We start from the raw sequence: 57,671 nt of genomic DNA, 5'->3' as shown, positions 1-57,671 counted from the left end.
CTGAACTGGTGAAGGCATTCATAAAGGTATTGAGCGAGCGGCGCGTCATCATAAAGAAGGGATCACGCACGGGGTAACGCTTGCTACCGCACAGTGCCGTGTGTTCAAGCATGTGGGCTACGCCGGTGGAATCCATCGGCACGGTGCGAAACGCCACCAGAAACACATTTTCTTCGTTATCGGCGGCGATGTGATAGTGCCGCGCGCCTGTTTGCTGATGTTCATACTCAGCCATTTCAATGTTCAGTGACTCTATAACTTCACTGCGGAGAAAACGAAAGCTGGAATGACAGTTCTGTGTCTGCATGAAAGCGATGTGCCTCAACCTGTCCGTGGTCGTCACTGCGACCTTGATGAAAAACGCAAAGACCCATTCTATAGGCTCTGCGCCCGGTTTCAAAAAACTGTTGCATTGAAGTGCTAGATTGGCGCCGATACCCGTGCAAGGCAAGGTGTTCAGAACCCGCCAACCTGCTGTACGCATCTGCGTTGTAACAGCGCCCAGGCAACCCCTGAACTCTGAAAATACCGCTGAACACTGGGATATCAGTGCCATTAGGTCTTAAAAAAATATTTTGTGCAGCGCAACATTTTGGATTGACAGAGCGATGGGCTCGCTCTATATTTGATCTCAATTGCTGCAACGCACAAATTTGATTCCAGTTAACGCCGCCAATACTCAATTGAGGTAAAGACCATGTACAACGATATTATGAAAGACATGAAAGATAAAATGCAGCCTATTGTTGATATCACCGAGATCAACAAAAAAGCGGCCGAAAAACTGTTCGCCCTGCAGTCTGCCTGCGTCACTGACCTGTTCAACAGCAGCATCGCTCAGATGAAAGCTCTGACTGCTGTCAAGGAACCCAAGTCTGCCGTAGAACTGCAGGTTCAGTTCTTCAAGACCCTGGAATCAAAACTGACCAACGTTGCAGAGCAGGAAATCGCTACTCTGACTGAAGCCAAGGATCAGCTGAGCGAAATCGTTGAGAAAAGCATCACTGAAATGTCTGAACTGCCAACAAATCAGTTCGGCGACTTCAGCAAGTTCACTGACATGAGCAAGTTCACCGATTTCAGCAAATTCGCTGACTTCAGCAAATTCACCGATCTGAGCAAGTTCGCTGACATGAGCGCTTTCATCGCTGCTCCAGTTGCCCCAGTCGCTGAAGAAGTTGAGAAAAAGGCGCCTGTCAAGGCCGCTCCGCGCAAAGCCGCTGCACCTGCTGCGACTACCGCTGCGTAAAGTTGTTCCCTGAGGATCCACGTCCTCAACCACTCAGGTCTGGCCCTGCCAGACCTTTTTAGGGCTACCCTCGGGTAGCCCTTTTTTTATACATGGACGTATTTATCCTGCGGGTACAGGGCAGCTTATTGCTCCTGCAGAAGCTGCATTCACTACATCCATGTAGCTTATGTACCAGAGTTGGGTTTATGTTCAGGATGAACGGTCCCTGACAATTGCTCCTGCATTTTCAGGACTTCCGCCATCCATGGCGGTGATGCCGTGGGCGCATGGATGCACACGACTACAGGGATGTAGGAGTTAGAGCGACGCAGGATGCCTAAGCCGAGGAACGGCCTGTAAAATGGACGTATTTATCCTGCGGGTACAGGACGTACCAGAGCTGGGTTTATGTTCAGGACTTCCGCCATCCATGGCGATCACCACCCTTGGTCCCGTAAGAAGCCTGCGAGCACTGTAGCTATTTTTCGCTCTAGCAGCCTGCACTCAAGACTCTCGCCTAGCAGCCTGCCGGACTTGGCCGATCGTAGCGAGGGAAAGTCCGATTTGAGGCAGTTTTTGAGCTCTTTTGAGACGAATAGTGGTTCTATTTAACGAAAAAGAGCGCAGAAAATGACCAAAGTCGGCTTTTCCGCAATAGATCAGTGGTAAGTCCGACAGGCTGCTATTCTCGAATGATCGCCTCTCCCCGCGCCAGAGCCGGCAAGTCACCTTCCAGCCCCATGGCCATGCGGATGACCTTGCGCTTGGCAGGCGCCAGCCGTTCCGCCAGCCCCAGACCCAGATTGCGCAGCAGTTTTAAAGGCAGATTACTGTTGCTGAAGACACGGTAAAACGAATCCATCAGCTGCATCATCATCAGATTGTGCTGCCGGCGTGCCTTCTCGTACCGCGCCAGCACCTGGGCCGCACCAAAGGGTTCCCCACTCGCCTGGGCCTGGACGATCACCTCGGCCAGAGCCGCTGCATCCAGCAGACCGATATTCACGCCCTGCCCGGCCAGCGGATGAATCATGTGCGCCGCATCCCCCACCAGGGCCACACCCTCGCCGACATAACGCTGGGCATGTTGACGCCGCAGCGGGAAAGATCCACGCGCAAACACCTTATCGATCTGCCCGAGACTTGCCGGAAAGTTAAGCTCAACCTGCTGCAAGAACGCCGCATCATCCAGCGCCATAAGGGCTTTAAGAGTATCAGGTTTGCCATACCAGACCAGTGAGGCATGATTACCCCCCAGTGGCAGAAAGGCCAGGGGCCCGGTTGGCGTAAACTGCTGCCAGGTAATGTCCTGCTGCTCATACCCGATTTGAACACTGGCAACCAGCGCGTGCTGGTCGTAGTCCCACTGCGTTACACCGATACCCGCGGCCTGGCGCACGCGGGACTGGCCGCCGTCCGCTGCCACCAGTAGGCGCCCTAGCACTTCGCGTCCATCGGCGAGTCGCACCAGGCTGCTGCCGGGCGCGTACTCGATATGTTCGGTTCGGGCCGGACAAATTAGGTCAATATTGGCAAAGCTGCGCACCCGTTCCAGCAAAGCCAGCTGCACCACGCGATTTTCAACGATATGCCCCAGCTCGCTGCAGCCAATTTCGTCGCTAGTAAATTCGGTGGCAGCACGCACTTCATCCGCCTCCCACACCTTCATGCGGCGGTACGGACACAGACGCCGACTGCTGATACCGTCCCAGACACCCAGGGTCTGCAATATGTTGCGGGATGCAGCGCTCAGGGCCGACACCCGCAGGTCGTAAGGCTGATCGGGCTCAAAGGGCACTGCAAAATCATGCTCGATCAAGCCGACCGACAAGGGGCTGTTTCCCAGCGCACAGGCGAGGGTCGCACCGACCATGCCGCCGCCGACGATCAGAATGTCATAGCGTGCTTTCATAACGGGCTCTTCGAATTCAATTCAGACGCGAGATACAACGAGGCGGGAAAAAAGACCGGGACAAAGCGCAGACACGCCACGACAGATCGTCGTGACGTGCCGCTTAGCAGCCTGTCGGACTTGGCCGATCGTAGCGAGGGAAAGTCCTACTTGAGGCAGTTTTTGAGCTCTTTTAAGGCAAATAGTGGTTCTATTTAACACTTGAAACGAAGTGGAAAGAACCGCTTTAGCGGGGTCGCAGACCGAGGAGCCTGCGACGAGTAAAAAAGAGCACGAAAAATGGCCAAATTCGGCTTTTCCGCAGTAGATCAGTGGCAAGTCCGACAGGCTGCTAGCCATTATATTTCGGTAACGCCGCCCATGTACGGGCGCAGCACCTCAGGCACCTCAATGCTGCCATCTGCGCGCTGGTAGTTTTCCAGCACTGCCAGCAGGGTGCGACCCACAGCCAGACCCGAACCGTTAAGCGTGTGCAGCAGCTCGGGCTTGCCGGTTTCCGGGTTGCGCCAGCGTGCTTTCATGCGCCGCGCCTGGAAATCCAGCATGTTGGAGCAGGAGGAGATTTCGCGGAACTTGTCCTGACCCGGCACCCAGACTTCGATATCGTAGGTTTTGGCCGCGCCAAAGCCCAGATCGCCGCCACAGAGCGTGATAACGCGGTACGGCAGGTTCAGCAGCTGCAGAATTTTCTCGGCGTGACCGGTCAATTCTTCCAGCGCCTCCCAGGACTTGGACGGCTCAACCAGCTGCAGCAGCTCGACCTTTTCGAACTGGTGCTGACGAATCAGACCACGGGTGTCCTTGCCGGAGGCGCCCGCTTCCGAACGGAAACAGGGGGTATGGCAGGTAAAGCGCAGTGGCATCTGCTCAGCCGGCACGATTTCGTCGCGCACCAGGTTGGTCACCGGCACTTCGGAGGTCGGGATCAGGTAGTAATCACGATCACCGAAGGGAACCTTGAACAGGTCCGCCTCGAACTTGGGCAGCTGACCGGTGCCGTACAGAGAATCCGCATTGACCATAAAGGGCACATAGACTTCGGTGTAGCCGTGCTCTTCGGTATGCGTATTCAGCATCAGCTGAATCAGTGCCCGGTGCATGCGGGCAATCTTGCCCTTCATAACGGCAAAGCGTGCACCTGTCAGCTTGGCGGCGGTTTCAAAATCCAGCTCGCCGTGCTGCTCACCCAGATCAATATGATCCTTGGGGGTGAAATCGAAGTTGCGCGGCTGGCCCCAGCGACGTACTTCAACATTGTCATCTTCGCTCAGGCCTTCAGGGACGCTCGCATCCGGCAGGTTGGGCACGCCCAGCAGCAAATCATCGAGTGCGGCCTGCAGATCAGCCAGGGTCAGCTTGGCGGCGTCCAGCTGTTCGCCCAGGGCCTTAACTTCAGCCTTGAGGGGCGCAACATCCTCCTTCGCAGCCATGGCCTTGCCGATCTGCTTGGAGCGGCTGTTACGTTCACTTTGCAGGTTTTCGGTGGTGACCTGCACTTCCTTGCGCTGCTGTTCCAGTTCGCTAAAGCGCTCGACGGGAAAGTCGAAGCCCTTTTTCTTTAACAGTTGAGCGACTTCTTCTGGATTGGAGCGGACGTATTTAGGGTCTAGCATGGGTTCTCAAAGCACCTTTTAAATCACAGCAGGCGGGTTAGCGTCATGCCGACATAAAGGGCGGCAAGGCACAGAATAACGCTCAATGATACATAGATTAAAGCGGACATGACATGCCCCTCCTGCAGCATCACCACTGATTCCAGCGCGAAGGTGGAGAAGGTAGTGAATGCGCCGAGGAAGCCGACCATCAGCAGGGGACGTAATTCAGGACTCAGGCGCGCCTTTTCGAGCACCAGCACGAAGAGCACGCCCATCAACAGCGAGCCCGCGACATTGCACAGCAGTGTGCCCAGGGGGAAACGGCCCTGGGCATTATTAAGCAGACCGCTGATCCAGTAACGCCCCAGCGCACCCAGGGCGCCCCCGGTGGCAATCGCTATCAAGTGCAGCATGACTCATCCTTTGCCATTGCGGCGTTCATTTCAGTTCAGACCGGCAAAAACGCTATCTCTGCAGATAAAACGCTCAAAGTGAGGTCACTTGGGCGCATAACGACGCCGTGCGCTTTGGGCATCGAGATTGGCCAGGTGATCCAGCTTGTCGGCAATTTTCTGCTCCAGACCACGCCGGCTCGGCTCGTAGTAGCGCCGATCGGCAATCGACTCCGGCAAGTAGACCTCACCCGCTGCGTAAGCCCCTTCTTCATCGTGGGCGTAGCGGTACTCATCGCCATAACCCAGATCCTTCATCAGTTTGGTCGGCGCATTGCGCAGGTGTACCGGCACCTCAAGGCTGGCATCGGCGGCCACGTCGGCGCGACACTGATTGAAAGCCCGGTAGACCGCATTGCTCTTGGGCGCACTGGCGCAGTAAATCGCCGCCTGGGCAATGGCACGCTCGCCTTCAGAAGGACCCACCCGTTCAAAGGCATCCCAGGCGGACAGTGCGACCTGCATGGCTCTGGGATCAGCATTACCGATGTCTTCAGAGGCAATGGCCACCAGACGGCGCGCCACATAGAGGGGATCACAGCCGCCATCAAGCATGCGGCAATACCAGTAGAGCGCACCGTCCGGCGACGAGCCGCGTACCGACTTGTGAAACGCCGAGATCATGTCGTAGAAGAGGTCACCCTGCTTGTCGAAGCGACGCCCGCTGGCACCGAGTACCTCCGTCATGACCGACTCATCAATGCGTTCAACGTCGCCATCGGGCTGGGCCAGATCGGTGGCAATCTCCAGCAAATTCAGCGCCCGCCGTGCATCGCCATCGGCCGCCACCGCAATCTGCTGCAGCACGCCATCGGCGACATCGAGGCGGCGTTTCCCCAGACCGCGCTCGCTATCCTTGAGCGCATGGTGCAACAGACCCATCAGATCCGCCGCCTCCAGGCTACGCAACAGATAGACGCGGGCGCGGGACAACAGTGCGTTATTAAGTTCGAACGACGGATTTTCGGTGGTCGCGCCAACAAAAATAAAGGTGCCGTCTTCTATATAGGGCAGAAAGGCATCCTGCTGCGACTTGTTAAAGCGGTGCACCTCGTCCACAAAGAGGATGCTTTTGCGTCCCGACTGGGCCTTGTAGGCACGCGCTTCCTCGATCGCTGCCCGGATATCCTTGACCCCGGAGAGCACCGCCGAGAGCGTCAGGAAATGGGCATCAATCTGCCTGGCCATAAGCCGCGCAAGGGTTGTTTTGCCGACACCGGGCGGCCCCCAGAGGATCATCGAATGGGCAACGCCCTGCTCCAGCGCCAGACGCAGCGGCTTGCCGGGGGCCAGCAGATGCTGCTGGCCGGCGTATTCATCAAGATTGCGGGGACGGATACGGGCCGCCAGTGGCTCGTATCCCGGCGTGTTATCGGCAAACAAATCGTCCATCAGGCACCCGGATCGAGTATCAGATCTGCGCCATCGGGCACATCAAAGCTGAACAGGTCGGCACCCAGTGTCGGGTTCTGCTGCTGGTTATGAAACTGGATGGTGGTGCGCTGACCGAGGGAGTCTTCCAGCATCAGTTGACCAATCTGTTCTTCGACAAACAACAGCCGGATACGGGTAAAGGTGCTCTGCTCGTTGCGCGGCAGCAGTTCAAACAGCGCCTCGCTGCCGGATTCAGTTACCAGCGTGATGGTGAAGTCCTCCCCCAGGCGATCGATCTGGCCGTTCAGAATTAGCGCCGGCGCACTGTTGCCACTGGCATCAAAGGGCTTGCGCGTAACCTGCATCAAATCGGGGTCGTAGATCCACAGGTAGGTGCCGTCGTTGACGATCACCTGTGGGAAGGGTTCTTCGCTGGTCCAGCGGAACAGATTGGGCTTGCGCAGCACCAGAGTGCCGTTGGTCGCTTCGGTGCGCTGACCATTATCCGTCACCGAAAACTGCTCGAACTCGGAACTGAAAGTATCGTAGCCCTGCAGCATCTGCTGCAACTTGGTATCCGCTTCAAGCGCCCAAAGCGGCGCCGAAAATAACGACAAAAAACCTGCAAAACCAACAGCAACTAATTGTTTCATAATCAATCTCTCGGTGGTGGTGGCGCGAGCACTTCGCGCTGACCATTGCTGCCTGCCGACGTTACGACGCCGGCAGCTTCCATGGTTTCAATCATTCGGGCGGCGCGGTTGTAACCAATCTTAAGCTTGCGCTGGACGCTCGAAATCGATGCCTTGCGACTTTCAAGCACAAAGGCAACGGCTTCGTCATAAAGCGCATCCTGCTCATCATCAAACAGGCCGGCAGAAGGTGCGCCGCCTTCAGACGGATCGTTCAGAATGTCGTCGATATAGGCGGGCGCGCCGTAGAGTTTCCAGGCCTCCACGACACGGTGTACTTCATCATCACTCACAAAGGCACCGTGCACGCGGTTAGGTACGCTGACACCGGCCGGCAGGTACAGCATGTCACCGTTGCCCAGCAGGTTTTCCGCACCCGACTGATCCAGAATGGTGCGCGAATCTATCTTGGAGGACACCTGAAAGGCGATACGCGTCGGCACGTTGGCCTTGATCAGGCCGGTTATAACATCCACCGATGGGCGCTGTGTCGCCAGGATCAGGTGAATACCCGCCGCACGTGCCTTCTGGGCGATACGGGCAATCAGCTCTTCGACCTTCTTGCCGACGATCATCATCATGTCGGCAAACTCGTCGATCACCACCACTATGTAAGGCAGGGTTTCGAGCGCCGGCGCCGGGGTATCAAACGGCAGACCTTCCTGTTCCGGGTTCCACAGCGGATCCTTGATCGGCTGCCCCTGGTCCTGCGCCTTGAGCAACTTCTCGTTAAAGCCCGCCAGATTACGCACCCCCATCTTGGCCATCAGCTTGTAGCGCCGTTCCATTTCGGCCACACACCAGCGCAGACCGCCAGCGGCTTCCTTCATGTCGGTAATAACCGGCGTCAGCAGGTGCGGAATACCTTCATAGATCGACAACTCCAGCATCTTGGGGTCGACCATCATCAGGCGCACTTCATCGGGCGTGGCCTTGAACAGCAGGCTGAGCAGCATGGCATTGACGCCCACTGACTTGCCCGACCCCGTGGTACCGGCCACCAGCAGGTGGGGCATCTTGGCCAAGTTCACTACCACCGGGTTACCGGCGATGTCGTTACCCAACCCCAGCGTCAGCTTCGACGAAGCCTCGCGATAGGGTTTGGAGTTCAGTACTTCACTCAGGCGCACCGTCTGGCGGGATTCATTGGGTATCTCGATACCCACCACCGATTTGCCGGGGATGACCTCAACCACGCGCACGCTAAGTACCGCCATGGAGCGGGCCAGATCCTTCGCCAGATTGGTAATCTTGCTGGCCTTAACGCCCGGAGCCGGTTGCAGCTCGAAGCGCGTGATAACCGGGCCTGGATTCACTTCCACCACTTCGGCAACTACACCGAAATCCTTGAGTTTGTGTTCCAGCAGGCGTGACATCATTTCGAGCTGATCGTCGCTATACCCCTGTTCCTGATGCAATTCAGGCGGGTCCAGCAGATCCAGCGAGGGCACCTGCTGTCGCGCGGGCCGCAAACCCGTGGAGCGCTGATCATGATCAAGCCCCAGGTCGCTGTCCTGCATCGGCTTGTGAGCCTCAGCCAGCGGCACTATGCGCACCCCCTTGCGCACCGCCTCATCCATCCCCTGCCCTGCCGTATCAACTGGCGGCGCCATACGGCCTGCTGCGGTATCCAGCACTTGGGATACGGCAACAGGCCCCGGTGCGACAGCACTGGCAGCGGTAGAGTTCGGCATAGCCGGCTCAACAGCGAAAGGTGCATCAGCATAATCGCTGTAATCCTGACGTGCGTTGTCGTGCAGATCTTGCGGGGCTGTTCTGGCAGCAGAGCTTTCTTCAAACGAAAAGCTCGGCTCTACACGCTCAGGCCGAGGCGCGGGGCGGCCAGTTGCAGTCTCGCTGCTACGCCCCTGTGCCTGGGGTGGCGATAAAGATGCATCTTCATCGGCAAATTCAGGTGTCAGGAACAGCGGCGCCTGCTCTTCAGTCAGGCCGCTGAATGCAGAGCCCGGTACTGCTGTGCTCTTATTCGCAGGAGTCTGCGCGATTGCGCCCTGTGAAGGCTCAGCGCCAGAGGGCTCAGTGCGCACGCGCGCACTGGACACGCTGCTGCTATAGCCAGGTGCAACGGTGGGCTTAGCAGCGACAGTAGTGTCCGTATTAGCACCGCCTCGAGGACTACGGCGCGCGCTCAAGCGCCCCAGGGACGCTATCCTCGCGGGTATGCTCAGCAATCCGCGCCCTATCCAGTCCAGTGCCTGGCCAACCGACACTTCGACATAGCAGGTCAGCCCCACCAGCATCAGGGTCCAGAGTACGACAGACCCGCCCAGCACACTGAACCAGGATACGATCCAGTCAGACAACGCCTGACCGATCAGGCCGCCGGCGGTAAAAGGATACTCAAGTACGGTATTGGAAAGATGCAGAGATGCCAGCGCACAGAGCCCGGCCACGAACAGCAGGCCACCGCTGGCGCGCAGAATCAGGTACGGCATGCCATCAAGCAGGCTAACCTTGCGACGCAGCAAAAAGCGCAGGGACGGATAGGCAAGCAATACAGGCACCAACCAGGCACCAATTCCAAAGAAGGAAAACAACCAGTCAGCGACCCAGGCACCGGCGGTACCGGCGAGGTTCCTCACCTCGGGCTGATAGCCCAGATGGGACCAGCCCGGATCCCGGCCGTCATATCCCAGCACCGCGATCATCAGATAAAGGCAGACACCCAGCACCAACATCAGCGCCGATTCTTTGGCTATACGCACCAGCAGTTCCGTAAACGACAGCGATGCTTTCAAATTCTGTTCACTCAAACAACAAGCCCTTAATTTAGCCCGATTTTTCAGGCCAACAACATACCACAATTGGCGGTTTGGGTTGACTCGCTATTGATGCAAAGACATGAATAAGCGATAGTTACCCGCGACGCGGCGCTTGTGGTTACTGAATCAGCACACCGCAGACAAAACGCGATAGCTGCACCCCATTGCAACGACTATACAGGGCAATTCTGACAGCCGGCTGAACAGAGCCAGAGTACTCATATTGCCAGACAGCAGCGTATCTGCCAGGGATTGAATTCAGTATCCTCTGCCCTCATCTTGAAAGCCTGCCACTTTGCACAGTGGGCTTTCACAATGAAAGCAGACAGGAGCCCGCCCGAACAGCACCGATCTGTGACCAACACTATGAGCGCGCTGCAGCTAATTTGCAGCTACCGGCTATTTACAGTCACAGAACATGCACGCCCGGCTTGCGGCACCATCCATCAAGTACCGAATCAGACTTTTTATTTTACATCTCATCTAACATCGACACGGATCTAACATGAGCGAAGTCAAACACCACCGTCTTATTATTCTTGGTTCCGGCCCCGCCGGTTACACGGCCGCCGTTTACGCTGCCAGGGCAAACCTTAACCCGGTAATCATTACCGGCATGCAGGCTGGCGGCCAGCTGACCACCACCACCGATGTCGACAACTGGCCTGGCGATGCCGAAGGCGTGCAGGGCCCCGAGCTGATGCAGCGCATGCAGGCTCACGCCGAGCGCTTCAACACTGAAATTCTGTTCGACCATATCAATGAAACAGACCTGCGCAGCCGCCCGTTCCGCCTCAAGGGCGACATGGGTATCTACACCTGCGACGCCCTGATCATCGCCACAGGCGCATCGGCACAGTACCTGGGCCTGGAATCCGAAGAAGCCTTTATGGGCAAAGGCGTTTCCGCCTGCGCCACCTGCGATGGCTTCTTCTACCGCAACCAGAAAGTCGCCGTTATCGGCGGTGGCAACACCGCCGTTGAAGAGGCGCTGTATCTGTCGAACATCGCCGCCGAGGTCACCCTGGTGCACCGTCGTGACAGTCTGCGCTCCGAGAAGATCCTGCAGGACAAGCTGTTCGAGCGCGCCAAGAACGGCAACATCAAGATTGTCTGGAACCACACTCTGGACGAAGTTCTGGGTGATGCCACCGGCGTCACCGGCATGCGTATTCGCAGCACCGACGACGAAAGCACCCAGGATATCGAGCTGGCCGGCGTCTTTATCGCCATCGGCCACAAGCCCAACACCGATATTTTTGAAGGCCAGCTGGACATGCATGACGGCTACCTGAAAATTCGCTCAGGGCTCGAAGGCAACGCCACCGCCACCAGCGTTCCCGGTGTTTTCGCCGCCGGTGATGTTAGCGACCACGTCTACCGCCAGGCCGTGACATCGGCGGGCTTTGGCTGCATGGCGGCACTGGATGCCGAGCGTTACCTCGACGATCTGGAAAAGTAAGCCACGCTCCTGACACAATGGCCATAGCAATACCCGGGCAGGCCCTGCGGCCTGCCCACTGACTGACACTCGGGGAACCCTCGATGATTTCCTGGCTTTCTCGCACCACCCACGAATTCCCCCCCAACTCCCGGGCACTCAAAGACCCTAACGGCCTGCTCGCAGCCGGTGGTGACCTTAGCCCTGAGCGCATACTCAACGCCTACCGCAATGGTATCTTCCCCTGGTACAACCCCGGAGAGCCTATTCTGTGGTGGAGCCCGGATCCGCGCTGCGTTATCTACAGCGACCGCTTGCATATCTCCCGCAGCCTGCGCAAACGCCTCAGACGCTCCGACTATCAGGTAACCTTTGATCAGGCCTTCGGCGCCGTCATGGATGGCTGCGCAGCCCCCAGAGCTGGCAGTAGTGGCACCTGGATCAGCCCGGAAATGCACGCGGCCTACCGCCAATTGCACCACAAGGGGCATGCACACTCAGTGGAAGTCTGGCAGGATGGTGAATTGACGGGAGGGCTTTACGGTATTGCTTCAGGGCGCATGTTTTTTGGCGAATCCATGTTCAGCCGCCGCACTGATGCCTCTAAAATTGCTTTCGCCTGGCTGGTCGAACAACTTAAAATCTGGGGCTATCCTTTAATTGATTGTCAGGTTCACAACCCGCATCTCGTCACTCTGGGAGCCGAAGAGATCACACGGGAAACCTTTCTTCGTGAACTGGATCGAATTGTCGACACTCCCTGCAGTCCGAGCTGGAAATTCGATATCGATGCCAGCGTATTTGGAGGCTAAGACTCCGTGACTACCCTGCGACAGCTGCACTTCTACTCCACGCCGGAACACGAGTGCAGCTATATTCCCGGACGCATGGCCCGCACCCTTTTTGTGGACCCCCAGGCCCTCATCAGTACGGACGCCTATAGCCAGCTGTCTGAACTCGGATTTCGCCGCAGCGGCAAGCATATTTACCGCCCCCACTGCGAAGGCTGCCAGGCCTGTGTCTCAGTCCGCATCCCGGTGGTCAACTGCCGCCCGAGCAAAAGCCAGAAGCGCGTACTGAATCGCAACCGGGACCTGTCCTGTAATCGCGTGGCACCGGTCATGACCGATGAGCATTACGCCCTCTACGCGCGCTATATCAATTCGCGTCACGCCGACGGCGACATGTATCCGCCGTCGATTGAACAGTTTCGGGCATTCCTGGTGGAGGGCCACGACAGCAGCTTTTTCTTCGAAGTACGCCTGAATGATCAACTGCTCGCCGTTGCGGTGACCGATCAGCTCACTCTGGGACTTTCAGCCATATACACCTTCTTCGACCCCGATCTACCCAAGCGCAGCCTGGGCACCTACTGCATCCTGACGCAGATAGAACAGACGCGCCAACTGGGCCTGCCCTACCTGTATCTGGGCTACTGGGTGAAGCAATGCCATAAAATGAGCTACAAGATTAGCTTCCGCCCGCTGCAATTACTGCTCGACGGACACTGGAGTGCATTGCGTTAATCAACTCAGCACGCGAATCTCTTTGATATAACACCGCTTTTAAGGCAGAATACTGCGCTTCACTGGGAAGCGCTGATAATATTCGTATTAAATCAGCGTGGAAGACTGGGTTAGCAACAGCCTTAACAAGGTAGGTACTGAATGGCCAAAGAAGATAGCATTGAAATGGAAGGCACCGTCATCGATACGCTGCCGAACACCATGTTTCGCGTAGAACTCGAGAACGGTCACGTTGTAACAGCACACATTTCCGGCAAAATGCGCAAGAACTACATCCGCATTCTGACCGGCGATAAAGTCAAAGTAGAACTGACGCCTTACGACCTGAGCAAAGGTCGCATCGTCTACCGCGCCCGCTGATTGCACGCCTTACCCAGCTCTCTTCCGCTTTATCAGCTTCAGTGGCAGCATCTTCGCTGTCACTGTGCTGAGCGACTCCTCTCCGAAGAACTCCTGCGTTAAATTCCTCGCCCCCTGACGACTACCAGATACTGCCATGCACACGCTTCAGCCGTGCCCCATAGGTTGTGTCGTTTTTCGAAAGCACTAATGCGCCCATGCAACAAAGCGTAAAAAGCGACGCATTCAGGCTTCGCAATACAGTACGACGGGGCGCCACAGGCAAAATAACGCAGTCAAGCGCAAGAGCACTCTGAATGGAGCGCTTTAGAGAGCAGTCGGGACAGAATACGGATGGAAGAAAAGCACAAAAGCAGCGACTGACCAGAATAGCCAGCCGCTGCAGTCAAATCAGATCAGTGACAGCCTTCTGGCTGCTCTGATACTACATGCAACGCCAGACCACCATCGTCACCGACACTGATCTCCACGGTACCCCCCTCCTCAGCCAGTTCGCCGAACAGAATCATCTCTGCCAGCGGTTTTTTCAGCTGTTCCTGAATCAGGCGCTTCATTGGCCGGGCACCCATAGTGTCATCGTAGCCCTTCTCCGCCAGCCAGGTGCAGGCAGAATCATCCACATGCAGCACGACCTTTTTCTCATCCAGCTGCGCCTGCAACTCGGTGAGGAACTTGTCGACCACGCCACGGATAATATCCGGCGACAGTGACTTGAACTGGATGATGCCATCCAGGCGGTTACGGAATTCCGGCGAGAACATGCGAATGATCGCCGCCATGCCATCGCTGGCATGATTCTGATGTGTGAAGCCAATGGACGGCCGACTCATCGCCTCGGCACCGGCATTGGTGGTCATCACCATAATCACGTTGCGGAAGTCCGCCTTGCGGCCGTTATTGTCGGTCAGAGTACCGTTATCCATCACCTGCAACAGCAGGTTGAACACCTCAGGGTGCGCCTTCTCGATTTCATCGAGCAAGAGCACGCAGTGCGGTGACTTGGTTACAGCTTCTGTCAACAATCCGCCCTGATCGTAGCCGACGTAACCTGGAGGTGCACCGATCAGACGCGATACAGTATGACGCTCCATGTACTCGGACATATCAAAGCGCACCAGCTCAATACCGAGAATCCGCGCCAGCTGCGAGGTTACCTCGGTCTTGCCGACGCCCGTGGGGCCCGCAAACAGGAAACAACCCACCGGCTTGTTGGCCTCTTTTAGGCCAGCGCGCGACAGCTTGATCGCAGACGACAGCGTATCGATCGCCTGCTCCTGACCCAGCACCACCATTTTCAGATTGGAGTCGAGTTTTTTGAGCAGATCCTTGTCAGATGCGGACACGCTTTTCGGCGGGATACGCGCGATCTTGGCCACCACGATTTCCACTTCAGGCACGTCTATCAGCAACTTGCGGGTTTCCTCCGGCATCAGGCGCTGATAGGCCCCGGCTTCGTCGATAACATCAATGGCCTTGTCAGGCATATGTTTATCGTTGATGTAGCGATCCGCCAGCTCAGAGGCTGCACGCAAGGCCGCATCGGTGTATTTGAGCTGATGGTGCTGCTCGAAGCGATTCTTCAGTCCTTTCAGAATCTGGTAGGTATCAAGTACGCTGGGCTCAAGCACGTCGATCTTCTGGAAGCGACGCGCCAGGGCACGATCTTTCTCGAAAATGCCGCGGAATTCCTGATAGGTCGTCGAGCCAATACAGCGTATTTCGCCCGAGCTGAGCATGGGCTTGAGCAGATTGGAGGCATCCATGGAGCCCCCGGAGGCAGCGCCTGCACCAATGATGGTGTGAATTTCGTCGATAAAGAGTATCGAGTGTTCCTGGCTGCGAATCTCGCCCAGCAGCGTTTTGAGACGCTTCTCGAAGTCACCGCGATACTTGGTACCTGCCAGCAGCGCACCCAAATCCAGCGAGTACACCACGCTTTCGGCAATCACCGAGGGCACCTGCCCCTCGACAATGAGCTTGGCCAGACCTTCCGCAATGGCGGTCTTGCCGACCCCGGCCTCACCGACCAGCAGCGGATTATTCTTGCGCCTGCGCGAAAGAATCTGAATGACGCGTTCAACTTCCGCATCCCGGCCCACCAGCGGGTCTATACGCCCCTGCTGCGCCAGAACATTGAGATTGACGGCATACTTGGACAACGCACTCTTGTCCTTGTCATCACCCGCCTCGGAATCAACCGAGACCTCATGATCAGGGGTTTCATGATCCGAAACCCGGGAAATGCCGTGGGAGATGTAATTGACCGCATCAATGCGTTCTACGCCCTGCTGCTGCAGAACGAAAACAGCCTGACTCTCCTGCTCACTGAAGATCGCCACCAGCACATTGGCACCGGTCACTTCGTGGCGCCCGGACGACTGCACATGAAACACCGCACGCTGCAGTACACGCTGAAAACCAAGCGTGGGCTGGGTTTCCATGTTGGGAATATTCTCCGGCAACAGCGGTGTTGTCTCGTCTATAAAGATGGTCAGCGACTGCCGCAATTTTGCGATATCAGCGCCACAGGCGTTCAGTACCCCCTGGGCTTCGCGGTTATCTAGCAACGCGAGCAACAAATGCTCGACCGTCATGAACTCATGCCGCTTGTCCCGGGCTACCCGGAAGGCTGCGCTGAGGGTCTCTTCCAACTCTCTGTTAAGCATGGCGGACTCCTGATCAGACGCTTTCGACTTCACACATCAAGGGATGTTTATTTTCCCTTGAATATTGATTCACTTGCGCGGCTTTAGTTTCAGCCACATCGCGTGTGTAGATACCACAAACGCCTTTACCCTGAGTATGGACGGCCAACATGATCTGTGTCGCCTTTTCCTGATCCAGCGCGAAAAAAATCATCAACACCTCGATCACAAAATCCATGGGCGTGTAATCATCGTTCATAAGAACCACCCGGTACATCGGCGGGCGCTTCAACTTTGGCTTGGCCTCTTCAGTGGCCAGCCCGGAATTATGATCGCCATGCTGCTCATCATGCCCATCATTGTCATTATCAGACGAAAGCCTGACGGATACGAAACTGCTCATGCCTGAATGTTAGCCTTTACTTTGGTCAGTAGATGAAATTGGGGACTGACAATTAGCGTCCCGGATAGCCGGTGCTATACTGCCGTGACGCAGGAGGGATCCAGTATCAGCAGTACCTGCCTCAATGTAAAGAAGTCACCCACGGGTCGCTTCACCATTGTAGCAAGTCAGCGTCTGGGAGTTGAGGCTTGTTTCCTGCAGACAAGCGCTCAGGGCAGTCAATTAGGGGAATTCGCGCATGCAGACAGGGAAAGTAAAGTGGTTTAACAACGCGAAAGGGTATGGATTTATTCTTTCGGATGACCACAACGAGGACTTGTTCGCCCATTACTCGGCGATCCAGTCAGACGGCTATCGCAGCCTCAAGGCAGGACAACTGGTCGAGTTCGAAACCCAGCCAGGCCCCAAGGGCACCCATGCTGTCAATATCAAGCCCATAGGCACGAACTGACCCACACCCATACTGCCACTGACTGATTGAACTGAACCCGCGACGCAGCCAGACCTGCCCGCGGGTTTTGGTGTTTCAGCCTCAAATTCAGCTACAGACAGCTAAAAACCAGTCCGGCGACTGGTTTTTAGCAGGTGTTTTTACCACTTACCTAATGCTGACCTAACAGCCTGCATCACCGCCTCACTGCATTCTAGCAATGATGGCATCGCCAAATTCGGAGCTTTTCAGCAAGGTGGCACCCTCCATTTGACGTTCAAAGTCATAGGTAACCGTCTTGGCAGCAATGGCGCCATCGACACCCTTGAGGATAAGATCCGCGGCCTCAAGCCAGCCCATGTGGCGCAACATCATTTCAGCCGACAGTATCAGGGAGCCCGGATTAACCTGATCCTTGCCGGCATACTTGGGCGCCGTGCCGTGGGTGGCTTCAAAAATCGCCACTTCGTCGGACAGGTTGGCCCCAGGCGCGATACCGATCCCCCCCACCTCCGCGGCCAGCGCATCGGAAATATAGTCACCGTTGAGATTCAGCGTGGCCACCACATCGTATTCGGCCGGACGCAGCAATATCTGCTGCAGCATGGCGTCGGCAATAACATCCTTCACTACGATTTGCTTACCAGATTTTGGACTCTTGAAACTCATCCAGGGGCCGCCGTCGAGCAAAGTAGCACCGAACTCCTCCTGAGCCAGCTCGTAACCCCAATCCTTGAAGGCGCCCTCGGTGAACTTCATGATATTGCCCTTGTGGACCAGAGTCACAGAGGCACGATCGTTATCTACCGCGTACTGCAGCGCCTGACGTATCAGCCGCCGTGTGCCCTGGCGGGACACCGGCTTGATGCCGATACCGCAATTCTCGTCAAAACGGATCTTGGTAACGCCCATTTCCTCTTTGAGAAAGCGAATGACCTTGTCGGCTTCCGGCGAACCCGCCTTCCATTCCACGCCGGCGTAGATGTCTTCGGAGTTTTCACGGTAGATCACCATGTCCACATCCTGCGGATTTTTCAAAGGACTGGGCACCCCTTCAAACCAGCGTACCGGGCGCTGACAGACATACAGATCCAGCTCCTGGCGCAGCGCCACATTCAGCGAGCGAATGCCGCCACCCACAGGCGTGGTCAGCGGGCCCTTGATGCCCACCACAAATTCCTTGAACGCGGCCAGGGTTTCTTCCGGCAGCCAGGTATCCTGATCGTAGATTTGCGTCGCTTTCTCGCCGGCATAGACCTCCATCCATGAAATTTTGCGCTGACCGCCGTACGCCTTGTCGACGGCAGCATCCACCACCTTTATCATCGGCGGGGTAACGTCAACACCGATACCGTCGCCTTCGATATAGGGGATGATGGGGTTGTTGGGGACATTCAGGGAAAAGTCGGCATTGAGCGTGATCTTTTCGCCTATGGTTGGCACCTGAATTTTCTGATATCCCATTCTCTACTCCAGTGAATACATTCGTAGTAGTATCGCCCGACTGAGTATACACAAAGGCAATTCTGCCGCTATCGCACTATAGCCCTTCAGGTCCCATGTCCCAGCTGATCCTGTTCAACAAGCCTTTCCAGGTACTAACCCAGTTCACCGATGATCAGGGTCGCAAGACGCTGGCCAACTTTATTCGCCAGAAAGACGTCTATGCCGCCGGACGGCTCGACTATGACTCCGAAGGCCTGTTGCTGCTGACGGACGACGGCGCCCTGCAGCATCAGCTGAGTCACCCGCGCCATAAAATGGAGAAGACCTATCTGGCCCAGGTCGAGGGTGAGGTCACTGAAGCGGCGCTGGCGGCCCTGCGCAAGGGCGTAGAGCTCAAGGACGGTTTCACAGCTCCAGCCAAGGCCGAGCGCGTTGAAGACCCCAAATTGTGGCAACGCCATCCGCCGATCCGCCAACGGGCAGAGATCGCCACCAGCTGGATAGAACTGCGCATTACCGAAGGGAAAAATCGCCAGGTCAGACGCATGACCGCGGCCGTCGGCTTTCCGACCCTGCGCCTGATACGCACCGCCATAGGCCGCTGGTCAGTGGAGGGCCTTAAGCCTGGAGAGTACCGCAGCATTGCAGCCCTGCCAGCCGTAAAGAGCAACAGCAATGCCACAGTTCGCGCGCCTGGCGGCGAACAAAAACGCCCCGGCAAGAAACCCGCGAATGGAAAAAGCAGAGGAAAAACAACCACCAGCCGAAAAACACCCAAGCGGCGCTAGACCAGCACCAGACGCTCAATGGAGCCCTTAGAGCCCCGGCGACCGCATGGGGCTCTTGCATCTAGATCTAGATCTAGATGCAAGAGCCCCTTTCCTCTAGCTTCTAGCCCCTTTCCTCTAGCTTCTAGCTTCTAGCCTCTCACCATTTCTCCGCCGCATCCAGGTCAGTGCCCTTTTGCTCAACCCAGCGCGCATCATCGCCCAACAGTTCCTTTTTCCAGAAAGGCGCATCGCGCTTAAGGTAATCCATGATGAACTGTGCCGCCTCGAACGCCGCCACCCGATGGCGTGAGGCAACACCAACATAGACGATATTATCGTTACCCAGCAGCTCACCAACGCGGTGAATCACGCAGACCTGCCCCAGCGGCCAGCGCGCTCTAGCCTGGGCGACAATTTTAGCCAGCGCCTTTTCCGTCATACCGGGGTAATGCTCCAGGAAAATGCCCCGCAGCCGTTCGGCGCCTTCAAGCTCGCGCACAATGCCGGTGAAGGTGACTATAGCGCCACAACTGGCATCCTCGGAACGCAGCTGCGCGTGCAGACCGGCAATATCAAAGTCCTCGGTTTGAATACTGATAAAATCACTCATGCATGACTCCTGTTGCGGGCGGGAAAAATCATAGCATTAATGCTATCTTGTGCACCCCTTGAATTGGCGGATATAAAACCGATGTGCTGGACGCCCCACGCAACCGTCGCCACCATCATCGAACGGGATGGTCGTTTCCTTATGGTTGAGGAAGACTCCGACGGCCGGCGAGTGTTTAATCAGCCCGCAGGCCACGTCGAGGAAGACGAAACCCTGGTGGAGGCCGCCGTGCGTGAAACCCTGGAAGAAACCGGTTGGCAGGTACGCCCCGATTCTCTGGTTGGGCTCTATACCTACAAGGCGCCGTCCAACGGAGTAACCTATTACCGCTTCTGTTTTGTCGCCACAACGCTTGTGTGCGAGCAAGACTACAAGCTGGACGATGATATCATTGCCGCCCACTGGTTCAGCCGCGACCAGCTGCATGAACGCCGCGATCAGCTGCGCAGCCCGCTGGTATTGCAATGCATTGACGACTATCTGGCGGGACGGCGTTATCCGCTTGAATTTGTGACAGAACATTCTGCCCTGAGATCCGATCCGACATCACCATGAGCGAACACACCCACACTAAAGTAATCGTCGGCATGTCCGGCGGCGTCGATTCCTCAGTTTCAGCCCTTTTGCTCATGCAACAGGGGTATCAGGTCGAGGGCCTGTTCATGAAGAACTGGGACGAAGACGACGGCACCGAATACTGTACTGCGCTGGCGGACCTCGCCGACGCCCAAGCCGTCTGCGACCGCTTGGGGATAAAGCTGCATCAGGCCAACTTTGCCGCCGAGTACTGGGATAACGTATTCGAGCACTTCCTGGATGAATACCGCGCGGGTCGCACGCCCAATCCCGACATTCTGTGCAATCGGGAAATCAAGTTCCGCGCCTTTCTCGATTACGCCCGTGAGCTGGGGGCCGACCTTATTGCCACCGGCCACTATGTGCGCCGCCAGGATCAGGACGGCCACACCCGCCTGCAGAAGGGACTGGACAACAACAAGGATCAGAGCTATTTCCTGCACCAGGTCGGCGAAGCTGAACTGGCCAAGACCCTGTTCCCGGTGGGCGAGCTCGAAAAGCCCGAAGTACGCCGCATCGCCGAAGAACACGATCTGGCGACCCATGCCAAGAAAGACAGCACGGGTATCTGCTTTATCGGCGAACGGCGCTTTGCGGATTTTCTCAAGCAGTACCTGCCCGCCCAGCCCGGCGATATCGAAACCCCGGACGGCGAGGTCATAGGCCAGCACAGCGGCCTGATGTACTACACCCTGGGCCAGCGTCAGGGCCTGCGTATCGGCGGTTTGAAAAACCATCCGGAAGAACCCTGGTTTGCCGCCTTTAAGGACCTGGATCGCAACGTGCTTGTCGCCGTCCAGGGCAAACAGAACGATCTGCTGTTCAGCGACTGGCTCACGGCCAGCGACATTTTCTGGATCAACGGCCAGTGCCCGCCCCTGCCCCATCGTTGCAAGGCCAAGGTGCGCTATCGCCAGGCCGACCAGGACTGTTTGATCGACGCAGACACGGATGGCGGCTACAGGGTGCGTTTTGATCAGCCCCAGCGCGCCGTCACACCCGGCCAGTCCGTAGTGTTCTACGACGCAGAGACCTGCCTGGGTGGCGGGGTAATTGAAACCACGGGTAAAACCGGTTCGGAGTAAGCGCTTAAGATGTCACGCCAACAGGATCAACAGGCCATTGCCCTGGCCGCCATGTGCCAGGCCGCCACCCTGGTGGATCAGATCGCAACCCGCGGCATGATTCCGCAAAACAGCTTTGAAGCCTGCCTTTACAGCATTTTCGTTACCGAGCCCGGCTGCACCGAAGACATTTACGGCGGTGCCCACGACCTGCCCCACAACCTGCACCTGGGCCTGAAAACCCTGGGCGATTTTATCGACAAGCGCCGGGGCGATCAGAATCGCAACCTGATCAACTATGTGCTCAGCATGATCACGCTGCAGGCAAAGCTCGTATCCAACAAGGAAATGCTCGCAACCCTCGGCAAGCGTATCGATCAGATTCGCCAGCAGGCGCAGTATTTCAATGGCCAGGATGGCGATCTAATGGACAACCCGGCGGTGTTCACCCACACCAACGTGGTGGCCAATATCGCCAGCCTGTATCAGGAAACGATCAGCACCTTCAGCTTTCGCATAAACGTGGGTGGCGATCCGCGCCATCTGCAAAATGCCGACAACGCCGCCAAGATCCGCGCCCTGCTGCTGGCCGGAATTCGCGCCGCCATGCTCTGGCAACAGGTCGGCGGGCGCCGCTGGCAGCTGCTGTTTTTCAAGCACCGGGTACGGCCCTCACTGCAGCGCCTGCAGGCGCCGCAGTAAGGCGAACCTGCAGGCTGATACACCTCACCGGGGTGACTCGTCTGCAGATCTGCGCATAAGTCATACGCGGGCGCTGCATTTCCGGTATAATGCGCCCACTTTTTTAACCCTACAGTCACAGCGAGACGTTTCATGGAGCTCTCTGCCCTTACCGCCATTTCCCCCATCGACGGCCGCTACGGCAGCAAAACTGCTGACCTGCGCGCCTTTTTCAGCGAATTCGGCCTGGTCCGTTTTCGTGTCGAAGTGGAGATCCGCTGGCTACAACAGCTGGCAAACCACCCTGGCATCGTCGAGGTGCAGCCGTTTAGCGCTGCCACAGACGCCCAGCTGAACGCTATCGTCAGCGAATTCAGCGAAGCCGATGCCCAGCGCGTCAAGGACATCGAGCGCACCACTAACCACGACGTCAAAGCCGTTGAATATTTCATCAAGGAAAAATTCGGCAGCAACGACGAACTGGCCAAGATCAGCGAATTCGTGCACTTTGCCTGCACCTCCGAGGACATCAACAACCTGTCCCACGCACTGATGCTGAAAAACGGCCTGGCCGTGATGCAGGATCAGATGCAGCAGGTGAAAGATGCCATCGCCACCCTGGCGCACGATTTTGCCGCCCAGCCGATGCTGTCCCGTACCCACGGCCAGACTGCCTCGCCCACTACCCTGGGCAAGGAAATGGCCAACGTGGCGCACCGTTTGCAGCGCCAGCTAAAGCAGCTGGAGCAGATGGAATTCCTCGGCAAGGTCAACGGCGCTGTCGGCAACTACAATGCCCACATCTCCGCTTACCCCGATGTCGACTGGCAGGCCTACGCCGAGACTTTCGTCACCAGCCTGGGCCTTGACTGGAACCCCTACACCACTCAGATCGAGCCGCACGATTACATCGCCGAGCTGTTTGATGCGATCTGCCGCTTCAACACTATCCTGATCGACTTCGATCGCGATGTCTGGGGCTACATTTCCCTGGGTTACTTCAAGCAGCGCACCATTGCCGGCGAAGTGGGCTCGTCCACCATGCCGCACAAGGTGAACCCGATTGACTTCGAAAACTCCGAAGGCAACCTCGGCATCGCCAACGCCATCATGCAGCATCTGGCCGCCAAATTGCCGATCTCCCGCTGGCAGCGCGACCTGACCGACTCAACAGTACTGCGCAACCTGGGAGTGGGCTTTGGCCACAGCCTGATTGCCTACCAGTCGGCCCTCAAGGGCATCAGCAAGCTGGAACTGAACGCCGCGCGCATGGATGCAGACCTCGAGAACGCCTGGGAAGTTCTGGCCGAACCGATTCAGACCGTGATGCGCCGCTATGGCATCGAAGAGCCATACGAAAAGCTCAAGGCACTGACCCGCGGTCACACCATGAACCGCGAGACCATCCAGAACTTTATCGACACTCTGGATATGCCGGACGACGCCAAGGCATCCCTCAAGGCGCTTACACCACAGAATTACATCGGTAATGCTGTGGCACAGGCCGAATCAATCTGATTGATTCGGGCTGGTTAAACGGGGCCCTTGGGCCCCGTTTTTAATGGTGGCCGCAGTCTGAGCCAGGCCAAGAGACGCATAACCCGAACTGCCTTCGGAACTCCCATGCTGAAGAATATCCGCATTGTACTGATCAACACCTATCACCCTGGCAACATAGGCGCTGCTGCACGCGCCATGAAAAACATGGGGCTAACGCAACTGTGGCTGGTGGAACCCCGTGAGTATCCTCACCCCGATGCCGATTCCCGTGCCGCCGGCGCCAAGGATGTACTGGATGGCGCCCGGGTGGTTGGCAGCCTCGATGAAGCCATCGCCGACTGTCAGCTGGTGATAGGCACCAGCGCGCGCAATCGCACCTTTGACCTGCCCCAGCTTGATGCCCGTGAATGCGGTATCAAATGCGCAGCGGAATCCGGTGACGGCGAAATCGCCATCGTCTTCGGCCGTGAAACCATGGGGCTGCATAACGATGAGCTCAAGCGCTGCAACTTCCATGTCTATATTCCGGCCAACCCGGAATACCCGGTCCTCAACGTAGCCCAGGCGATCCAGCTACTGAGCTATGAAGTCTGGATGGCCCACGAGCAGCCCGCCGCGAAGCAGGAAAGCGCCCCCTATCCGCGCCAGAGTGAGATGGCGCTGTTCTACGAGCACCTGGAGCGCGTGCTGCGCATGACTCATTTCATCATCCCGCAGCACGAAGGCCGCGTGCTCGACAAACTGCACCGTTTTTTCAACCGCAGTCGCCCGGAACGGAGTGAGTTGGGCATGCTGCGGGGGATTCTGGCTTCAGTGGAAGAAGTCCTTGATAAGCAGAGGAAGTAAATCACATCGATGTCATTCTCTCTGAAAGACACAAACCCCGGCAGGCTGCGCGCCATCCTCTGCAACATCGGTGGCAGAAGTGCTCGGCAAGCATAAAAAGTAAACAGCTGACAGAAAAACAGCCATCGCAACCCGTCGGGCTGTTGTCCCGACAAGGCACCGCGGGCTAGTCTTGATAACCGTGGCGCGGGCTTTACTCAGCCTTCGCTGCTACGCATGCAAGCTGTATACATTTGTCCGATAACATTGCCGGGATACGAACCATGAACAACCAAATCAAGACACTGATGAGCCAGGCCGATGAGTTACGCAACGGCATCCACGACCTGGCCGAACGTACCCAGAACTATCAACTCAATCTCGCCGGTATCGAACGCTGCGTGGGCACCATCAGCCACTGCGTTACCCTGGTGGGCAACAACCGCGTCGCGGCCATCGCAGCCAAGGATCAGCGCAAGATCATGGCTGAACTTGAAGGCGCCGTCGATGAATTAAAGGAGCTGCTACAGCGCTGATGAACATACTTAACCTGGGCGACCTGACCCCCGAACGCTTTCTGGCAGAATACTGGCAGAAAAAGCCGCTGCTGATCCGCCAGGCCTTTCCCGATCTGGAACCGGTCATCGAAGCCGACGACCTGGCAGGCCTGGCCTGCGAAGAGGACGTGGAAGCGCGCATAGTGCTGCAGGATCCCGCCAGTGATCACTGGGAACTGCAGCAAGGGCCGTTCGAGGAAGAATATTTCGGCCAGCTGCCCCCGTCCCACTGGACCCTGCTGGTTCAGGCCGTGGATCACTGGGTACCTGAAGCGGCTGAACTGATGGCACAGTTCGACTTTATCCCGCGCTGGCGCCTGGATGACCTGATGGTCAGCTACGCCGTGGATGGCGGCGGTGTCGGGCCGCACTATGACAACTACGATGTATTCCTGATACAGGCCGCAGGCCAGCGGCGCTGGGAAGTCGGCGGTGAATTTAACTCAGACTCGCCCAAACGCAGCGATGCCCCGGTGATGATCCTGCCGGAATGGGAGGCCGAGCAAAGCTGGGTTCTGGAGCCCGGTGACATGCTTTATGTACCGCCGCGCCTTGGGCACAGCGGCATCGCCGTGGGTGATGGCTGCATGACCTACTCGGTGGGCTTTCGTGCGCCCTCCCATGGCGAAATCATGCGCAACTTCACTGACTTTGTCGGTGAGCGCCTGAGCAACGAACTGCGTTACAGCGATCCCGACCTGAAGCCACAAGCCAACAGCACTCAGATTGGAGACGATGCCCTGGCACGGGTGCGCGGCATCCTTAACCAGTACATTAATGACGATGCCCTGCTGGGCGAATGGTTTGGCCGCTGCATGACAGAGCCCAAGTATCCGGATCTGGATCAGCAACCCGAAGAGCCCGTCAGCGCTGCAAACCTGCGTACCTATCTGGAATCCGGCGGCACCCTGAGCCGCACCGAAGGCGCCCGCCTGGCCTGGCGGCGCAGCAGCAACGGCTGTGAACTCTTTGCCGATGGAATCCGTTATGCCGGCACCGAAGCACAGGAACCGCTCTTCAGCGGCATTTGCAACAGCGGCGGCCTGGAACTGGGCGAGGACATAGACGCTGCGCTGGAACTACTGACCCAGCTGATCAACCAGGGCATCTTCTACGCTGACGATCAGGGCTGATAGCAGGGGTTAGAAGCTAGAAGTAAGGGGCTAGGGGCTAGGGGCTAGGGGCTAGGGGCTAGGAAGAGTTTAGAGCCCGGCGCCTCATATTCAAAGCGGCTGCCCTTGACAACTCCACTCCACAACAAAGGCTGCCTCGGCAGCCTTTGTTGTTTTAGCGTGCAGCAGCTGTTCAGCCCTTGGGCGCCGTTTGCAGCATGGACGGACGCTGACTGAAGCGCTCGAACCAGGCAGTAAGGCCTATACGGTCTTCGCGCCAGTTGAAATCAGGAAAACGAAAGCTCAGGTATCCCAGTGCACATCCAAGCGCGATGGTACCCATATCGAGCCGCTGTTCAGCGGGCCCACTCGCACCTTCGATTAGCGCGATATCGCGCTCCAGCAGATCCAGCGTGCGACTAATCTTTCCCATCTGACCCGCTTCCCACTCATCCCATTGCAGAACTTCTGGCCGGGTAATGCGCTCGTAACGCGCCAACAGGGCCGCATCCAGCAAGCCATCAGCATGGGACTGCAGTACCAGCGCCGCCCAGCGCGCCTCGCCCTGGGGAAACAGCGTGCCACCGGCCTGGCTGTCAAGGTATTCACATATGACCCGACTGTCACAGAGCACTTCGCCTGTATCGGTTATCAACGTAGGGACCTGCCCCAGTGGATTGAAGGCCGCGATCGTCAGATTGGGGTCTACCGGATTGGCCGCCGCATTCAATAGTTCGAGCTGATCAGCCGAACCCAGCTCATGGGCCGTTACCAGCACCTTGCGCACAAAGGGAGATGCCGCCGAATAGTAAAGTTGCATAGTGAGTCCCGTAACCATCCATAGATTCTAAGCTGGCAGAATACTCTGGCAGCCGGGGGATGAACAAGGCATCCCTGCATCAAAGCGGTCTCTCAGCTCTCTTCAATCTTGCTGAACAGATCATGCAGCTTTTCGGCACCTGCAATGAGTAACGCTTGCCTCGCACGCCGGCAACAGCCCCGAAAGGCCGCACCCGCTCAAGGTTCTTATCGGCTTCCTAAACCCCCTTGGCGCTGAGCTCCACGGCCGCCCAATGACTCAGTGTGCCGCCCTTTCACCCCAGATTTCCTCCAGTCGCGAAACGCGCCTGCAGGCGGTTTTGTAGTAGCGGTAGCGGATAGGATTCTTGATGTAGTAATCCTGGTGGCCTTCCACCACTGGATAGAAACGCGTGGCATCCAGCACCGGTGTGACCACAGTGCTGTCGGCAAACTCCTTCACAACCTGCTGGCGTGATGCCTCTGCCAGGGCGCGCTGACTGTCATCCAGCACAAAGATGGCGCTCAGGTAACTGGGCCCCTTGTCACAGAACTGCCCCCGGCTATCGAAGGGATCGACGTTCACCCAGTAAAGATCCAGCAACTGCTGGTAGCTGATCACCTTGGAGTCGTAGGTAATTTCAATCGCCTCGTAGTGGCCTTCGTGATTACCGTCATACACCGGATTTTCCAAAGTACCGCCGGTAAAGCCGGAGACCACATCCGTTACCCCTTCCTGGGGCTGAAACGCCTGCTCCATGCACCAGAAGCAGCCCCCGGCGAAAATGGCCTTGTCGGCCAGCACCACTGCAGGCTGCAGTGCCCCCAGCAGCGCCAAAGTTGCGATTGCGTGAGTTTTCATGGGTTCTACCTCGGTTAATCTCAGACTGAAGCTTAGCAATGAGACTGCGCCACGGGAATCCCGTTCAGCCCAACGCTGACTGATACCCGATGGGCGTAGAGAATCCCAAGTACAGGGATCGAAAGATAACGGTATAAATACAGAGTTACAGCATGCCACCTGCACAGCTCAGAACCGGGATACCCGCGAAGTTGCAAAGGGTGCGGGATCTAACCGCTCTCACCGGCCGGCGGCGCAAGAATGTTCACCGGTCGACCGCCAAAAAAGGCTACCAGATTATCAAACGCCTGACCGAAATACATTTCATAACCTGCGCGTTCCACATATCCCAGGTGGGGACTGCAGAGTACGTTGTCCATTTTTAGCGCCCAGTAATCCGCATCGACAACCGGCTCCTGGTCATACACATCCAGCGCCGCCCGGCCTGGGCGACCGAACTGCAGCGCCCGTTGCAGGGCGCCGTCCTGCACCAGTTCCGCCCTGCTGGTATTCACAAAGAGCGCATCGGCCTTCATGCAAATCAGATCCTCATAGTGCACAAGGCCGCGAGTCTCGGCATTCAGGCGCAAATGCAGGCTCAACACATCGCTGCGAACAAAAAACTCATCCTTGCTTGCAGCCACACCCAGACCCATTTCAGCAGCGGCCCGACGCGAATTCTCACGCCCCCACACCAGCACTTTCATATCAAAAGCCTCGGCATAGCGCGCCAGACGACGGCCAATCTTGCCAAAACCCCAGATGCCCAGCGTCTTGCCGGCCAGACAGTCGCCAATATTCACCTGCCAGCGCCCCTGCTGCATCCCATTAATAGCCGGCACCAGGCCGCGCATCGCCGCCATGATCAGCGTCCAGCTGAGCTCTGCTGGCGCCACCGGCGACCCCGTACCTTCGGCAATGGCCACCCCCCGGCGATGGCAGGCCGCAACATCAATATGCGCAGCAACCTTGCCGGTCTGGCTAATCAGTTTAAGGTGCGGCAGCCTGGCCAGTAGCGCGTCATCAATACAGCTGCGCTCACGGGTCAGCACCAGCGCATCGGCAGACGCAAAGCGTTCCACCAGTGTATCCAGGCTGGCAGCCGAGTCGTGGTAAACCTCAACCTCGAAATCCCGCAGGCGGGAAAAGCACTCCAAACCCTGCACCACATGCTGATAATCATCCGGTATCACAACTTTCACGATAGTCTCCTGAGGCAGAATCGGCTTTTGCGCAATAGATCAGTAGTCAGCCGGCAGGCCGCTGAGCCTTGGCGACAGACGGGGCACAGAGACACTTTATAGCGATGTTTCGAGGCACGCCAGGGGCGCGCTGCACTCAAGCGCCTGCAAGCACTCATGGACATCATGGGGTGTTGTATCGCAGGATTGACGGGCGGCTTAATGCTCAGCAGCAGACTACGTTCCTATCAGGAAGATACGCCCATGACCGGTGACAGCCACCGCAAGACCCCCATCCCGCGCGCGTCACTCATGGGCATTTTGAAATATCTGCGCCCCTATAAACGCCAGATTGCCTATGCCCTGGGCGCCCTGCTGTTTACCGCCACCATTACTCTATCGATCGGCCAGGGCGTACGACTGATCATTGACCAGGGTTTTAGTACCGGTTCCACCGCTCAGCTGCGCCACTATGTGCAGCTATTTCTGCTGCTGGTCGTCGCCCTGGCGCTGGGTACCTTTGCGCGCTACTTCTGGGTCACCTGGCTTGGCGAGCGCGTGGTGGCGGATATTCGCAGCCAGGTCTTTAATCACCTGATCGATCTGCACCCCGGTTTTTTCGATAGCAATCGCGGGCTCGAAATACAATCACGCCTCACCGCCGATACCACCTTGCTGCAGGCAGTGATCGGCTCATCGGTGTCGGTGGCGCTGCGCAACCTGATCATGATGCTCGGCGGCACCGTCTGGCTCTTTGTCACCAACCCCAAGCTCAGCGCGTTGGTACTGCTGTGCGTACCGCTGGTGGTGGCGCCTATTATTCTGTTTGGCCGACGCGTGCGCGGCCTGTCCCGGCGCAGCCAGGACAGCATTGCCGATGTAGGCGTCTATGTTGGCGAAGTGCTGGGGCAGATCAAGACCGTGCAGGCCTACAATCACCAGTCGCTGGACAAGGCACGCTTCGCCACCGTAGTGGAGCAGGCTTTTGCTGTCGCACGCCAAAGGGCCGTACAGCGTGGCCTGCTGATCAGCATCGTTATAGTACTGGTGCTCGGCGCCGTCGGGCTGATGCTTTGGGTCGGCGGGCTGGATGTAATAGCTGGGCGCATCAGCGCAGGAGAGCTCGCGGCTTTCGTATTCTACAGCGTTATTGTGGGTGCGGCAGTGGGCTCAGTGAGTGAAGTCATCGGCGATCTGCAGCGGGCCGCAGGCGCCGCCGAGCGCATCGTCGAACTGCTGGCCAGCAATAATGAAATTACAGCGCCGCCGCAGGGTCTGCAGCGACTCCCCGCGCACATCAGCGGCACCATAGAGCTGCACAACACGGGCTTTATCTATCCCGGGCGCCCCGATACCCCGGCCCTGGACGCCATCAACCTGCGTATTGAACCCGGTACAACCCTGGCACTGGTGGGGCCCTCAGGGGCTGGAAAATCGACCATCATCGACCTGCTGCTGCGTTTTTTCGACTGCAGTGAAGGCCATATTAGCGTTGATGGCATTGATATCCGCAGGCTTGATCCGGTCGACCTGCGACGCTGCTTCGCCCTGGTGTCCCAGACACCGGCGCTGTTTTTCGGCACCATCGATGACAATTTACGTTACGGCAAGCCTGATGCGAGCCAGCAGGAAGTGGAAACTGCAGCCCGTGCCGCCCATGCCCACGACTTCATCTGCGCCCTGCCCCAGGGCTATCAGACCCGCCTGGGGGATGCCGGCAGCGGCCTGTCCGGCGGGCAAAAGCAGCGCTTGACCATTGCCCGCGCCATCCTGACCGATGCACCTATCCTGTTGCTGGACGAAGCCACCAGCGCACTGGATGCCAGGAGCGAACGCGCCGTGCAGCTGGCACTCGAAAGCCTGATGCGCGGACGCACCACCCTGGTGATCGCGCACCGTCTGGCGACGGTGCAGTCGGCCGATCGCATCGCAGTGCTGGACCATGGCCGCCTGGTTGCCCAGGGCACCCATCAGGAACTGATACAGACCTGCAGTCTCTATGCACAGCTTGCCAAGCTGCAATTCGATACCCAGGCTTGATGCCAGCTGCCGTCGATCAAACCCGGATTGCAGCGCTCGCTACGCCAATTACCCGGTTCATTGCGCCACGCAGACTTTGGCAGCATTGTACCCAGTCTCAATCATGTTACTCTCGATGGTTGCACGCCCGAATGGAATGCCTAGTCGAACCATGAATTTAAAACCACGGTTTCTGTTGTTTAGCGCTACCCTGATCGTTATTTCCAGCGTTGCCATCTGGTATTCGGCCCGACAGCAGGCTGAAGAAATTATCGACCAGTGGGCCGTGCGCTACGCGGAAAAGCAGGTCCTCTACGACAAGGCCAGGGCCCTGCAGCCCATCCTGCGAGAAATGGCGCTCTCGCGCCAGTTCGCAAGCTCTTCCCATATCATCGACTGGGCCAATAACCCGGATGACCCGCAGTTGCTCAACCGGGCTATCGAAGAGATGGAAAGCTACCGCCTCAACTTTACTGACAACAGCTACTTCGTCGCCCTGCAGCAATCTGGCCACTACTACCACAACAATGCGACCAACGAATACGCCGGGCAGCAACTGCGCTACACCCTGGACCCGGAAAAAGCGAAGGATCGCTGGTTCTATGATGTCATTGATCAGCAGCGCACCGTGCACCTGAACGTCAACCCCGATGTCGATCTTGGCGTCACCAAACTCTGGATAGATGTACTACTGCGCGACGGCGACAAGATTCTGGGCGTGATCGGCACCGGCATGGAACTCGACGGTTTTATCGACCAGGTGCTGCAGGACAGCGGTCAGGATGTTACCAGCCTGTTTGTCGATCATCGCGGCGCCATCCAGCTCTACAGTGACCCCAGCCTGATCGACTACGGCTCCATTTCCAATCCGGGTACCCCAGCCAACACCCTCGAACGCCTGCTGGACGACCCCGCTGATGTGCTCAACATCAAGGCGGCCATGGCGGAGCTGGCCAGGTCCGACGCAGATGTCACCACACGTTTTGTCCATCTTAACGGTAAACGCTACCTGGCCGGCGTTGCCTATATACCGGAAATTGACTGGTACGAAATTACCCTGCTGGATTTCGAATCCCTGCTGCCGCTGAGCAGTTTTAGCGGCATACTGCTGATTTGCAGCATTACGTTACTGCTCGTCATGCTCAGCTTTAATCTGGTACTTGGGCACCTTGTTCTGCGCCCACTGCGTCAACTTGAGCAGGCCATCGATGGTGTCCAGCGTGGTGACTTCAATGCGCAGTCACTGCCAAAGGCGCAACGCAATGAAATCGGTCGCCTGGTGATCCAGTTCCAGCGCATGGCTGAATCCGTGCTGGAGTCCCGACAGGGCCTGGAACACAAGGTGCAACAGCGTACCGAAGCCCTCGAAACGCTCACCCGCACCGACCCACTGACAGAACTGCTCAATCGCCGTGGCATGACCGAACAAATACAGGAAGAGATGGCACACTGCCAACGCAACCACCTGTCCCTTGGCATTATCTGGCTCGATCTGGATCACTTCAAGGATATCAACGATCAGCACGGCCATACCCAGGGGGATGCCGCCCTCAAGCATATTGCCCAGTTAATTCGCGCCCAGATCCGCAGCCACGACGGCGCGGCACGCTGGGGCGGTGATGAATTCCTGATCCTGCTGCAGGATTGCAACGTGCAGCTCCTCGAGTCCCTAGGCCAGCGCCTATGCAGCAGCGTGGCACAGAATCCGCTGCCAGCGGGCGATTCAACTGACGCCATTGCGCTTGGCATCAGTGCCGGCGCCTGCCTCTGCCTGCCCGGCGATACACTCGAAACCCTGCTGCGACGCGCCGACTGCGCGCTCTATGACGCCAAAGAAGCCGGTCGTAACCAGCTGCGCCTGTACTAAGTCTGACGCCGAATGAGGTCCAAAGCGTTTGGCATCCTCAACTGCGCAGCTGCATTGGCTCTTGCGCACGAATATTTTTCAGGCATAACGCCACCTCGCGTCATTGCCATTACACTTAACCAATAATCTTGTTTCAACAGCCCCCGTGTCCTACCGATACGGGCCATGGCGGTACCCTTGCGGTCACCGCTATTGAAACTGCTACCGGAGAATCAGCATGATTGAGCTCAAAGTGCGCAAAATAGGTGAAGGACTTGGCGTGGAATTGCCCAGCACTGTAATACAGGCACTGGACGCCCGCGAAGGCGATACGGTTTATCTGGTAAACATGCTTAACGGCAGCTATCGACTGGCACGGCACGACGAGAACTTTGTCGAAGAGATGGAACTGGTCGAGGGCATGATGCACGAAGAAGACGCCTGACGTTCAGGCGTCTGGGGTCCTGCACTGCTGTGGGCCTTGAAAGGCGCATGACAATGAAAATTTTCATCTGAAGAAGCCAGCACACGCGATGCGGAATCAAAATGGCTACTGTATGATGCTGTGCCTTATGTATCTGTATTTGTTATTAATTCCATCGTCATCGCCGTGAATATAATGAAAAAACTATCTGCATCGCTGTTATTGGTACTAGCTTCATCTTTGTCTTTTGCCCATAGCGAACCCGCCGCCAAAACACCGGGCGCGGCCGAGCAAAACGCGAAAATCCACCTGGCTTCAGCCAGCGCGTCCATTGTCGATCTAAAAAGCGGTAAACGCCTGTACGACAAAAACGCCGATGTACCTGTGCCCATTGCCTCCATCACCAAACTCATGACGGCCATGGTCATCCTCGACTCTAAGCAGTCGATGAAGGAAAACATTACCTTCACCCGTAACGACCGTACCCTGGCCCACAACTACTATTCACGCATTCGCACCCAGTCGGAACTCAGCCGCGCCGATGCCATCCGCATTATGCTGATGTCCTCGGAAAATCTGGCGGCAACCGCGCTGGCCACCAATTATCCCGGTGGTTTCAAGGCCTTCGTCAAAGCAATGAATATCAAGGCCAAACTGCTGGGCATGAAGCATACCCGCTTCGTTGATTCCAGCGGTCTGTCGTCCAGCAACGTATCCACCGCTGCTGACCTGACCCGCATGGTGGCTGCGGCCGCCAAGTACTCAGAGATTCGAGACTACTCCACCACCAAGGTGTTTACCGCCAACTTTGAAAGCCCGCGTTATCGTCTGGCCTACACCAACACCAACGCCCTTGTACGTGGCGGCAGCTGGGATATTCGCCTGAGCAAGACCGGCTACCTTGACGATGCCGGCCGCTGCCTGGTCATGCTGGCCAAAATTGACAACCGCGAAGTGGTGATGGTCATGCTGGACTCTTTCGGCAAGCGTACCCCCACAGGCGACGCCAACCGTATCCGCAAATGGATTCAGACCGGTGACAGTGGCACTATCGCAGGCGCCGCCCGCGACTATGAGCGCACCCGTAACGCCGCGCTGCAAAAACGCTAAGGCAAACGGTGCGGCCTGCGAGCAACGGGCCCCTGCCGATCTACAGATTCAGAAATGCCGGCGTTTAAGCCGGCATTAGTGTGTTCAGATAACGGGGGGATTACTCCGCCCGCACCCGCCAGTGCAGCGCAAAGCCCGGATCAAACACCAGGATTGACTCGCCCTGGGCCTCAACATTGGCCGGCAGTGGCTGTGCCTCTGTGGTTTTCTCCAGCAACAGATAATCACTGTTTGGCTCCAGCCCATAGAATGCCGGGCCGTTGAGCGAGGTGAAGGCCTCGAGCTTGTCGAGCGCGCTTTCCTGCTCAAACACCGTAGCGAGTGTTTCCAGACACACCGAAACGTTGAAAATACCGGCGCAACCGCAGGCGCTTTCCTTGGCCGAACGCAGGTGCGGCGCAGAGTCTGTCCCGAGGAAGAAACGATGATCACCGGACGTGGCCGCAGCGCGCAGCGCCAGGCGATGGCTTTCGCGTTTGGCAACCGGCAGGCAATAGTAGTGCGGCTTGATGCCCCCTACCAGCATGGCGTTACGGTTAATCACCAGATGGTGCGGGGTAATAGTCGCGGCGGTGTTGTCCGCGCAGGACTTCACGAAATCAATGCCGTGACTGGTAGTGACATGCTCCAGCACAATTTTGAGCGCTGGAAAGCGGCTGCGCACCGGGCCCAGTGTGCGCTCGATAAAGACCGCCTCACGGTCAAAGATGTCGATATCGGCATCAACCACTTCGCCGTGCACCAGCAGTGGCATGCCAATTTCTTCCATCACTGCCAGCACGTCGTACACCGCTTCGACATTTTTGACACCCGCTGCCGAATTGGTGGTGGCACCGGCAGGATAGAGCTTGGCGGCAACTATGTGACCTGCGGCAAAGCCCTGGCGCACATCCGCAGGATCTGTCTTTTCAGTCAGATAAAGCGTCATCAGCGGCGTAAAGGGATCCGTTGCCGGGCAGGACGCTTCAATCTGCGCACGATAATCGATCGCCTGGGCGGTGGTGATGACCGGATGCTTCAGATTGGGCATGATGATGGCACGGCGAAACCAGCGCGTGGTTTCAGGCAATACTTTTTGCAGTACTTCACCATCACGCACATGCAGGTGCCAGTCATCCGGATAACGGATACGCAGTTGGTTTGACATCGTCACAAACTCCCCTGAAAAATTCTGCGAGGATCAACAGCGTCCCCGCGTAACCGGCGCTAAGGGTACAACCAAGGAGGGGCCACGGCCAGTCAAAAACGCTTAACTCTGCACAGGGCCGGGAGTTGGCATATGCATTCAGGGCGAAAGATTCACCCTTTCCTTGTAGCGCTGACGCAGAATCGCTACTCGCTCCACATAAACCTGGGTTTCGGCGTAGGGTGGCACTCCGCCATATTTGCGCACGGCACCTGCACCGGCGTTATAGGCCGCCACGGCAAGGCGGGCATTACCCTTAAATGTATTCAGCAAACCGGCCAGATGCTTTACACCGCCATCAATGTTTTGCTCGGCATCAAAGGCATTTTCAACCCCAAGGGAGGCCGCGGTCGCCGGCATCAACTGCATCAAGCCCTGGGCCCCCATATGGGAGATCGCTGCGGGATTAAAGGCTGACTCGGCATGTATCAAGGCCCGCACCAGCGCAGGGTCCACCTGATGTTCGGCGGCGGCCTTGCGCACCAGCTGGGCATAGGCCGTAAGGTTCAGCGGCGTATTGCGCCAGTTCACCGACGACACCGGATTGCAGGCATAGCACTGGATTTTGACGATTTCGTAAGCCTGATTTTTCGGTTTCTGATCGGTAAAGCTCAAGACGCCTGAGGGTGCGCGGTACTTGTAGATTTTCTGCCCGCGGCTACCCCCCAGCACCTTGTCCCCTTTCCCAGGTCCGCCCACATTGGTGTACTCGATACGTCCATCCGGATGCACGATCTTGCGCAGGCTATCAGCCTGGGCAGAACCGACCCACAGCAGTGGCGAGGCAGCCAGCAGCAGGGTCACTAGGGTTCTGGTGATGCGGCGATTGAAAGTCATTAGCTGAGTGTCAGCTATCAGGAGAAAATTTCAAGCTTTTAGATCATTAACTTAATGCAGTACCTGTCGGCATGAGCGGCCATCATCAGCCGCACTGCCCTGCAGGGCTCGTTATAGTGGCCCGGCACCGAGGCTGGTGAACAGGAAACCGTCGAAGTCCGGATCCTCAGTATTGGACAACGCAAACAGCGTTACCTTGACATTTTCCAGATGCTGCCACATGGCCTGACGTGCACCCTCGGCATTACGCCTGCGCAGCTGCGCCAGTACTTCCCGATGATCAGCAAGCCAGTCACCGCGGTAGGACCTATCCTGAATTCTGGCATGCAGCGTCTTCCACATAGGGCTGCGCTCACGCATATCCCACAGCTGGGTACAGGTCTCCAGCAACAGGCTGTTCTGCGTGGCCCGGGCTATCAACAGATGAAACTCCCGATCTGCAGCATCACTTTTTTCAATCGACTCCAGTTCTGCGCCTTCCAGATCCAGGGTCTCCTGCATCAGCTGGATATCGTGCTTGGTTACTACCTGGGCGGCGCAGGCGGCAATCGCACTTTCAAGCACCTGACGCGCCTGCAGCAGCTCAAAAGGCCCAATATCCTCGGCATGACTCCTGACCAGGCGGCCATCGGCTGGCAGCTTGATCAGGTAACTGCCGGACCCCTTGCGCACCTCTATCAGCTCTTCGATTTCCAGCATGATAAAGGCTTCGCGCACCACTGTACGGCTGACGCCAAACTGCTCCGCATAGACGCGCTCAGTCGGCAACTTGCCCCCGACTTTCAAGCCCTGCACCCGGATCTCTTCTTTAATGTGCTCACCGATGTCCCGGTAGAGTCGCTCAGCCATGGTATCTAACTTCAATAAGGGCGAATTGGTATGACATCCTAGCACAGGGATACTCTATGGCGCTCCACCAAGGGCGCAGAGATTTAGCAATCACGATCAAATTGGCACACCAATTTGAGCTATTAGATTGCCTATTAGCGACAATTGGTTCAATATCACCAGACGTTAAACGCTACTCACACCAAGTAAACCGACTACCGCTCGTGCAACAACCCAGTGCAAAGCCGTTCGAGCGCATGATTGTCCACGCAGACTATAAGGATTTCACCATGCAACATACCTGGCGCTGGTTCGGACCCAGTGACGACATCACTCTTAGCGACATCCGCCAGGCTGGCGCCAGCGGCATAGTCACCGCCCTGCACGATATCCCCAACGGCGAGGTGTGGCCGCTGGAGGACATCCAGGCGCGCAAGGCCATAATAGAGGCCGCAGGGCTGCAATGGTCGGTGGTCGAGAGCATTCCGGTACACGAAGACATCAAGCGGCGCTGTGGCAATTACGCCCGGTACATCGCCGCCTATCAGCAAAGCCTGCGCAATCTGGCAGCCTGCGGCATCGACACTGTCTGTTACAACTTCATGCCCATGCTGGACTGGACACGCACGGATCTGGCCTACGAACTGCCCGACGGCTCCCGTGCGCTGCGTTTTGACCAGACCGCCTTTGCCGCCTTTGAGCTCTATATCCTCAAACGCCCGGGCAGCGAGGCCAGTTACACTGAGGCCGAACAGGCCGAGGCCCGCGCCTACCTGGAAAACCTGAGACAGGAGGGTCGCGATAGTCTGGTGGCCACCATTATTGCAGGCCTGCCAGGTGCAGAAGAAAGCTATACCCTGGATGACTTCCAGCTCGCCCTGACGGCTTACCAGGATATCGACAAGGATCAGCTGCGCACCCATCTGCAGCTGTTCCTTGAAGCCATAATCCCGGTGGCCGAAGCATGCGGTATCCGCATGGCCATACACCCGGATGATCCACCGCGCCCGATTCTCGGCCTGCCGCGCATTGTCTCCACGGCACAGGATGTGGAATGGCTGATCGAAACCGTCCCCTCCAGAGCCAACGGCATTACTTTCTGCACCGGCTCCTACGGCGTGCGGGCAGATAACGATCTCAGCTCAATGGCCCGGACCTTTGCCGATCGTATCTACTTCACCCACCTGAGATCCACCGAACGGGAACAGACGCCTGGCAGTTTTCACGAAGCCTCGCACCTGGATGGCGATGCCAATCTGCTGGATGTGATCCGCATTCTGCTGCAGGAAGAACAGCGCCGCGAACAGGCCGGTGACCTGCCCGCCATTCCAATGCGGCCCGATCACGGACACCAGATCATGGATGATCTGCGAAAGAACGTGAAGCCGGGATACTCGGCGCTGGGGCGCATGAAAGGTCTGGCCGAATTGCGCGGTGCGGAACTGGCCATCAAGCGCTATGTGCTCTAACAGGCACCCTGCTCGCAATCGTGAACCTGCACGCTGAGCTCTCGTCTATGACCGCAGCCTTCAGCGTATCTAGTCAATCCGTTTGAGGCTGCGTTTGTGCAGCCGAGCGCGTTCGACGTAGTGCTCGGCGCTGGCCTTGAGGCCGGCGACAGTCTTGTCGTCGAGCTGGCGCACCACTTTTGCGGGGCTACCAATAATGAGAGAGTTATCGGGAAACACCTTGCCTTCGGTCACCAGCGCACCGGCCCCCACCAGGCAGTTTTTGCCGATCACGGCACCGTTTAGCACCACCGCCTGAATACCGATCAACGAGCCCTCACCCACGCTGCAGCCATGCAGCATGGCCTGATGACCAATAGTGACGTCCTGCGCCAGGGTCAGCGGGAAACCCATATCCGTATGCAGCACCGCGCCTTCCTGCACATTGCTGCCCACCCCAATCTCGATGGTCTCGTTGTCACCGCGCAGCACCGCCTGGGGCCAGACACTGGCGCCCTGGCGCAGAATAACCTTGCCGCTCACCGTCGCCTGATCGGCCACATAACTGTCGTCGTGAATGTCCGGCACATGGCCGTCGTACTGATAGATTGCCATTCGCGGCTCCTGAGAAAATTGCTGATATAACGTCTGACTGACTGCTAAAGCCAGAACAGCAGCGCAAGGCCAGCAAGGATTGCGGTAAGCAACGCATTCATCGCCATGCCAATGGAACTGTAAACGCCCATCACACTGCTGACCTGAAAGGCTGCAGCTGTGCCTATTCCATGGCTGGTGACACCCATGGCCAACCCCTGGGCCCGGGCATCCCTTATCCCCAGGCGTGTCATCAGCGGCACGCCAATAATGGCACCAAAAATGCCGGTCACGGCGCAGAGTACTGCTGCAAGTTCGGGGATACCGCCCAGATCCTGGGCGATGCCCATGGCCACAGGGGCGGTGACGGATTTGGGCACCAGAGTCAGCAGAATGGTGCTGTCGAGCCCCAGCGCCCAGGCAAGCCCCACGGCACTGAGCACCGACACCAGAGAGCCCGCCAGCAGCGCAGGAATCAGTGCCGGCAGACTGCGCCTGATACTGCGTCTGTTCTGCCAGATGGGCAGCGCCAGGCAGACTACCGCAGGGCCCAGCAACACATGGATAAACTGGGCACCGGTGAAATAGGCATCGTAGCTGACGCCGGTGATGCTGAGCAGCAGTACCAGCTGACACACCGTCAGGGCCATGGGGTTCAGCAGTGCCGACTGCCCTGCCCGCTCGTATAGCCAGCGCGACAGTACAAAGGCTCCAAGAGTCAGCAGCAACCAGGCCAGCGGGTCACGCCCAAGATAGACCCACAGCGGGGTGAGGTCGGCGTTCATGGCAGCATCTCTTCGTCACAGGCTGGCGTAAAACGCCGCGCCAGGCGGGCAAATATCAGCGCCGAGACGGCCAGCCCTGCAAGCAGGCTCAAGACCAGTACCAGCAACAGTCGACCCAGAATCGGACTTACCAACTCAAGATGGCTGACAATACCCACGGCCGCCGGCACAAATAGCAGCGACAGGTTGGCCAGAAAGAAGTTGTTAACCTGCTCGAGCTCCGCCCAGGGCCGCCGAATAACAGCCAGCACCAGCAGAAACAGCACCATACCGAGCACAGGCCCCGGTAACGGCAGCGCCAGTAGCTCGGCCAGAACGGTGCCGAATACCTGCAGGCCGATGATCAGTGTCAGCGCACCCAGCATAACACCACCCTTAGCTGAGCCCAGTGTAGCCTTTCAGCAGCCTGGCGGACCTGGCCGCAGACCTCAGGCCGACGCACGCCGTACCGGGCGAGATCCGCCAATCGCCAGGGTGATCGCACTAGCTGCACGCATTACAGCTGCACTGTAGTGATCCAGCCGGTCGCTACTAACCCGTACCGAAGGCCCTGAAATGGACACTGCAGCGATGACTTCCGAATTTTCATCGTAAATATTGGCGGCGATGCAGCGCAGGCCCGAGACCTGTTCTTCATCATCCACGGCAAAGCCCTGCAGACGGATTTTGCGCAGCTCGTCCATAAAGACCGCAGGTGTGGTGATGGTGTTCTGCGTCAGGGACGCAAGCCCGGTATGGTTGATGATGTGGGTTACTTCGGCATCATCCAGACCCGACAGCAGCGCCTTGCCAACCCCCGCCGCGTGCAGGGTGCCACGGCTGCCGATCTGCACCACCATGCGCATGACTTCGGTGCATTCCACCTGGCCAACAAACACATGGTTGTGGCCATCCAGAATGGCCAGATTCGAGGTTTCGCCAGTCTCGGCCACCAGCCGTTTCATATGGCTGCGGGCTTCGGCCACGAAGTCACGCTTTTTCAGATAGGCGCTGCCCACCGAGAATGCGGTCACACCCACGGTCCAGAGACCGCTTTGCTCGTCAAAATCAACAAAATCAAGCTGCCGCATGCTGTTTAGCAGACGGTGTGCCGTGGACGGCGCCAGCGCCAGTTCACCAGCCAACTCAGTCAGATTCAGGCCGTTGCTGGAGGCGGAAATGCGTTTGAGCAGTAACAGTGCACGGGTCAGGGACTGTACCTGCACCGCACCAGAGGAGGTTTTCTTGCCGGCTTTGGGCCCATCGTTCAGGCTGTCGTTCATCGGTTCTGTAATCCTTGCAGAAGGCCTGCGCCACACCAACTGCCGCCCCACAAAACCTGTACAGACACAAAGCCTTGAAAATCAAAGTGTGCCAAGGGATACAGTCACCGGGGGCCGGCAGACTCAATGGCCGCCAGTTTATCACCCAAATGCCTGTATCGCTGCCCCCCGTTTCCCGGAATTCACAGCCATACCCTCGAAACTCGCATGAGGCTCACTTCCCGGAATTCGCAAGCTCATTCCAGGCTACAACTTCAACCCGTATTCTCCTCACCCTCGCACCTCGCACCTCGCACCTTTCTTCTAGCCCCTGTCTCCTCGCACCTCACACCTCGCCCCTCGCTCCTTTCTTCTAGCCCCTTTCTCCTCGCACCTCGCACCTCGCACCTCGCACCTTTCTTCTAGCCCCTCGCACCTCGCACCTCGCTCCTCGCACCTTTCTTCTAGCCCCTAGCCCCTTATCAAGCTTCAGCGATCCAGCAGTTCGATCCAGTGCTGCACCGGGCGATCCGACTTTGACTCCAGATGCAGCTGACAGCCGATATTGGCCGTAACAATGCGTTCGGGGTTGTCTAGGGTCAGCGCGTCCAGTTTATTGCGCAGCAGCTTCTGGCTCATTTCGGGCTGCAGGATGGAGTAAGTACCGGCGGAGCCGCAACACAGGTGCTTGTCCTTGGTTTTGGCCAGCTCTACGCCGGCCTTTTCCAGCACCTGCTCCACCACACCGCTTTGCTTCATGGCATGCTGCAGCGTACAGGGGCAGTGAAAGGCGACCTTGCCGGTGGCAGCAGGATTGGGTGCCAGCACCGACAGGTCTTCTTGCAGCAAAACCTCACCCAGATCACGGGTCAGTTCGCTCACCCGCCGTGCCTTGTCGGCATAAGCCGGGTCAGCGCGCAGTAAATGGCCGTATTCCTGCACCATGGCACCACAGCCAGACGCCGTCATAACAATGGCTTCGGCACCGGCTTCAATCGCCGGCCACCAGGCATCGATATTACGGCGCATGAAATCCAGGCCCTCATCGTGGGCCGACAGATGATAGCTGACCGCACCGCAACACCCGGCTTTGGGCGCTTCCACCAGGCTGATGCCCAGGCGATCCAGCACCCGCGCGCTGGCCGCATTGGTGTTGGGCGCCGCTGCGGGCTGGGCGCAGCCGGCCAGTGCCAACATCACCCGGGGATGGCTACTCACGGGCCAGGGGCTGGAGCTGCGCCTGGGCGGCAGCTTGGCCTTGAGCACCGCCGGTAGCAGCGGCTTGACGCTTTGACCCAGGCGCAGCAGAGGCCCGAAACGGGCGGGATAGGGTAAAACCTGGCGCAGACTCCAGCGTAACAGACGCTGCGCCGGCGGACGCTCCAGCTTTTCGTCGACAATGGCGCGGCCTATATCCACCAGCCGGCCGTACTGCACCCCCGACGGGCAGGTAGTTTCACAGCTGCGACACGTCAGGCAGCGATCCAGATGGGTACGGGTTTTTTCCGTGACAGTGCCCTCTTCCAGCAGCTGCTTGATCAGGTAAATGCGCCCGCGCGGGCCATCCCGTTCATCATTCAGTTCCTGGTAGGTCGGGCAGGTCGCCGTGCAAAAGCCACAGTGGACGCAGCTGCGCAGAATGGACTCCGCCTCCTGCCCCCTTGCACTCTGTTTGAACTCGGGAAGTATGTTCGTTTTCATCGCAAACCTGCCTGTTACATCCAGCTATACAGACGACCGGGATTCAACACGCCATCCGGATCGAAAGACTGCTTGAGTCGCTGTTGAAGAAGCTGCAGTGCCCTGGCCTGCGGATGCATTACATCCGCCTGGCGGTCACCGCCGCGGTACAGGCTCACCTGCCCGCCCGCTGTTTCGGCCAGCTGCTGCATCTGCGCCATGCTGGCATCACCGCGATACCAGCGCTGGGCGCCGCCCCAGTCGATCAGCCAGTTGCCCGGCAGATCCGGGTTGACCGCCGTGGACTTGATCGAAAAGCGCCAGAGCGGCGCATCGCCCTCAAAGAACACCAGGGTTTGATCCCGCAATGCCGCCCAGAAGGTATCGTCAGCCTCCAGCTGCGTGCCTTGGCTCTCTGCACCCTGGCCCTGCCATTGTGCCAGCGTGGCATCGACCGCGGCCCTTGCACCGCTGAGGCGCAGATAGAGGCGATTGTCGAGCCAGCAGGCCGCCGACAACGGCTTGGGTTCGGCGGCACGCCTATTCATCAGTGCCACCGCATCTTCCAGCGCCACATCAAACACCAGGGTACGGGTGACGGCGGGCTTGGGCAGCACCTTGAGGCTGACCTCGGTTATCAGGCCCAGGCTGCCCATGGCGCCGGCCTGCAGCCGCGAGACATCGTAACCGGCAACGTTTTTCATCACCTGGCCACCAAAACGCAGATGCTCGCCACGGCCCGTCAGCAGGCGCACACCCAGCACCTGATCGCGCACAGAGCTCCACCAGGGCCGGCCGGGGCCGGACTGATTGCACGCCAGGGTACCGCCAATAGTGGCGGCGCCACCAAAGCGTGGCGGTTCAAAGGACAGCATTTGATTATGCTCATCCAGCGCCGCCACCAGCTCGGTTAAGGGCGTGCCGGCACGAGCTGTGAGCACCAGCTCCACCGGCTGGTAGCTGACAATGCCGCTGTGCCCCGCCACCATCAAAGGCTCACCGCTGGCAACCCGTCCCATGAAGGCCTTGCTGTTACCGCCAATAATATTCAGTTTGCTCCCGTCAGCCCGTGCCGACAGAACCTGCTGTTGCAGAAGTGCAGTTATGTCCGCCATATCAGGCTGCTCCCGTGTCAGTAGGGGTTGCGGGCATGGGCCTCGTCTCCAGCGCCCGGTGCTCCTGACAGTGGCGCAGCGTGGGCACGCCCTTGCCGGGATTCAGGGTACCGGCCGGATCAAAGGCATCCTTGATGGCGTTGAACTGCACCAGCTCCTGCTCGCTGAACTGGATCGGCATCTGGCGGATTTTTTCGATACCCACACCGTGTTCACCCGTAATGCAACCGCCGACTTCGACACAGAGCTCCAGAATGCGGCCACCGAACTCCTCCGTGCGTTCAAACTCGCCCGGCACATTGGCATCGAACAGGATCAGCGGGTGCAGATTGCCGTCGCCGGCGTGAAAAACATTGGCCACACGCAGCTGATACTCATCGGACATGCGCTGCATTTCGGTCAGTACATGGGCCAGCTGCCCCCGGGGAATAGTGCCGTCCATGCAATAGTAATCCGGCGAAATACGCCCCACCGCCGGGAAAGCCGACTTGCGCCCCTTCCACAGCAGTGCTCGCTCAGCTTCGCTTTGGGAGGTGCGTATAGAGGTGGCACCATAAGCGGCAAACAGGCTCTCGACCTGGGCAATATGCTCCTGCACTTCCTCGGCGGTGCCATCCACTTCGCACAGCAACAGCGCCTCAGCGCCCTTGGGGTAGCCTGCCTTGGCGAAGTCTTCCGCCGCACTGATGGCGTGGGTGTCCATCATTTCCAAACCACCCGGAATAATGCCGCGCGAAATAATGCCCCCCACCGCATCACCCGCCTTTTGCACGCTGTCGAACGCGGCCATTACCACCTGGGCCTTTTCGGGCTGCGGCAGCAACTTGACGGTGACTTCTGTCACTATGCCCAGCAGGCCTTCGGAGCCGGTGATCAGCGCCATCAGATCCATGCCGCAACTGTCGAGCCCCTGGCTGCCGATACTGAGCTTCTCACCCTCGACGCTAAGCATCTCAACGCTGAGGATATTGTGCACCGTGAGGCCATACTTCAGGCAATGCACACCGCCTGAGTTTTCCGCCACATTACCGCCAATGGTGCAGGCGATCTGGGACGAGGGATCTGGCCCGTAGTAAAGCCCGTGCTCGGCGGCCGCCTCCGTTATAGCCAGATTGCGCACGCCTGGCTGCACCCGGGCGGTGCGCGCCAGCGGGTCTATGGATACGATCTGATTAAACTTGGCCAGGGACAGCAGCACCCCTTCGGCGTGGGGCATGGCGCCAGCGCACAGTCCGGTACCAGCACCGCGCGCAACCACAGGGATGCCATGCTGATGGCAGATCTGCAACACCCGCTGAACCTGCTCAACGGATTCTGGCAGCACCACCACAAGCGGCATTTCACAGTACATCGACAGGCCGTCGCATTCGTAGGGACGCTGGGTTTCGGCATCCTCGATCACGTACTCGGGGTCAATGAAGCTGCGAAACAGCTCCACCAGCCGGGCTTTATCGGGTTTGGATTTTTCAGTCATAACGGGGCTCCCGCTCTATCCCGGCGCTTTGCTCAAGCGCCCCGGCTTTGCAAAAAGTGATCAATACCGGCCTGGGCACAGTCCATATCCTGTGCCGGTGTGCCTGAACTCAGGCCAATACCGCCCACAACTTCACCATCAACCATCACCGGCAGGCCACCACCGACGACACACAGACGTCCGCCCAGGGCGGTATGGATGCCAAACACCAGATTACCCGGGACACAGGCGGCGTTGTATTCATGGGTGGCCTTGCGCGCCGCACTGGCGGTAAAAGACTTGTCCTGGGCCACGGTGATGCTGGTAACCTTGCCACCGTCCATGCGTTCGAATGCCAGCAGATTGCCGGACTCATCGGTGATGGCGATGCACATGGGTACACCTATTTCGATCGCCCGGGCCACGGCGCCTTGAATAAGCACGCGGGCATCGGCCTGATCGAGTCGATTAATGGTTAACATGCGGTAACTCCCTGAAAATTAGCTTGGCAAGGGCAGTGGCGCCCTCACCCCGGACCACCGGCTGGCAGTCCTCTTGTTTGAATAAAAGCAGGTAAAGCAGTCGTCTGCGACAGGCTATTAACCCGGTGGACAAATAGGTCCCCTCCCTATTTGTCCGTCACGCCAGAAAAACTAGCGCAAGTGCATGGACTTGCTGGTTTTTCTGGCGTTCGCATTGGCCTGCGGCCAATGATGAAGCATCCCTGCTTCATGTATTAACCCGCCGGGTTAATAACGAGCTACGGCTAGCGCCTTCTGTTCACGCCTGCGCTGGTGCAACAGCGGTTCTGTATAGCCGCTGGGCTGTTCGCAACCCTTGAAAATCAGATCACAGGCGGCCTGAAACGCCACACTGTGCTCCAGCTCCGGCACCATGCGCTGGTAAGCCGGGTCCGCCGCATTCTGTGCATCCACCACTACCGCCATGCGTTTAAGCGTATCCAGTACCTGGTCGTCGGTGCAGATGCCATGCAACAGCCAGTTGGCCAGGTGCTGGCTCGATATGCGCAAGGTGGCTCTATCTTCCATCAGGCCGATATTGTGAATATCCGGCACCTTGGAGCAACCAATGCCCTGATCGATCCAGCGCACCACATAGCCGAGAATCCCCTGCACGTTATTGTCCACCTCCGCCTGCACCTGCTCAGGCGCAAGCCGTGTATCCCCCAGCAGTGGCTGCGTCAGCAGGGTCTGTAGCGGAGCGAGCGAGCGTTGCTGCAACGCCAACTGGCGCTGCGCCACATTCACCTGGTGGTAGTGTGTCACATGCAGGGTCGCCGCCGTGGGCGATGGCACCCAGGCACAACTTGCCCCGACCTGGGGATGGGCAATCTTGGCCTGCAGCATCTGTTTCATTTCATCCGGCATGGCCCACATGCCCTTGCCGATTTGTGCCCGGCCCCGCAGGCCGCAGGCAAGACCTATATCAACATTGCGATCTTCATAGGCGCCAATCCAGGGCTGCGCCTTGATGGCATCCTTGGGCAACACCGGGCCCGCCTGCATGCCGGTGTGAATTTCGTCACCGGTGCGATCCAGAAAGCCGGTATTGATAAAGAAAAGCCGCTCACGGACCGCCCTGATGCACTCGGCCAGATTGGCCGAGGTGCGGCGCTCCTCATCCATGACACCAACTTTAAGCGTATTGGGGGCCAGATCCAGCAACTGCTCAACGCGCTCGAACAGCGTATTGGTCAACGCAGCTTCCTCTGGACCGTGCATCTTGGGCTTGACGATATAAAGACTGCACCTGCGACTGTTACGGCCAGGTGCGGCGCCACGCAAATCATGCAGCGCGCTAAGACTGGTGATCGCCGCATCAAGAAAGCCTTCCGGCACCGGTTGATTGTCTCTATCCAGCACCGCATCGGTGGTCATCAGATGGCCGACATTACGCACCAGCAGCAGGCTGCGACCATGCAGTCGCAGCTCCTCCCCCTCGGGCGTACTGTAATAACGATCATCGTTCAGGCGCCGGGTGATGGTCTCGCCACCCTTGCTGAAGCTTTCTTCCAGCGTGCCTTTCATCAGCCCAAGCCAGTTGCGATAGACCTGCACCTTGTCAGCCCCATCCACCGCAGCCACCGAATCTTCACAATCCATGATGGTGCTAAGCGCTGATTCCAGCACCACATCCTTCAAGCTTGAGGCCGACAGGGCACCGATCGCATGTTCGGGATCCAGCTGCAACTCAATATGCAGACCGTTGTTACGCAGCAATATCGTCTTGGTACCATCCGCGGCGGTGCCGAAGCCCGCGAACTGCTGCGGATCCGCCAACGCGGTAACTTCGCCACTCCCAAGGGTGATCGCCAGACGCGTGCAGCCTGCATCGGCTACCAGCGCATAATCCGTCACCAGCGCATGACTGCCACTGGCGAGCGGCACCGCCTGATCCAGAAAATCTGCCGCCCAGGCGATAACCCGGGCAGCACGTTTGGGATTAAAGCGCCCGCCTTTCTCGCCCCCCTCGGATTCATCGATGGCATCGGTACCATAGAGGGCATCGTACAGGCTGCCCCAGCGCGCATTGGCCGCATTAAGCGCAAAACGGGCATTGTTTACCGGTACGACCAGCTGGGGGCCGGCGATATGGGCGATTTCATCATCGACATTGCGGGTAGCAATCTCGAAGGGTTCGCCTTCTGGCACCAGGTAACCGATCTCTTTCAGAAATGCCTGATACTGCGCCATGTCGATGGGCTTGGCGCCATTGCGGCTGCGATAGCTGCGGTGCCAGTCGTCAATTTGCTGTTGCAGCTGATCGCGTTTGTCCAGCAAACGGCGGTTTTGCGGCCCCAGATCGTCCAGCAGGGTTTCGAAGCCGGCCCAGAAGCGCTCGGGGTCTATGCCCGTGCCAGGTGTAATATCGCTGGCGACCAGCGCATAAAGGTCGGCCGATACTTTCAGCCCACCGGTTTTGATTCTGTTGGTCATGGTCTCTACTCGCTTTGGTGATGACCGGCGACAGGATTAACCTGCCGCCGGCCTACCAGTCCCGTGAAGGTGGGTCTCGATCCCTGAGCGGGTTCTGTGTTGCACGGGCCGCCGCCATGACGGCCCGAGGGTAAGATCTAGCCTTACGCTATTAGCCGTACACCATGCTCGGCAGCCAGGTCACCACGCCAGGAACCAGCACGCAGACCATCAAACCGAACGCCTGCAGCGCAAGGAACACCAGTGCGGACTTGAAGATGGTCCCCATGGTAATTTCCGGCGGGCAGACACCGCGGATATAAAACAGCGCATAGCCAAAGGGCGGACTGAGGAAGGACATCTGCATGTTCACCAGATAAAGCACGCCAAACCAGAGCACCACATCGTCCCCGGCGACACCCGGCAGCCCGAACAGACCGTCAAACTCCAGCGCCTGCACGATAGGGATGAAGATCGGCACTGCCAGCAGCAGAATACCCACCCAGTCGAGGAACATGCCCAGGACCACCAGCAGTATCATCAGCAGAAACAGAATGCCGTAGGCCGACATACCCGTGGACAGAATCGACTGGGTAATAAATTCCTGACCGCCCTGCAGTATGTAAAAGCCCACGAATACCGAGGCGCCAAACATGATCCAGAGCACCATGGCGGACGCCTTGGCGGTAGTGACAGAGGCATCCTTGAGCGCGGTCACCGAGAAGGCACCGTGCTTCATGGCCACCAGCATGGCACCGAAAGAGCCAATACCCGCCGCTTCAACCGGCGTGGCGATACCGCCAAACAGCAGCCCCAGCACCAGCATTACCAGCACCAGGGGCGCTACCAGATCCTTGAGCAACAGCATTTTCTGGCCGAAGCTGATGCGCTCTTCCTCAGGAACGGGCGGACCCAGTTTGGGGTTGAGCTTGGTACGGATCAGTACATAAGCGATATACATGCCCGACAGCATAAGGCCCGGAATAACAGACCCCAGATAGAGTTCGCCCACCGACTGCTGTGCCACCACCGCATAAAGAATTGCCAGTATGGACGGCGGTATCAGAATCCCCAGGGTGCCACCGGCCATGATGGAGCCCAGGGCAATCTGGTGATCATAGCCACGCTTGAGCATGGCTGGCAGCGCGATAATACCCATGGTCACCACAGCAGCGCCTATCACGCCCACCATGGCGGCCAGGATGGTCGATGCCAGTATAGTGGCGGTCGCCAAACCGCCGTTCAGGCCGCCCATCCATTTGTAGACGACGTTGAACATTTCCTCGATAAGACCGGCTCGCTCCAACATGGACGCCATAAAGATAAACAGCGGTATGGCGGCCAGATCCGAGTTGGTCATCATCGGGAAGATGCGCCCCGGTATAAGGTTCAGCATGGTGGAGTCGCCCACCAGATAGATGAACATCACACCCAGACCACCGGTCACAAAGGTCAGCGGCAGCCCCATCATCAGGGCCACCAGCAGTGAGCCGAACATCAGGTAGGTGAGCGGTCCGATGGACACATCTTCCAGAATGCCGGCCAGACGAAACAGGAAGTATTCATCTTCATAAGGGTCGTAGAACAGCGTATTGATCATCTCGACACTGATGATCAGGGCCATGCTCAGGGTAGCGACCACCATCAGCCAGGTACCCAGGGTACCAATGACGGAGCCACGCCCTCGTGCCACGGGTGCGTTTGCTTGCATTACTTTGGTATTCACGTGTTTGTCCCCCGCCCCATAAGGACGAACAGCGCAATGTCCTTGATCAGTTTCGAGATCCCGGCCAGCAGAATCAGCACAGCACCAAGCAGCATGACGGCCTTGACCGGCCAGTACTGAATACCCCAGGTTTCCACTGTGGTTTCACCCATGGAGTAGGCATCGGCAAAAAAGGTCCAGGAGGTCCAAACCAGCGCCAGCGCGAAAATGAAAAAGAACATGGAGGTAAAGATATCCATACCGACACGACCGCGTTCGGGCAGGAAGTTGTACATGACATCCACCCGCACATGGGAGCCGTGCAGCAGCGCAAAACCACCCGCCAGCAGGTACTGCATGCCCAGCAGCAGGAAGCTGGCTTCATGCACCCAGACCGTCGGCATGTTGAAGATATAGCGCATGATGACTTCGAAAAAGTAGAAACAAACCGCGTTGACGGTCCAGAAGGACACAAAAACACCGGATTTTTCGCTCGTCCAGTCGATAATCCGCGTCAGGCGATTACCGTCGAACTGGTATTTCTTTAACGGATCTTCATCGGCCGTTAACTCACTCGCAGGCTGGGCAATCTTGGCCCCACCCCTTTTTTTCACTTCCCGCTTATCCAGCGCAATCATGATCAGCGGCATAACCGCCAGCCAGCCCCAGTAGAACCAGTGCGGCAAGACAAAGCCGAAGCCTTCCAAATCAGACATGACGTACTACCTCGAATAGTGAAACGGGAGGGCCAGCAGCCCTCCCTCGAAATCAGCCTGCCTGCTTATTCCATACCCTTGATATCGTCAGGGGTGATGTAACCGACTGTCTCGTTCAACATGTACTCGAGCTGTATGTCAAAAATGGCGCGCGCATCTGCATCCTTGTTGGCCCAGTTGAACCAGATAGGGATAGCGGCACTGCGAAACGCCTGTACATCGGCCTGGGACAGACGCGATACCGTAGTACCATCGGCCTTGAATTTTTCCATGGCTTCGATGTTGCGCTTCTGAATGGTCAGGTAATGACGCTGTGAGTAGTTGCGTACTTCGCTTTCAACGATACCCTGCACCTTTGGCGACAGTTTGTTCCATGAACGCAGATTGACGGTCAGATCCATCAAATCCACCGGCTGGTAGATCGACATCACGCCCGGAGGACCCATAAGGATGGTATCCGTCACCTGGGAAAAGCCCAGTTCGTAGTTCACCGCAGGGCCAACATAGTCCGCCGCATCTATAGTGCCTTTCTCAAGTGCCGGGAAGATATCCGAACCCGGCAGGCTGACGCTGGAGACGCCAAACTTGCCAAAGACTTCCGCCACCATGCCACCCGGCAAACGAATCTTCATGCCCTTGAGATCATCAAGGGATTTGACCGGTTTCTTGGAGTGAATGATGTTGGCGTCATGCTGTATTGGGCCTACATAGAAGAGGCCAAATTTCTTGTAGATTTCACGGGTTTTTTCCAGCATGCCCATGCTGTAGAACATGGTGTCCCACTGAGCAGGCTGATCGGGACCGGCCGGATAAGAGGTCAGAAACACTGAGGCGGGAATTTTGCCCGACCAGTAAATGGTAAAGGGGTTCATGCCCTGCAGTACGTTGTTACGCACGGCATCGAACAGGGCATTGTTGTCAGCGGCAACGGACTTGGCCGGGAACGGCTTGATCTTCAGCTCGCCTCCGGTCTTTTCTTCCATCTCACCTGCCCACTGTTCAAACAGGTCGTAGCCTACGGTGCCTGCGTCCCACACGGACTGTACTTTCCAGGTCTGAGCGGCGGACGCCTGAGCCGGTGCCAGCATAGTGGCGCCTACAAGCGCGGCGGATGCCAGGGCGACAGATTTGATAAATCCACGCCGGCGCGGTGCAGTGGACTCGGTCTTGCTGTACTCGTTGATCATCGGATGATCTCCAGATGCCTTGTTATTGTATGAGTGACTCTGCAGGCGCTGTGCCGTGGGTTTGGCTCCGGGATCTTGCATCCCCACTTTATCCAAACACCTCGGCGTACTCCTGCTGACACCGAGATTCACCGCATGTACAGGCTGCGTCTATCGATTCCACAACTGGTCAGACCAGTTTGTTCAACGCCTATATGGACGCTAAAGGGCCGATAGCCGATAGTATGCAGGCTTGCACCCATGCAGCCGGCCTTCGCCGACACGCACCTGAGAACTGGTCCAACCAGTACGGAATGATGGAAAACAGAGCCCCACCCATTGCCCAGTCGATTGCACGCCACCTCGAAGAACTGATTCTTGATGGCACCCTGGCGCCTGAACAGAAGATGCCATCGGAGCGTGCCCTGGCCTCCAAGCTTGGGGTTTCCCGTGCCATAGTGCGTGAAGCCCTGCATGAGCTGCATGGCCGCGGCATTATCGAAACCCGCCACGGCAAAGGCTCCTTCGTATCCGGCATCGTCTCGCAGCCCGAGGACACGGGCCCGCTGATGAACCTGTACTTTGGCCACGCCCGCACCCTCTATGACCTGTTTGAAGTGCGCGAGCAACTCGAAGGCCAGGCCGCCTTTCTGGCTGCGGAACGCGCCACCGAGAAAGACCAGTACCGCATCACCCAGGCATTCGAAGCCATGGAGTCGGCCGACCCGCTCACCAACGCAAACCTGGATCATGCCTTTCACCGCGCCATCGTCGGTGCCGCCCACAACCCGGTACTGGTGCATATTCTCAACAGCCTGAAGAACCTGATGCTCTATACGGTGCAGGCCTCGGTACTCAATCTCAGCCACCGCACCACCTTCAAGCAGCAAATAGACAAACACCACCGCCAGATCTACCACGCCATCATCAGCCGCCAGTCCCAGTGGGCACAAAAGGCCGCCATGGCCCATGTACGCCATGTCAGTGATTCGCTGCGTCAGATTGAGCAGCAGGAAAAGAACATCATTCGCTCAGCCCTGGTCGACAGCGACGCTTAAGCGCCTGCGCAGGTACCATGAGCCTGCGTGATCAGGAATTTGACCAGGCGGGCGCCGGCTGCTTCCATTGCGTGCCCTTCGCAGTGCCAATCCTTTGATGTCGTTCCGTTGACAGCCGCTTTCTTTAGCGCTGCGCTATATCCCCCATCTATACCCAAGCTCTAATCCCGCCTTCTCAACGGCGCCAGGCATTCGCTGTTTCACCGCTACGCCCTTTCACCCTTAAGTCACTTTGCCGTGCCAGTTCAGACCTCATGAGTTGAACCACCACTCCTGGTGTCTTGTTACCACAGCCATAAGAAAAACGTATTTGAAATCCGTTTCTATACTATGGAATTTTTATATTCAAAACAAAATGGCGCATATAAACCGTATAACATATTGATTTTATTATTTTAAAACTGAATTTATGGCCAATTACTGCTAATTCCATAATACGAAATTCACTTCCATTAATATTGTAATTCATTTCCATAGCTGCTTTACTGGCTTCATCAGCGCGGCACAGACGATGACAGACGCCTCTGTGGCACCCCCTCACCGACGTTGCGCTAGCGGATTTTGATTTAACAGCTAACCTGGGAGGCCATCACCATGGCAAAGATGAGAGCAATTGAAGCGGCAATAGAGATTCTGAAAATCGAAGGCATAGATACCGCCTTTGGCGTTCCGGGCGCAGCAATCAACCCCATGTATGCCGCCATGAAGAAACTCGGCGGTATCGACCATGTACTGGCGCGCCATGTAGAAGGCGCCTCGCATATGGCCGAGGGCTATACTCGCAGCGCGCCGGGCAATATTGGTGTCTGCATAGGCACCTCAGGCCCCGCCGGTACCGACATGATTACCGGGCTCTATTCAGCTTCGGCCGACTCCATCGCCATGCTATGTATCACCGGCCAGGCTCCGCGCGCACGCCTGCACAAGGAAGATTTTCAGGCTGTTGATATCGAATCCATCGCCAAGCCCGTCACCAAGTGGGCCACCACCGTACTGGAGCCAGGCCTGGTACCGCAGGTGTTCCAGAAGGCCTTTAACCTGATGCGCTCAGGCCGCCCGGGCCCGGTTCTGATCGACCTGCCATTTGATGTGCAGATGGCGGAAATCGAGTTCGATCCCGAGATGTATGAGTCGCTGGGTGCCTACAAACCCGCAGCCAGTCGCAAGCAGATTGAACGCGCACTGGAAATGCTCAACGCATCAGAACAGCCGTTGCTGGTGGCCGGTGGTGGCATCATCAATGCCAATGCCTCCGAGAAGCTGGTGGAGTTCGCCGAAATCATCGGCGTTCCGGTCATCCCGACCCTGATGGCATGGGGTGCGATCAGCGACGACCATCCGCTGATGGCCGGCATGGTGGGTTTGCAGACTTCGCACCGCTACGGCAACGCCACCATGCTGGAGTCCGACTTTGTACTGGGTATCGGCAACCGCTGGGCCAACCGCCACACGGGCTCTGTTGATGTTTACACCAAGAACCGTACCTTCGTGCACGTGGATATAGAACCAACCCAGATTGGTCGCGTTTTCACGCCGGATTTGGGGATAGTGTCCGATGCCGGCAGCGCGCTGGATCTGTTTGTCGAAGTGGCGAAAGAATGGAAGGCGGCCAACCGGTTGAAGGACCGCTCGGCCTGGGCGGCTGATTGCCTGGAGCGCAAGCAGACGATGCTGCGGCGCAGTGACTTTGACAATATTCCGGTTAAGCCGCAGCGCGTCTATGCCGAGATGAACGCCGTCTTTGGCGAGGACACTTGCTACGTATCCACCATAGGCCTGTCCCAGATCGCCGCCGCCCAGTTCCTGCACGTGTACAAGCCGCGCAACTGGATCAATGCCGGCCAGGCGGGCCCCTTGGGATGGACAGCACCTGCGGCCCTGGGTGTTGTAAAAGCCAACCCGGACCGCGACGTTGTCGCCATATCCGGCGACTATGATTTCCAGTTCATGATCGAAGAACTGGCGGTGGGTGCGCAGTTCAAACTGCCCTACATCCATGTTTTGGTGAACAACTCCTACCTGGGGCTGATTCGCCAGGCACAGCGCAACTTCGACATTGATTATTGTGTGCAACTGGCGTTCGACAATATCAACGCGCCTGAACTGGATGGCTACGGTGTTGATCACGTTGCTGTTGTCGAAGGCCTGGGCTGCAAGGCCATCCGCGTGCGGGATCCGAACGAGATAGGCGCAGCCCTTGAAGAGGCCAAGCGACTCAAGGCACAGTACCAGGTACCGGTTGTCGTAGAGATCATTCTGGAGCGTGTTACCAACATCTCCATGGGAACCGAGATCGACAACGTTAATGAATTCGAGCCGCTGCCGGCCTGATTAAGAACCTAAATAGCTGTAGCCCCGGTAGCGACCCCGGCGCTGCGACTGACCCGAAAACAGGAGATTTTCATGCCACGTCTGTGTGCCAACCTGTCCATGCTGTTCACTGAACACGACTTTCTCGAACGCTTTGATGCCGCCGCCAGAGCGGGCTTTAGCGGTGTCGAGTATCTGTTCCCCTACGACTTCGCCGCAACGGACATCAAGGCGAAGCTCGACGCCAACGGCCTGACCCAGGTGCTTTTCAACCTGCCCGCCGGTGACTGGAATGCCGGCGAGCGCGGTATCGCCTGCCACCCGGACCGGACCGAAGAGTTCCGCCAAAGCGTCGAGCGTGCCATCAGCTACGCCAAGGTGCTGGGCAATACCCAGGTCAACTGCCTCGCCGGCATTCAGCCAGAGGGCGTAAGCACTGAGCAGGCTCGCAGCACCTTTATCGACAACCTGAAATATGCCGCGGCAGAACTTGAAAAAGCCGGTATCCGGCTGGTGATGGAAGCGATCAACACCCGCGATATTCCGGGCTTCTTTCTCAACAACACCGCTCAGGCTCTGGACATCCGCGATGCCGTCGGCAGCAGCAACCTCAGCCTGCAGTACGATATCTATCACATGCAGATCATGGAAGGTGACCTGGCGCGCACCATCGAGGCCAACCTCGGCGCCATCAACCATATACAGCTGGCCGACAATCCGGGCCGACATGAACCGGGCACCGGCGAGATCAACTACGACTTCCTGTTCAGCTTCATCGACACCCTGGGGTACGACGGCTGGATCGGCTGTGAGTACAAGCCCGCCACCAGCACCGAAGCCGGTCTTGGCTGGCTCAAAGCCTACAACCAGATCTGACCCTGCAACGAACGGAGAACACAGATGGCACGTATAGGATTTATCGGCACCGGCATCATGGGCAAGCCCATGGCAGAAAACCTGCAGAAAGCAGGCCACAGTCTCTATTTTTCCGAGCACCACTCCAAGGCCCCGGCGGACCTGCTGGGCAGCAACGGCACTGCACTACCCAGCCCCAAAGCGGTAACGGAGGAGTCCGAGTTCATCATCCTGATGCTGCCCGACACCCCCCAGGTTGAAGAGGTGCTGTTTGGCGCTAATGGCGTGGCCGAAGGGGCTGCGGCAGGCAAGATCATAATCGACATGAGTTCGATCTCCCCCATCGCTACCAAAGAATTCGCAACTCGTATCAACCAGACCGGGGCTGACTATATAGATGCACCTGTGTCCGGCGGTGAAGTAGGTGCCAAGGCGGCGACTCTGACCATTATGGTGGGCGGCAGCGAAGCGGCGTTTGAGCGCGCCAAACCACTGTTCGATGCCATGGGTAAAAACATCACCCTGGTGGGCGGTAACGGCGACGGCCAGACCACCAAGGTGGCCAACCAGATCATAGTTGCGCTGAACATCCAGGCCGTATCCGAGGCCCTACTGTTCGCCTCCAAGGCCGGCGCTGACCCCGCCAAGGTGCGTGAGGCTCTGATGGGTGGCTTTGCGTCGTCCAAGATTCTAGAAGTGCACGGCGAGCGCATGGTCAAGGGCACCTTCGATCCTGGCTTCAAGATCTGCCTGCACCAGAAGGACCTTAACCTGGCCCTGGAAGGCGCCCGGACGCTTAAGCTGAACCTGCCAAACACCGCCAGTGCGCAGCAGAATTTCAGCACCTGCGCAGCCCTGGGTGGCGAAAACTGGGATCACTCGGCGATGATCAAGGCCCTGGAACACATGGCTAATCATTCGATCCGGGACTGAAGCGTCTCTGAATAAGAGCAAAACTGGGGCGACCCAGTGCGGCGATGATCAAAGCCCTGGAGCCTATGGCCAATCATTCGATTCGGGACTGAAACGTCTCTGAATAGGAGCAAACTGGGGTTATCCCACTGCAGCCATGATCAAGGCCCTGGAGCATATGGCTAATCATTCGATCCGGGACTGAAGCGTCTCTGAATAAGAGCAAACTGGGGCTATCCCACGGCAGCCATGATCAAGGCCCTGGAACATATGGCTAATCATTCGATCCGGGACTGAAGCGTCTCTGAATAAGAGCAAAACTGGGGCGACCCAGTGCGGCGATAATCAAAGCCCTGGAGCCTATGGCCAATCATTCGATTCGGGACTGAAACGTCTCTGAATAGGAGCAAACTGGGGTTATCCCACGGCAGCCATGATCAAGGCCCTGGAGGATATGGCTAATCATTCGATCCGGGACTGAAGCGTCTCTGAATAAGAGCAAACTGGGGCTATCCCACGGCAGCCATGATCAAGGCCCTGGAACATATGGCTAATCATTCGATCCGGGACTGAAGCGTCTCTGAATAAGAGCAAACTGGGGTTATCCCACGGCAGCCATGATCAAGGCCCTGGAACATATGG

General features: G+C 57.6%; 51 protein-coding genes and 2 pseudogenes (1 of these 53 running past the window's edge). 23 read left to right on the top strand and 30 right to left on the bottom strand.

Annotated features, from left to right (window positions below):
• Window positions 1-307 carry the 5' end (the start) of an insulinase family protein gene (locus MPRO_RS16285; protein ID WP_067295101.1) on the bottom strand. It extends 2,618 nt beyond the left edge of the window, so 307 of the gene's 2,925 nt are visible here — the first part of the coding sequence; the start codon lies at window positions 305-307; its stop codon lies off the left edge, out of view.
• A 390-nt stretch (window positions 308-697) separates the two neighbouring features.
• Between MPRO_RS16285 and MPRO_RS16280 the strand changes: the two genes are divergently transcribed.
• Window positions 698-1,249 (top strand): phasin family protein, encoded by a 552-nt coding sequence (locus tag MPRO_RS16280; RefSeq protein ID WP_067295098.1) that lies wholly within the window; start codon window positions 698-700, stop codon window positions 1,247-1,249.
• A gap of 664 nt (window positions 1,250-1,913) precedes the next feature.
• On the opposite strand, the gene MPRO_RS16275 is transcribed toward MPRO_RS16280, so the two are convergent.
• The 7 genes and pseudogenes from MPRO_RS16275 to MPRO_RS26660 form a co-directional block, all read right to left on the bottom strand.
• Window positions 1,914-3,143: a UbiH/UbiF/VisC/COQ6 family ubiquinone biosynthesis hydroxylase gene (locus tag MPRO_RS16275; RefSeq protein WP_067295095.1), complete on the bottom strand. Its 1,230-nt coding sequence runs from the start codon at window positions 3,141-3,143 to the stop codon at window positions 1,914-1,916.
• A 338-nt stretch (window positions 3,144-3,481) separates the two neighbouring features.
• Complete coding sequence (gene serS, locus MPRO_RS16270; protein WP_067295091.1) at window positions 3,482-4,756, bottom strand: serine--tRNA ligase; 1,275 nt, start codon at window positions 4,754-4,756, stop codon at window positions 3,482-3,484.
• A gap of 23 nt (window positions 4,757-4,779) precedes the next feature.
• On the bottom strand, window positions 4,780-5,151 hold the full coding sequence (gene crcB / locus MPRO_RS16265) for a fluoride efflux transporter CrcB (RefSeq protein WP_067295088.1): 372 nt from the start codon (window positions 5,149-5,151) through the stop codon (window positions 4,780-4,782).
• A gap of 84 nt (window positions 5,152-5,235) precedes the next feature.
• Window positions 5,236-6,582: a replication-associated recombination protein A gene (locus tag MPRO_RS16260; RefSeq protein ID WP_067295085.1), complete on the bottom strand. Its 1,347-nt coding sequence runs from the start codon at window positions 6,580-6,582 to the stop codon at window positions 5,236-5,238.
• Window positions 6,582-7,217, bottom strand: coding sequence for an outer membrane lipoprotein periplasmic chaperone LolA (gene lolA, locus MPRO_RS16255; protein ID WP_082708874.1), 636 nt, complete (start codon window positions 7,215-7,217; stop codon window positions 6,582-6,584). Before lolA ends, MPRO_RS16260 begins: the two co-directional genes overlap by 1 nt.
• A gap of 2 nt (window positions 7,218-7,219) precedes the next feature.
• Window positions 7,220-8,707: pseudogene (locus tag MPRO_RS26665) on the bottom strand (DNA translocase FtsK); the annotation flags it as partial.
• 807 nt (window positions 8,708-9,514) lie between these two features.
• Window positions 9,515-9,925: pseudogene (locus tag MPRO_RS26660) on the bottom strand (DNA translocase FtsK 4TM domain-containing protein); the annotation flags it as partial.
• Between the two features lie 619 nt (window positions 9,926-10,544).
• On the opposite strand from MPRO_RS26660, the gene trxB reads away from it, so the two are divergent.
• The 4 genes from trxB (at window position 10,545) to infA (ending at window position 13,366) form a co-directional block, all read left to right on the top strand.
• The gene (gene trxB / locus MPRO_RS16245) at window positions 10,545-11,501 is read left to right on the top strand and encodes a thioredoxin-disulfide reductase (RefSeq protein WP_067295079.1); all 957 of its coding nucleotides are present in this window, start codon (window positions 10,545-10,547) and stop codon (window positions 11,499-11,501) included.
• 83 nt (window positions 11,502-11,584) lie between these two features.
• The gene (gene aat, locus MPRO_RS16240; RefSeq protein WP_067295077.1) at window positions 11,585-12,292 is read left to right on the top strand and encodes a leucyl/phenylalanyl-tRNA--protein transferase; all 708 of its coding nucleotides are present in this window, start codon (window positions 11,585-11,587) and stop codon (window positions 12,290-12,292) included.
• Window positions 12,293-12,298: 6 nt separating this feature from the next.
• Window positions 12,299-13,006: an arginyltransferase gene (locus MPRO_RS16235; RefSeq protein WP_067295074.1), complete on the top strand. Its 708-nt coding sequence runs from the start codon at window positions 12,299-12,301 to the stop codon at window positions 13,004-13,006.
• Between the two features lie 141 nt (window positions 13,007-13,147).
• Window positions 13,148-13,366, top strand: a complete 219-nt coding sequence (gene infA / locus MPRO_RS16230) for a translation initiation factor IF-1 (RefSeq protein WP_007019821.1) — start codon at window positions 13,148-13,150, stop codon at window positions 13,364-13,366.
• Between the two features lie 395 nt (window positions 13,367-13,761).
• Here infA and clpA read toward each other — a convergent pair whose 3' ends face one another.
• Both clpA and clpS read right to left on the bottom strand, forming a co-directional pair.
• Window positions 13,762-16,032 (bottom strand): ATP-dependent Clp protease ATP-binding subunit ClpA, encoded by a 2,271-nt coding sequence (gene clpA / locus MPRO_RS16225; RefSeq protein WP_067295071.1) that lies wholly within the window; start codon window positions 16,030-16,032, stop codon window positions 13,762-13,764.
• Between the two features lie 13 nt (window positions 16,033-16,045).
• The gene (gene clpS / locus MPRO_RS16220) at window positions 16,046-16,414 is read right to left on the bottom strand and encodes an ATP-dependent Clp protease adapter ClpS (protein ID WP_067295068.1); all 369 of its coding nucleotides are present in this window, start codon (window positions 16,412-16,414) and stop codon (window positions 16,046-16,048) included.
• Between the two features lie 238 nt (window positions 16,415-16,652).
• Here clpS and cspD point away from each other — a divergent pair, with 238 nt between their 5' ends.
• Window positions 16,653-16,865 carry a cold shock domain-containing protein CspD gene (cspD, locus tag MPRO_RS16215; RefSeq protein ID WP_067295063.1) on the top strand — a complete coding sequence of 71 codons (213 nt, stop codon included), beginning with the start codon at window positions 16,653-16,655 and terminating at the stop codon, window positions 16,863-16,865.
• 183 nt (window positions 16,866-17,048) lie between these two features.
• Here cspD and icd read toward each other — a convergent pair whose 3' ends face one another.
• Window positions 17,049-18,308 (bottom strand): NADP-dependent isocitrate dehydrogenase, encoded by a 1,260-nt coding sequence (icd, locus tag MPRO_RS16210; protein WP_067295060.1) that lies wholly within the window; start codon window positions 18,306-18,308, stop codon window positions 17,049-17,051.
• 95 nt (window positions 18,309-18,403) lie between these two features.
• Between icd and MPRO_RS16205 the strand changes: the two genes are divergently transcribed.
• Window positions 18,404-19,078: a pseudouridine synthase gene (locus MPRO_RS16205; protein WP_067295057.1), complete on the top strand. Its 675-nt coding sequence runs from the start codon at window positions 18,404-18,406 to the stop codon at window positions 19,076-19,078.
• 139 nt (window positions 19,079-19,217) lie between these two features.
• Here MPRO_RS16205 and moaE read toward each other — a convergent pair whose 3' ends face one another.
• A complete protein-coding gene (gene moaE / locus MPRO_RS16200) occupies window positions 19,218-19,670 on the bottom strand; it encodes a molybdopterin synthase catalytic subunit MoaE (protein WP_067295053.1) in 453 nt (150 codons plus the stop codon).
• Window positions 19,671-19,751: 81 nt separating this feature from the next.
• Between moaE and MPRO_RS16195 the strand changes: the two genes are divergently transcribed.
• From MPRO_RS16195 to MPRO_RS16165, 7 genes are all read left to right on the top strand, one after another.
• Window positions 19,752-20,225: an NUDIX hydrolase gene (locus MPRO_RS16195; protein WP_067295049.1), complete on the top strand. Its 474-nt coding sequence runs from the start codon at window positions 19,752-19,754 to the stop codon at window positions 20,223-20,225.
• The gene (gene mnmA / locus MPRO_RS16190) at window positions 20,222-21,331 is read left to right on the top strand and encodes a tRNA 2-thiouridine(34) synthase MnmA (protein WP_067295046.1); all 1,110 of its coding nucleotides are present in this window, start codon (window positions 20,222-20,224) and stop codon (window positions 21,329-21,331) included. The genes MPRO_RS16195 and mnmA overlap by 4 nt, the downstream gene beginning before the upstream one ends.
• A gap of 9 nt (window positions 21,332-21,340) precedes the next feature.
• Window positions 21,341-22,012 carry a high frequency lysogenization protein HflD gene (gene hflD / locus MPRO_RS16185; protein ID WP_067295043.1) on the top strand — a complete coding sequence of 224 codons (672 nt, stop codon included), beginning with the start codon at window positions 21,341-21,343 and terminating at the stop codon, window positions 22,010-22,012.
• 132 nt (window positions 22,013-22,144) lie between these two features.
• Window positions 22,145-23,509, top strand: a complete 1,365-nt coding sequence (purB, locus tag MPRO_RS16180) for an adenylosuccinate lyase (RefSeq protein WP_067295040.1) — start codon at window positions 22,145-22,147, stop codon at window positions 23,507-23,509.
• A 105-nt stretch (window positions 23,510-23,614) separates the two neighbouring features.
• Entirely contained in the window at window positions 23,615-24,337 is a 723-nt protein-coding gene (gene trmJ, locus MPRO_RS16175; protein WP_067295037.1) for a tRNA (cytosine(32)/uridine(32)-2'-O)-methyltransferase TrmJ, read from the top strand.
• 263 nt (window positions 24,338-24,600) lie between these two features.
• Window positions 24,601-24,852, top strand: coding sequence for a hypothetical protein (locus MPRO_RS16170; RefSeq protein WP_067295033.1), 252 nt, complete (start codon window positions 24,601-24,603; stop codon window positions 24,850-24,852).
• The gene (locus MPRO_RS16165; protein ID WP_067295028.1) at window positions 24,852-26,006 is read left to right on the top strand and encodes a ribosomal protein uL16 3-hydroxylase; all 1,155 of its coding nucleotides are present in this window, start codon (window positions 24,852-24,854) and stop codon (window positions 26,004-26,006) included. The genes MPRO_RS16170 and MPRO_RS16165 overlap by 1 nt, the downstream gene beginning before the upstream one ends.
• Before the next feature lie 172 nt (window positions 26,007-26,178).
• Here MPRO_RS16165 and MPRO_RS16160 read toward each other — a convergent pair whose 3' ends face one another.
• The 3 genes from MPRO_RS16160 to MPRO_RS16150 form a co-directional block, all read right to left on the bottom strand.
• Window positions 26,179-26,805 (bottom strand): glutathione S-transferase, encoded by a 627-nt coding sequence (locus tag MPRO_RS16160; protein ID WP_067295025.1) that lies wholly within the window; start codon window positions 26,803-26,805, stop codon window positions 26,179-26,181.
• 258 nt (window positions 26,806-27,063) lie between these two features.
• The gene (msrA, locus tag MPRO_RS16155; RefSeq protein ID WP_067295022.1) at window positions 27,064-27,645 is read right to left on the bottom strand and encodes a peptide-methionine (S)-S-oxide reductase MsrA; all 582 of its coding nucleotides are present in this window, start codon (window positions 27,643-27,645) and stop codon (window positions 27,064-27,066) included.
• 209 nt (window positions 27,646-27,854) lie between these two features.
• Complete coding sequence (locus MPRO_RS16150; RefSeq protein WP_067295019.1) at window positions 27,855-28,826, bottom strand: D-2-hydroxyacid dehydrogenase family protein; 972 nt, start codon at window positions 28,824-28,826, stop codon at window positions 27,855-27,857.
• A 243-nt stretch (window positions 28,827-29,069) separates the two neighbouring features.
• Between MPRO_RS16150 and MPRO_RS16145 the strand changes: the two genes are divergently transcribed.
• The 4 genes from MPRO_RS16145 to pbpG all read left to right on the top strand — a co-directional run bounded on the left by MPRO_RS16145 (window position 29,070) and on the right by pbpG (window position 34,204).
• Window positions 29,070-30,845 carry an ABC transporter transmembrane domain-containing protein gene (locus MPRO_RS16145; RefSeq protein ID WP_067295130.1) on the top strand — a complete coding sequence of 592 codons (1,776 nt, stop codon included), beginning with the start codon at window positions 29,070-29,072 and terminating at the stop codon, window positions 30,843-30,845.
• Window positions 30,846-30,996: 151 nt separating this feature from the next.
• The gene (locus MPRO_RS16140) at window positions 30,997-32,691 is read left to right on the top strand and encodes a diguanylate cyclase domain-containing protein (protein WP_067295016.1); all 1,695 of its coding nucleotides are present in this window, start codon (window positions 30,997-30,999) and stop codon (window positions 32,689-32,691) included.
• 217 nt (window positions 32,692-32,908) lie between these two features.
• The gene (locus MPRO_RS16135; RefSeq protein WP_067295013.1) at window positions 32,909-33,115 is read left to right on the top strand and encodes an AbrB/MazE/SpoVT family DNA-binding domain-containing protein; all 207 of its coding nucleotides are present in this window, start codon (window positions 32,909-32,911) and stop codon (window positions 33,113-33,115) included.
• Window positions 33,116-33,289: 174 nt separating this feature from the next.
• Window positions 33,290-34,204 (top strand): D-alanyl-D-alanine endopeptidase, encoded by a 915-nt coding sequence (pbpG, locus tag MPRO_RS16130; RefSeq protein ID WP_067295127.1) that lies wholly within the window; start codon window positions 33,290-33,292, stop codon window positions 34,202-34,204.
• Window positions 34,205-34,304: 100 nt separating this feature from the next.
• Here pbpG and pyrC read toward each other — a convergent pair whose 3' ends face one another.
• The 3 genes from pyrC to MPRO_RS16115 all read right to left on the bottom strand — a co-directional run bounded on the left by pyrC (window position 34,305) and on the right by MPRO_RS16115 (window position 37,076).
• The gene (pyrC, locus tag MPRO_RS16125) at window positions 34,305-35,351 is read right to left on the bottom strand and encodes a dihydroorotase (protein WP_067295011.1); all 1,047 of its coding nucleotides are present in this window, start codon (window positions 35,349-35,351) and stop codon (window positions 34,305-34,307) included.
• Window positions 35,352-35,489: 138 nt separating this feature from the next.
• Window positions 35,490-36,227: a lytic transglycosylase domain-containing protein gene (locus MPRO_RS16120; RefSeq protein WP_067295008.1), complete on the bottom strand. Its 738-nt coding sequence runs from the start codon at window positions 36,225-36,227 to the stop codon at window positions 35,490-35,492.
• A 111-nt stretch (window positions 36,228-36,338) separates the two neighbouring features.
• The gene (locus tag MPRO_RS16115; protein WP_067295005.1) at window positions 36,339-37,076 is read right to left on the bottom strand and encodes an FCD domain-containing protein; all 738 of its coding nucleotides are present in this window, start codon (window positions 37,074-37,076) and stop codon (window positions 36,339-36,341) included.
• Window positions 37,077-37,345: 269 nt separating this feature from the next.
• On the opposite strand from MPRO_RS16115, the gene uxuA reads away from it, so the two are divergent.
• Window positions 37,346-38,524: a mannonate dehydratase gene (uxuA, locus tag MPRO_RS16110; RefSeq protein WP_067295003.1), complete on the top strand. Its 1,179-nt coding sequence runs from the start codon at window positions 37,346-37,348 to the stop codon at window positions 38,522-38,524.
• A 69-nt stretch (window positions 38,525-38,593) separates the two neighbouring features.
• Here the strand turns inward: uxuA and MPRO_RS16105 are convergent, their stop codons facing one another.
• From MPRO_RS16105 to dctP, 12 genes are all read right to left on the bottom strand, one after another.
• Window positions 38,594-39,118, bottom strand: coding sequence for a gamma carbonic anhydrase family protein (locus MPRO_RS16105; protein WP_067295001.1), 525 nt, complete (start codon window positions 39,116-39,118; stop codon window positions 38,594-38,596).
• A gap of 44 nt (window positions 39,119-39,162) precedes the next feature.
• Window positions 39,163-39,882 carry an LrgB family protein gene (locus MPRO_RS16100; protein WP_067294997.1) on the bottom strand — a complete coding sequence of 240 codons (720 nt, stop codon included), beginning with the start codon at window positions 39,880-39,882 and terminating at the stop codon, window positions 39,163-39,165.
• Window positions 39,879-40,247 (bottom strand): CidA/LrgA family protein, encoded by a 369-nt coding sequence (locus tag MPRO_RS16095; protein ID WP_067294994.1) that lies wholly within the window; start codon window positions 40,245-40,247, stop codon window positions 39,879-39,881. Before MPRO_RS16095 ends, MPRO_RS16100 begins: the two co-directional genes overlap by 4 nt.
• Window positions 40,248-40,310: 63 nt before the next feature.
• The gene (locus tag MPRO_RS16090; protein WP_067294991.1) at window positions 40,311-41,144 is read right to left on the bottom strand and encodes an IclR family transcriptional regulator; all 834 of its coding nucleotides are present in this window, start codon (window positions 41,142-41,144) and stop codon (window positions 40,311-40,313) included.
• Window positions 41,145-41,612: 468 nt separating this feature from the next.
• Window positions 41,613-42,824: a glycolate oxidase subunit GlcF gene (glcF, locus tag MPRO_RS16085; RefSeq protein WP_067294988.1), complete on the bottom strand. Its 1,212-nt coding sequence runs from the start codon at window positions 42,822-42,824 to the stop codon at window positions 41,613-41,615.
• Between the two features lie 14 nt (window positions 42,825-42,838).
• Complete coding sequence (gene glcE, locus MPRO_RS16080; RefSeq protein WP_067294985.1) at window positions 42,839-43,918, bottom strand: glycolate oxidase subunit GlcE; 1,080 nt, start codon at window positions 43,916-43,918, stop codon at window positions 42,839-42,841.
• Between the two features lies 1 nt (window position 43,919).
• Window positions 43,920-45,392, bottom strand: coding sequence for an FAD-linked oxidase C-terminal domain-containing protein (locus MPRO_RS16075; protein WP_067294981.1), 1,473 nt, complete (start codon window positions 45,390-45,392; stop codon window positions 43,920-43,922).
• 32 nt (window positions 45,393-45,424) lie between these two features.
• Window positions 45,425-45,853, bottom strand: coding sequence for a GlcG/HbpS family heme-binding protein (locus tag MPRO_RS16070; protein WP_067294977.1), 429 nt, complete (start codon window positions 45,851-45,853; stop codon window positions 45,425-45,427).
• 267 nt (window positions 45,854-46,120) lie between these two features.
• Complete coding sequence (locus MPRO_RS16065; protein ID WP_067294972.1) at window positions 46,121-48,328, bottom strand: malate synthase G; 2,208 nt, start codon at window positions 48,326-48,328, stop codon at window positions 46,121-46,123.
• Between the two features lie 151 nt (window positions 48,329-48,479).
• Window positions 48,480-50,033 carry a TRAP transporter large permease gene (locus MPRO_RS16060; RefSeq protein ID WP_067294968.1) on the bottom strand — a complete coding sequence of 518 codons (1,554 nt, stop codon included), beginning with the start codon at window positions 50,031-50,033 and terminating at the stop codon, window positions 48,480-48,482.
• On the bottom strand, window positions 50,030-50,728 hold the full coding sequence (locus MPRO_RS16055) for a TRAP transporter small permease subunit (RefSeq protein WP_067294965.1): 699 nt from the start codon (window positions 50,726-50,728) through the stop codon (window positions 50,030-50,032). Before MPRO_RS16055 ends, MPRO_RS16060 begins: the two co-directional genes overlap by 4 nt.
• Window positions 50,729-50,793: 65 nt before the next feature.
• Window positions 50,794-51,996, bottom strand: a complete 1,203-nt coding sequence (dctP, locus tag MPRO_RS16050) for a TRAP transporter substrate-binding protein DctP (RefSeq protein ID WP_245635119.1) — start codon at window positions 51,994-51,996, stop codon at window positions 50,794-50,796.
• A gap of 212 nt (window positions 51,997-52,208) precedes the next feature.
• Here dctP and MPRO_RS16045 point away from each other — a divergent pair, with 212 nt between their 5' ends.
• The 4 genes from MPRO_RS16045 (at window position 52,209) to MPRO_RS16030 (ending at window position 57,050) form a co-directional block, all read left to right on the top strand.
• Window positions 52,209-52,952, top strand: coding sequence for an FCD domain-containing protein (locus MPRO_RS16045; protein ID WP_245635118.1), 744 nt, complete (start codon window positions 52,209-52,211; stop codon window positions 52,950-52,952).
• A gap of 594 nt (window positions 52,953-53,546) precedes the next feature.
• Window positions 53,547-55,283 (top strand): glyoxylate carboligase, encoded by a 1,737-nt coding sequence (gene gcl, locus MPRO_RS16040; protein WP_067294957.1) that lies wholly within the window; start codon window positions 53,547-53,549, stop codon window positions 55,281-55,283.
• A 72-nt stretch (window positions 55,284-55,355) separates the two neighbouring features.
• Complete coding sequence (hyi, locus tag MPRO_RS16035) at window positions 55,356-56,138, top strand: hydroxypyruvate isomerase (protein WP_067294953.1); 783 nt, start codon at window positions 55,356-55,358, stop codon at window positions 56,136-56,138.
• A gap of 24 nt (window positions 56,139-56,162) precedes the next feature.
• Window positions 56,163-57,050, top strand: a complete 888-nt coding sequence (locus MPRO_RS16030; protein ID WP_067294950.1) for a 2-hydroxy-3-oxopropionate reductase — start codon at window positions 56,163-56,165, stop codon at window positions 57,048-57,050.
• Window positions 57,051-57,671: the final 621 nt, after the last annotated feature.

Origin of the sequence: Marinobacterium profundum (genome assembly GCF_001528745.1) — a bacterium.
GTDB lineage: Bacteria > Pseudomonadota > Gammaproteobacteria > Pseudomonadales > Balneatricaceae > Marinobacterium_A > Marinobacterium_A profundum.
This window is presented reverse-complemented; position numbering and strand designations above follow the sequence as displayed.

Coding starts and splice junctions, on each gene's coding strand:
- MPRO_RS16280 (WP_067295098.1), top strand. CDS start 698: ATGTACAACGATATTATGAAAGACATGAAAGATAAAATGCAGCCTATT.
- MPRO_RS16275 (WP_067295095.1), bottom strand. CDS start 3,143: ATGAAAGCACGCTATGACATTCTGATCGTCGGCGGCGGCATGGTCGGT.
- serS (WP_067295091.1), bottom strand. CDS start 4,756: ATGCTAGACCCTAAATACGTCCGCTCCAATCCAGAAGAAGTCGCTCAA.
- crcB (WP_067295088.1), bottom strand. CDS start 5,151: ATGCTGCACTTGATAGCGATTGCCACCGGGGGCGCCCTGGGTGCGCTG.
- MPRO_RS16260 (WP_067295085.1), bottom strand. CDS start 6,582: ATGGACGATTTGTTTGCCGATAACACGCCGGGATACGAGCCACTGGCG.
- lolA (WP_082708874.1), bottom strand. CDS start 7,217: ATGAAACAATTAGTTGCTGTTGGTTTTGCAGGTTTTTTGTCGTTATTT.
- trxB (WP_067295079.1), top strand. CDS start 10,545: ATGAGCGAAGTCAAACACCACCGTCTTATTATTCTTGGTTCCGGCCCC.
- aat (WP_067295077.1), top strand. CDS start 11,585: ATGATTTCCTGGCTTTCTCGCACCACCCACGAATTCCCCCCCAACTCC.
- infA (WP_007019821.1), top strand. CDS start 13,148: ATGGCCAAAGAAGATAGCATTGAAATGGAAGGCACCGTCATCGATACG.
- clpA (WP_067295071.1), bottom strand. CDS start 16,032: ATGCTTAACAGAGAGTTGGAAGAGACCCTCAGCGCAGCCTTCCGGGTA.
- clpS (WP_067295068.1), bottom strand. CDS start 16,414: ATGAGCAGTTTCGTATCCGTCAGGCTTTCGTCTGATAATGACAATGAT.
- cspD (WP_067295063.1), top strand. CDS start 16,653: ATGCAGACAGGGAAAGTAAAGTGGTTTAACAACGCGAAAGGGTATGGA.
- icd (WP_067295060.1), bottom strand. CDS start 18,308: ATGGGATATCAGAAAATTCAGGTGCCAACCATAGGCGAAAAGATCACG.
- MPRO_RS16205 (WP_067295057.1), top strand. CDS start 18,404: ATGTCCCAGCTGATCCTGTTCAACAAGCCTTTCCAGGTACTAACCCAG.
- moaE (WP_067295053.1), bottom strand. CDS start 19,670: ATGAGTGATTTTATCAGTATTCAAACCGAGGACTTTGATATTGCCGGT.
- MPRO_RS16195 (WP_067295049.1), top strand. CDS start 19,752: ATGTGCTGGACGCCCCACGCAACCGTCGCCACCATCATCGAACGGGAT.
- mnmA (WP_067295046.1), top strand. CDS start 20,222: ATGAGCGAACACACCCACACTAAAGTAATCGTCGGCATGTCCGGCGGC.
- hflD (WP_067295043.1), top strand. CDS start 21,341: ATGTCACGCCAACAGGATCAACAGGCCATTGCCCTGGCCGCCATGTGC.
- purB (WP_067295040.1), top strand. CDS start 22,145: ATGGAGCTCTCTGCCCTTACCGCCATTTCCCCCATCGACGGCCGCTAC.
- trmJ (WP_067295037.1), top strand. CDS start 23,615: ATGCTGAAGAATATCCGCATTGTACTGATCAACACCTATCACCCTGGC.
- MPRO_RS16170 (WP_067295033.1), top strand. CDS start 24,601: ATGAACAACCAAATCAAGACACTGATGAGCCAGGCCGATGAGTTACGC.
- MPRO_RS16165 (WP_067295028.1), top strand. CDS start 24,852: ATGAACATACTTAACCTGGGCGACCTGACCCCCGAACGCTTTCTGGCA.
- MPRO_RS16160 (WP_067295025.1), bottom strand. CDS start 26,805: ATGCAACTTTACTATTCGGCGGCATCTCCCTTTGTGCGCAAGGTGCTG.
- msrA (WP_067295022.1), bottom strand. CDS start 27,645: ATGAAAACTCACGCAATCGCAACTTTGGCGCTGCTGGGGGCACTGCAG.
- MPRO_RS16145 (WP_067295130.1), top strand. CDS start 29,070: ATGACCGGTGACAGCCACCGCAAGACCCCCATCCCGCGCGCGTCACTC.
- MPRO_RS16140 (WP_067295016.1), top strand. CDS start 30,997: ATGAATTTAAAACCACGGTTTCTGTTGTTTAGCGCTACCCTGATCGTT.
- MPRO_RS16135 (WP_067295013.1), top strand. CDS start 32,909: ATGATTGAGCTCAAAGTGCGCAAAATAGGTGAAGGACTTGGCGTGGAA.
- pbpG (WP_067295127.1), top strand. CDS start 33,290: ATGAAAAAACTATCTGCATCGCTGTTATTGGTACTAGCTTCATCTTTG.
- pyrC (WP_067295011.1), bottom strand. CDS start 35,351: ATGTCAAACCAACTGCGTATCCGTTATCCGGATGACTGGCACCTGCAT.
- MPRO_RS16120 (WP_067295008.1), bottom strand. CDS start 36,227: ATGACTTTCAATCGCCGCATCACCAGAACCCTAGTGACCCTGCTGCTG.
- MPRO_RS16115 (WP_067295005.1), bottom strand. CDS start 37,076: ATGGCTGAGCGACTCTACCGGGACATCGGTGAGCACATTAAAGAAGAG.
- uxuA (WP_067295003.1), top strand. CDS start 37,346: ATGCAACATACCTGGCGCTGGTTCGGACCCAGTGACGACATCACTCTT.
- MPRO_RS16105 (WP_067295001.1), bottom strand. CDS start 39,118: ATGGCAATCTATCAGTACGACGGCCATGTGCCGGACATTCACGACGAC.
- MPRO_RS16100 (WP_067294997.1), bottom strand. CDS start 39,882: ATGAACGCCGACCTCACCCCGCTGTGGGTCTATCTTGGGCGTGACCCG.
- MPRO_RS16095 (WP_067294994.1), bottom strand. CDS start 40,247: ATGCTGGGTGCGCTGACACTGATCATCGGCCTGCAGGTATTCGGCACC.
- MPRO_RS16090 (WP_067294991.1), bottom strand. CDS start 41,144: ATGAACGACAGCCTGAACGATGGGCCCAAAGCCGGCAAGAAAACCTCC.
- glcF (WP_067294988.1), bottom strand. CDS start 42,824: ATGAAAACGAACATACTTCCCGAGTTCAAACAGAGTGCAAGGGGGCAG.
- glcE (WP_067294985.1), bottom strand. CDS start 43,918: ATGGCGGACATAACTGCACTTCTGCAACAGCAGGTTCTGTCGGCACGG.
- MPRO_RS16075 (WP_067294981.1), bottom strand. CDS start 45,392: ATGACTGAAAAATCCAAACCCGATAAAGCCCGGCTGGTGGAGCTGTTT.
- MPRO_RS16070 (WP_067294977.1), bottom strand. CDS start 45,853: ATGTTAACCATTAATCGACTCGATCAGGCCGATGCCCGCGTGCTTATT.
- MPRO_RS16065 (WP_067294972.1), bottom strand. CDS start 48,328: ATGACCAACAGAATCAAAACCGGTGGGCTGAAAGTATCGGCCGACCTT.
- MPRO_RS16055 (WP_067294965.1), bottom strand. CDS start 50,728: ATGTCTGATTTGGAAGGCTTCGGCTTTGTCTTGCCGCACTGGTTCTAC.
- dctP (WP_245635119.1), bottom strand. CDS start 51,996: ATGCAAGATCCCGGAGCCAAACCCACGGCACAGCGCCTGCAGAGTCAC.
- MPRO_RS16045 (WP_245635118.1), top strand. CDS start 52,209: ATGATGGAAAACAGAGCCCCACCCATTGCCCAGTCGATTGCACGCCAC.
- gcl (WP_067294957.1), top strand. CDS start 53,547: ATGGCAAAGATGAGAGCAATTGAAGCGGCAATAGAGATTCTGAAAATC.
- hyi (WP_067294953.1), top strand. CDS start 55,356: ATGCCACGTCTGTGTGCCAACCTGTCCATGCTGTTCACTGAACACGAC.
- MPRO_RS16030 (WP_067294950.1), top strand. CDS start 56,163: ATGGCACGTATAGGATTTATCGGCACCGGCATCATGGGCAAGCCCATG.